The 57,083-nt window shown below is 67.2% G+C and carries 49 protein-coding genes, 1 tRNA gene, 1 pseudogene and 2 riboswitches (1 of these 53 running past the window's edge); of the genes and pseudogenes, 18 read left to right on the top strand and 33 right to left on the bottom strand.

Going from position 1 to position 57,083, the window contains the following annotated elements; genetic code table 11:
* The 5 genes from sucC to AC1D0A_RS18490 form a co-directional block, all read right to left on the bottom strand.
* Positions 1-153: the 5' end (the start) of an ADP-forming succinate--CoA ligase subunit beta gene (gene sucC / locus AC1D0A_RS18510; RefSeq protein WP_018776032.1), read on the bottom strand. The gene continues 1,017 nt to the left of window position 1, outside the view; the window shows 153 of its 1,170 coding nt (coding positions 1-153); its start codon is at positions 151-153; its stop codon lies beyond the left edge, outside the window.
* A gap of 394 nt (positions 154-547) precedes the next feature.
* On the bottom strand, positions 548-3,106 hold the full coding sequence (gene pcrA / locus AC1D0A_RS18505) for a DNA helicase PcrA (RefSeq protein ID WP_476946496.1): 2,559 nt from the start codon (positions 3,104-3,106) through the stop codon (positions 548-550).
* A gap of 378 nt (positions 3,107-3,484) precedes the next feature.
* Complete coding sequence (locus AC1D0A_RS18500; RefSeq protein WP_476946495.1) at positions 3,485-6,010, bottom strand: hypothetical protein; 2,526 nt, start codon at positions 6,008-6,010, stop codon at positions 3,485-3,487.
* A gap of 236 nt (positions 6,011-6,246) precedes the next feature.
* The gene (locus AC1D0A_RS18495; RefSeq protein ID WP_243181599.1) at positions 6,247-7,599 is read right to left on the bottom strand and encodes an SWIM zinc finger family protein; all 1,353 of its coding nucleotides are present in this window, start codon (positions 7,597-7,599) and stop codon (positions 6,247-6,249) included.
* Positions 7,600-7,899: 300 nt separating this feature from the next.
* Positions 7,900-8,757 carry an inositol monophosphatase family protein gene (locus tag AC1D0A_RS18490; protein WP_243181600.1) on the bottom strand — a complete coding sequence of 286 codons (858 nt, stop codon included), beginning with the start codon at positions 8,755-8,757 and terminating at the stop codon, positions 7,900-7,902.
* A gap of 101 nt (positions 8,758-8,858) precedes the next feature.
* On the opposite strand from AC1D0A_RS18490, the gene AC1D0A_RS18485 reads away from it, so the two are divergent.
* The gene (locus tag AC1D0A_RS18485) at positions 8,859-9,509 is read left to right on the top strand and encodes a hypothetical protein (protein ID WP_476946494.1); all 651 of its coding nucleotides are present in this window, start codon (positions 8,859-8,861) and stop codon (positions 9,507-9,509) included.
* 380 nt (positions 9,510-9,889) lie between these two features.
* On the opposite strand, the gene AC1D0A_RS18480 is transcribed toward AC1D0A_RS18485, so the two are convergent.
* The gene (locus AC1D0A_RS18480; RefSeq protein ID WP_476944391.1) at positions 9,890-10,912 is read right to left on the bottom strand and encodes a hypothetical protein; all 1,023 of its coding nucleotides are present in this window, start codon (positions 10,910-10,912) and stop codon (positions 9,890-9,892) included.
* Positions 10,913-11,129: 217 nt separating this feature from the next.
* Here AC1D0A_RS18480 and AC1D0A_RS18475 point away from each other — a divergent pair, with 217 nt between their 5' ends.
* Entirely contained in the window at positions 11,130-11,279 is a 150-nt protein-coding gene (locus AC1D0A_RS18475; protein WP_223914272.1) for a hypothetical protein, read from the top strand.
* A gap of 101 nt (positions 11,280-11,380) precedes the next feature.
* On the opposite strand, the gene AC1D0A_RS18470 is transcribed toward AC1D0A_RS18475, so the two are convergent.
* From AC1D0A_RS18470 to AC1D0A_RS18455, 4 genes are all read right to left on the bottom strand, one after another.
* A complete protein-coding gene (locus AC1D0A_RS18470) occupies positions 11,381-12,904 on the bottom strand; it encodes a putative bifunctional diguanylate cyclase/phosphodiesterase (RefSeq protein WP_476944390.1) in 1,524 nt (507 codons plus the stop codon).
* Positions 12,894-13,385, bottom strand: a complete 492-nt coding sequence (locus AC1D0A_RS18465) for a DUF7793 family protein (protein WP_243181605.1) — start codon at positions 13,383-13,385, stop codon at positions 12,894-12,896. Before AC1D0A_RS18465 ends, AC1D0A_RS18470 begins: the two co-directional genes overlap by 11 nt.
* Positions 13,382-13,918: a hypothetical protein gene (locus AC1D0A_RS18460; protein ID WP_476946493.1), complete on the bottom strand. Its 537-nt coding sequence runs from the start codon at positions 13,916-13,918 to the stop codon at positions 13,382-13,384. Before AC1D0A_RS18460 ends, AC1D0A_RS18465 begins: the two co-directional genes overlap by 4 nt.
* Before the next feature lie 181 nt (positions 13,919-14,099).
* A complete protein-coding gene (locus AC1D0A_RS18455) occupies positions 14,100-14,897 on the bottom strand; it encodes a DUF998 domain-containing protein (protein WP_476946492.1) in 798 nt (265 codons plus the stop codon).
* 82 nt (positions 14,898-14,979) lie between these two features.
* Here AC1D0A_RS18455 and AC1D0A_RS18450 point away from each other — a divergent pair.
* The 3 genes from AC1D0A_RS18450 to AC1D0A_RS18440 all read left to right on the top strand — a co-directional run bounded on the left by AC1D0A_RS18450 (position 14,980) and on the right by AC1D0A_RS18440 (position 16,078).
* Positions 14,980-15,052, top strand: a tRNA-Arg gene (locus AC1D0A_RS18450).
* A gap of 1 nt (position 15,053) precedes the next feature.
* The gene (locus AC1D0A_RS18445; RefSeq protein WP_476946491.1) at positions 15,054-15,674 is read left to right on the top strand and encodes a DUF6314 family protein; all 621 of its coding nucleotides are present in this window, start codon (positions 15,054-15,056) and stop codon (positions 15,672-15,674) included.
* On the top strand, positions 15,671-16,078 hold the full coding sequence (locus tag AC1D0A_RS18440) for an NUDIX hydrolase (RefSeq protein WP_028276934.1): 408 nt from the start codon (positions 15,671-15,673) through the stop codon (positions 16,076-16,078). Before AC1D0A_RS18445 ends, AC1D0A_RS18440 begins: the two co-directional genes overlap by 4 nt.
* A 60-nt stretch (positions 16,079-16,138) precedes the next feature.
* On the opposite strand, the gene AC1D0A_RS18435 is transcribed toward AC1D0A_RS18440, so the two are convergent.
* Complete coding sequence (locus tag AC1D0A_RS18435) at positions 16,139-18,052, bottom strand: ABC transporter ATP-binding protein (RefSeq protein ID WP_476946490.1); 1,914 nt, start codon at positions 18,050-18,052, stop codon at positions 16,139-16,141.
* A complete protein-coding gene (locus tag AC1D0A_RS18430; protein ID WP_476946489.1) occupies positions 18,049-19,716 on the bottom strand; it encodes an ABC-F family ATP-binding cassette domain-containing protein in 1,668 nt (555 codons plus the stop codon). Before AC1D0A_RS18430 ends, AC1D0A_RS18435 begins: the two co-directional genes overlap by 4 nt.
* Positions 19,717-20,004: 288 nt before the next feature.
* Between AC1D0A_RS18430 and AC1D0A_RS18425 the strand changes: the two genes are divergently transcribed.
* Genes AC1D0A_RS18425 through AC1D0A_RS18415 form a run of 3 tightly spaced genes read left to right on the top strand, consistent with a single transcriptional unit; the run spans position 20,005 to position 22,266 of the window.
* Entirely contained in the window at positions 20,005-20,751 is a 747-nt protein-coding gene (locus tag AC1D0A_RS18425; RefSeq protein WP_476946488.1) for a hypothetical protein, read from the top strand.
* Positions 20,748-21,479 (top strand): hypothetical protein, encoded by a 732-nt coding sequence (locus tag AC1D0A_RS18420; RefSeq protein WP_476946487.1) that lies wholly within the window; start codon positions 20,748-20,750, stop codon positions 21,477-21,479. The genes AC1D0A_RS18425 and AC1D0A_RS18420 overlap by 4 nt, the downstream gene beginning before the upstream one ends.
* A gap of 43 nt (positions 21,480-21,522) precedes the next feature.
* Positions 21,523-22,266: a hypothetical protein gene (locus AC1D0A_RS18415; RefSeq protein WP_476946486.1), complete on the top strand. Its 744-nt coding sequence runs from the start codon at positions 21,523-21,525 to the stop codon at positions 22,264-22,266.
* A gap of 258 nt (positions 22,267-22,524) precedes the next feature.
* Here the strand turns inward: AC1D0A_RS18415 and AC1D0A_RS18410 are convergent, their stop codons facing one another.
* The 9 genes from AC1D0A_RS18410 to AC1D0A_RS18370 form a co-directional block, all read right to left on the bottom strand.
* Positions 22,525-25,560: an alpha-mannosidase gene (locus AC1D0A_RS18410; RefSeq protein ID WP_476946485.1), complete on the bottom strand. Its 3,036-nt coding sequence runs from the start codon at positions 25,558-25,560 to the stop codon at positions 22,525-22,527.
* A gap of 90 nt (positions 25,561-25,650) precedes the next feature.
* Positions 25,651-26,523: a formate dehydrogenase accessory sulfurtransferase FdhD gene (fdhD, locus tag AC1D0A_RS18405; RefSeq protein WP_243181614.1), complete on the bottom strand. Its 873-nt coding sequence runs from the start codon at positions 26,521-26,523 to the stop codon at positions 25,651-25,653.
* A gap of 134 nt (positions 26,524-26,657) precedes the next feature.
* A complete protein-coding gene (locus tag AC1D0A_RS18400) occupies positions 26,658-28,160 on the bottom strand; it encodes a molybdopterin molybdotransferase MoeA (protein ID WP_476946484.1) in 1,503 nt (500 codons plus the stop codon).
* Positions 28,157-28,444 (bottom strand): DUF6457 domain-containing protein, encoded by a 288-nt coding sequence (locus AC1D0A_RS18395; RefSeq protein ID WP_079555354.1) that lies wholly within the window; start codon positions 28,442-28,444, stop codon positions 28,157-28,159. Before AC1D0A_RS18395 ends, AC1D0A_RS18400 begins: the two co-directional genes overlap by 4 nt.
* 21 nt (positions 28,445-28,465) lie before the next feature.
* Positions 28,466-29,137 (bottom strand): molybdenum cofactor guanylyltransferase, encoded by a 672-nt coding sequence (gene mobA / locus AC1D0A_RS18390; protein ID WP_243181616.1) that lies wholly within the window; start codon positions 29,135-29,137, stop codon positions 28,466-28,468.
* Positions 29,138-29,231: 94 nt separating this feature from the next.
* A complete protein-coding gene (locus AC1D0A_RS18385; RefSeq protein WP_026266867.1) occupies positions 29,232-29,732 on the bottom strand; it encodes an HNH endonuclease in 501 nt (166 codons plus the stop codon).
* 219 nt (positions 29,733-29,951) lie between these two features.
* Positions 29,952-30,722 carry an NlpC/P60 family protein gene (locus AC1D0A_RS18380; RefSeq protein ID WP_243181617.1) on the bottom strand — a complete coding sequence of 257 codons (771 nt, stop codon included), beginning with the start codon at positions 30,720-30,722 and terminating at the stop codon, positions 29,952-29,954.
* 295 nt (positions 30,723-31,017) lie between these two features.
* A riboswitch (cyclic di-AMP (ydaO/yuaA leader) is annotated at positions 31,018-31,187 on the bottom strand.
* A 136-nt stretch (positions 31,188-31,323) separates the two neighbouring features.
* Positions 31,324-32,145 carry a M23 family metallopeptidase gene (locus AC1D0A_RS18375; protein WP_243181618.1) on the bottom strand — a complete coding sequence of 274 codons (822 nt, stop codon included), beginning with the start codon at positions 32,143-32,145 and terminating at the stop codon, positions 31,324-31,326.
* 4 nt (positions 32,146-32,149) lie between these two features.
* Positions 32,150-32,364, bottom strand: a riboswitch (cyclic di-AMP (ydaO/yuaA leader).
* A 150-nt stretch (positions 32,365-32,514) separates the two neighbouring features.
* Positions 32,515-33,210: an iron-dependent transcriptional repressor DtxR gene (locus tag AC1D0A_RS18370; protein WP_243181619.1), complete on the bottom strand. Its 696-nt coding sequence runs from the start codon at positions 33,208-33,210 to the stop codon at positions 32,515-32,517.
* 344 nt (positions 33,211-33,554) lie between these two features.
* Here AC1D0A_RS18370 and serC point away from each other — a divergent pair, with 344 nt between their 5' ends.
* Entirely contained in the window at positions 33,555-34,685 is a 1,131-nt protein-coding gene (gene serC / locus AC1D0A_RS18365) for a phosphoserine transaminase (RefSeq protein WP_243181620.1), read from the top strand.
* An 85-nt stretch (positions 34,686-34,770) separates the two neighbouring features.
* Here serC and AC1D0A_RS18360 read toward each other — a convergent pair whose 3' ends face one another.
* The 3 genes from AC1D0A_RS18360 to AC1D0A_RS18350 are packed head-to-tail and all read right to left on the bottom strand — an operon-like array spanning position 34,771 to position 37,102.
* Positions 34,771-36,066 carry an MFS transporter gene (locus AC1D0A_RS18360; protein ID WP_476946483.1) on the bottom strand — a complete coding sequence of 432 codons (1,296 nt, stop codon included), beginning with the start codon at positions 36,064-36,066 and terminating at the stop codon, positions 34,771-34,773.
* A gap of 44 nt (positions 36,067-36,110) precedes the next feature.
* The gene (locus AC1D0A_RS18355) at positions 36,111-36,710 is read right to left on the bottom strand and encodes a DUF3027 domain-containing protein (protein WP_476946482.1); all 600 of its coding nucleotides are present in this window, start codon (positions 36,708-36,710) and stop codon (positions 36,111-36,113) included.
* Positions 36,711-36,718: 8 nt separating this feature from the next.
* Entirely contained in the window at positions 36,719-37,102 is a 384-nt protein-coding gene (locus AC1D0A_RS18350; RefSeq protein ID WP_018776003.1) for a cold-shock protein, read from the bottom strand.
* Between the two features lie 177 nt (positions 37,103-37,279).
* Between AC1D0A_RS18350 and AC1D0A_RS18345 the strand changes: the two genes are divergently transcribed.
* From AC1D0A_RS18345 to AC1D0A_RS18320, 6 genes are all read left to right on the top strand, one after another.
* The gene (locus tag AC1D0A_RS18345; RefSeq protein ID WP_079555362.1) at positions 37,280-37,513 is read left to right on the top strand and encodes a hypothetical protein; all 234 of its coding nucleotides are present in this window, start codon (positions 37,280-37,282) and stop codon (positions 37,511-37,513) included.
* 10 nt (positions 37,514-37,523) lie between these two features.
* Entirely contained in the window at positions 37,524-40,016 is a 2,493-nt protein-coding gene (locus AC1D0A_RS18340) for a helicase-associated domain-containing protein (RefSeq protein WP_243181624.1), read from the top strand.
* The gene (locus AC1D0A_RS18335) at positions 40,013-41,659 is read left to right on the top strand and encodes a DNA repair helicase XPB (RefSeq protein ID WP_476946481.1); all 1,647 of its coding nucleotides are present in this window, start codon (positions 40,013-40,015) and stop codon (positions 41,657-41,659) included. The genes AC1D0A_RS18340 and AC1D0A_RS18335 overlap by 4 nt, the downstream gene beginning before the upstream one ends.
* A 78-nt stretch (positions 41,660-41,737) precedes the next feature.
* Positions 41,738-42,448, top strand: a complete 711-nt coding sequence (locus AC1D0A_RS18330; protein WP_018775770.1) for a response regulator transcription factor — start codon at positions 41,738-41,740, stop codon at positions 42,446-42,448.
* Between the two features lie 2 nt (positions 42,449-42,450).
* Positions 42,451-43,917, top strand: coding sequence for a sensor histidine kinase (locus AC1D0A_RS18325; protein WP_476946480.1), 1,467 nt, complete (start codon positions 42,451-42,453; stop codon positions 43,915-43,917).
* Between the two features lie 191 nt (positions 43,918-44,108).
* On the top strand, positions 44,109-44,396 hold the full coding sequence (locus AC1D0A_RS18320) for a WXG100 family type VII secretion target (RefSeq protein ID WP_028276951.1): 288 nt from the start codon (positions 44,109-44,111) through the stop codon (positions 44,394-44,396).
* Positions 44,397-44,409: 13 nt separating this feature from the next.
* Here AC1D0A_RS18320 and AC1D0A_RS18315 read toward each other — a convergent pair whose 3' ends face one another.
* The 6 genes from AC1D0A_RS18315 to AC1D0A_RS18290 form a co-directional block, all read right to left on the bottom strand.
* Entirely contained in the window at positions 44,410-45,462 is a 1,053-nt protein-coding gene (locus AC1D0A_RS18315) for an RNase H family protein (RefSeq protein WP_476946479.1), read from the bottom strand.
* 135 nt (positions 45,463-45,597) lie between these two features.
* Entirely contained in the window at positions 45,598-47,235 is a 1,638-nt protein-coding gene (gene groL / locus AC1D0A_RS18310) for a chaperonin GroEL (RefSeq protein ID WP_243181627.1), read from the bottom strand.
* A gap of 295 nt (positions 47,236-47,530) precedes the next feature.
* Complete coding sequence (locus AC1D0A_RS18305; RefSeq protein ID WP_476946478.1) at positions 47,531-48,799, bottom strand: ABC transporter substrate-binding protein; 1,269 nt, start codon at positions 48,797-48,799, stop codon at positions 47,531-47,533.
* 59 nt (positions 48,800-48,858) lie between these two features.
* On the bottom strand, positions 48,859-49,062 hold the full coding sequence (locus AC1D0A_RS18300) for a cold-shock protein (protein ID WP_028276955.1): 204 nt from the start codon (positions 49,060-49,062) through the stop codon (positions 48,859-48,861).
* Between the two features lie 158 nt (positions 49,063-49,220).
* The gene (locus AC1D0A_RS18295; protein WP_476946477.1) at positions 49,221-49,856 is read right to left on the bottom strand and encodes a LytR C-terminal domain-containing protein; all 636 of its coding nucleotides are present in this window, start codon (positions 49,854-49,856) and stop codon (positions 49,221-49,223) included.
* A 93-nt stretch (positions 49,857-49,949) separates the two neighbouring features.
* Positions 49,950-50,291: a DUF3263 domain-containing protein gene (locus AC1D0A_RS18290; protein WP_476946476.1), complete on the bottom strand. Its 342-nt coding sequence runs from the start codon at positions 50,289-50,291 to the stop codon at positions 49,950-49,952.
* 124 nt (positions 50,292-50,415) lie between these two features.
* On the opposite strand from AC1D0A_RS18290, the gene AC1D0A_RS18285 reads away from it, so the two are divergent.
* Both AC1D0A_RS18285 and AC1D0A_RS18280 read left to right on the top strand, forming a co-directional pair.
* The gene (locus AC1D0A_RS18285; RefSeq protein ID WP_476946475.1) at positions 50,416-51,222 is read left to right on the top strand and encodes a uracil-DNA glycosylase; all 807 of its coding nucleotides are present in this window, start codon (positions 50,416-50,418) and stop codon (positions 51,220-51,222) included.
* 51 nt (positions 51,223-51,273) lie between these two features.
* Positions 51,274-52,113 (top strand): siderophore-interacting protein, encoded by an 840-nt coding sequence (locus AC1D0A_RS18280; RefSeq protein ID WP_476943725.1) that lies wholly within the window; start codon positions 51,274-51,276, stop codon positions 52,111-52,113.
* A 196-nt stretch (positions 52,114-52,309) separates the two neighbouring features.
* Here AC1D0A_RS18280 and AC1D0A_RS18275 read toward each other — a convergent pair whose 3' ends face one another.
* The gene (locus AC1D0A_RS18275; RefSeq protein ID WP_243181630.1) at positions 52,310-53,806 is read right to left on the bottom strand and encodes a threonine/serine exporter family protein; all 1,497 of its coding nucleotides are present in this window, start codon (positions 53,804-53,806) and stop codon (positions 52,310-52,312) included.
* Between the two features lie 48 nt (positions 53,807-53,854).
* A complete protein-coding gene (locus AC1D0A_RS18270; RefSeq protein ID WP_243181631.1) occupies positions 53,855-54,928 on the bottom strand; it encodes a lipid II:glycine glycyltransferase FemX in 1,074 nt (357 codons plus the stop codon).
* Positions 54,929-55,042: 114 nt separating this feature from the next.
* Between AC1D0A_RS18270 and AC1D0A_RS18265 the strand changes: the two are divergent.
* Positions 55,043-55,543, top strand: a pseudogene (locus tag AC1D0A_RS18265) (TspO/MBR family protein); the annotation flags it as partial.
* 281 nt (positions 55,544-55,824) lie between these two features.
* On the opposite strand, the gene AC1D0A_RS18260 reads toward AC1D0A_RS18265, so the two are convergent.
* Positions 55,825-56,931, bottom strand: coding sequence for an IS110 family RNA-guided transposase (locus AC1D0A_RS18260; RefSeq protein ID WP_476944688.1), 1,107 nt, complete (start codon positions 56,929-56,931; stop codon positions 55,825-55,827).
* Between the last annotated feature and the right edge of the window lie 152 nt (positions 56,932-57,083).

The following is a 57,083-nucleotide window of genomic DNA, read 5'->3' as shown; positions in this document are numbered from 1 at the left end:
TCCGGCCTTGACCTGCGCCTTTACGACAGTTACGCCGCCGATTTTCTCGGCAGCTGCCTTTGCTTCTTCAGGGGTGTGCGCCACGATGCCAGCAAGCACGGGTACACCGTGCGCCTCGAACATATCGCGCGCCTGATATTCAAACAGGTCCACGGTTTAGTGTCCTTCTACGTCGAAGTAGTTTCTGTACAGCCGGACCCCACGTACTCGCGGTTACCGGGCTGCGGAATAAACGCACCCTGCGACAAGCTTGGAAACGAGCCACACGGCGCAATGCTCCTTTGGGAACTCTAGTCCTTCGATCGGACCAGCCCGTTCCAGAGTACCGGTTATGTGAGTAAGGACACTATTCTATGGAGCGTAGAAAAACCGCTAGATTACGGGGTTTTTGGGGTGTCTGACGGCGCTCCGAAGGCCGGCGCGGCCGTGCCGGACCCGCGTCCGTAATGTACGGCGAACGCCCGTGCCAGCGGCTGCACGGGGTGCCGGCGGACCGGTCTCCGGACTCCCGCCGGGTCTTCAGCCAAACGTCCAGTTACGCGGTCAGTCAGGCGTCCAGCTTGGTCAGCGGCGCGTAGCGCAGCAGCAGCCGCTTCTCGCCGACGTCGAACTTGACCTTGGCGACCGTCTTGTCCCCGGCGCCCTCCACCGCCAGGACGGTGCCGTTGCCGAAGCTGGTGTGGTTGACCTTGTCCCCCACGCTGACGGCGACGACTTCCTTCTGCGGCTGGACCCTGTTCTTGGCCACCGCGGCGGGAACATCGGCGTTGAAGCCGGCGGCCGGGCTGGCCGCGGCGCCGCGGGCGGTCCCGGCACCCCAGAACGATCCGCCGTAGCGGCTGGACCCGATCCCGGCACCGCTCCCCCAGCCTCCGCTCTGGCGGCTGGCGCCTTCGCGCTTCCACTCGACGAGCTCGGCCGGGATCTCCTCGATGAACTGGCTCGCGGGGTTGTACTGGCTCTGGCCCCACATGCTGCGGACCTCGGACCTGGTCAGGTAGAGACGCTTGCGGGCCCGGGTCAGCCCCACGTAGGCCAGCCGGCGTTCCTCGGCCAGTTCCTTGGGATCGGTGGCGGAGCGCTGGTGCGGGAACAGCCCGTGCTCCATGCCGGTCAGGAACACCACCGGGAATTCCAGGCCCTTCGCGGTGTGCAGCGTCATCAGGGTCACGACGCCGAGCCGCTTGGCTTCGGCGACGGCGGCCGCCAGGTTTTCGGCGTCACCGCCGGGGGCGTCCGGGATCTGGTCGGCGTCAGCCACGAGGGAGACCTGCTCCAGGAAGGCTCCGAGCGAGCCTTCGGGATTGTCCCGTTCGTATTCCCGGACGACGGCGACCAGTTCGGCGAGGTTCTCCACCCTGGACTCGTCCTGCGGGTCGGTGCTGGAACGCAGCCCGGCCAGGTATCCGGTTTGTTCGAGCACGGCTTCGAGCGCCGCGGCGGCGCCGGAGCCGGAAGCGACCTCGGCGAGGTCGTCGAGGAGTTTCACGAAGCCCAGCACGGCGTTGACCGAACGCGTCGCCATGCCCGGGGCTTCATCGGCGCGCCGCGCGGCGGCCATGAAGGAGGTGCGCTCACGCTCTGCCAGGGCGGCGACGGCACCCTCGGCACGGTCCCCGATCCCGCGCTTGGGTTCGTTGAGGATGCGGCGGAGATTGACGTCGTCGTCCGGGTTGACCAGGACGCGCAGGTAGGCGAGGGCGTCCTTGATCTCCTTGCGCTCGTAGAAGCGGGTGCCGCCGACCACCTTGTAGGGCAGGCCCACGCGGACCAGGACGTCCTCGATCGAGCGGGACTGGGCGTTGGTGCGGTAGAAAATGGCGACGTCGCCGGGGCGCAGGTTGCCCTCGTCCTGGAGCCGGTCGATTTCCTTGGCGATGAACTGGGCCTCGTCGTGTTCGTTCTCGCCGACGTAGCCGACGATCTTCTCGCCGTCGCCCTCGGCCGTCCAGAGCCGTTTCTCCGGCCGGTTGGGGTTGCGGGAGATCACCGAGTTGGCGGCGCTGAGGATGGTCTGGGTGGAGCGGTAGTTCTGCTCGAGCTTGATGGTGCGGGCGTCCGGGTAGTCCTTCTCGAACTCCACGATGTTGCGGATGTCCGCGCCGCGGAAGGCGTAGATGGACTGGTCTGAATCGCCGACGACGGTGAGCTCGGCGGCGTCAGGACCCTCGCCGACGATCTCGCGCACCAGGGCGTACTGGGCGTGGTTGGTGTCCTGGTACTCGTCCACGAGGACGTGCCGGAAGCGGCGCCGGTAGGAATCGGCGAGCGCCGGGAAGGCCCGGAACATGTAGACGGTCTCGGCGATCAGGTCATCGAAGTCCATGGCGTTGGCCTGGCGCAGGCGCTGGGTGTAGCCCTTGAAGACCTCGGCCACGGCCTGCTCGAAGGGATCGTTGTAGTTGGCGCTCGAGGAATAGCTGTCGGCGTCGATCAGCTCGTTCTTGAGCGCGGAAATCTTGTGCTGGATGGCCTTGGGCGCGAAGCGCTTGGGGTCAAGATCCAGATTCTTGGCCACCAGGGTGATCAGGCGCAGCGAGTCGGCGGAGTCGTAGATCGAGAAGTTGGAGTTGAGCCCGACGTTCTTGGCCTCGCGGCGCAGGATCCGGACGCAGGAGGAGTGGAAGGTGGAGATCCACATGGTCTTGGCCCGGCCGCCGACCAGCGCCTCGATCCGTTCCCGCATTTCGGCCGCGGCCTTGTTGGTGAAGGTGATGGCCAGGATCTCGCCGTGGTGCGCACGCCTCGTGGCGATCAGGTAGGCGATCCGGTTGCTGAGCACGCGGGTCTTGCCCGACCCGGCGCCGGCGACAATCAGCAGGGCGCTGCCGGCGTGCTTGACCGCTTCTTCCTGCTGGGGGTTCAGCCCCTCGAGGAGTTCGCCGGCGTTCGGAAGCTGCGGGCGGTCCCAGCCGCTGTCAGGTCCGTCGCCGTGCGGGCTTCCGCCGTGCGGGCCGCCACCGTGCGGGCTTCCGCCGTGCGGGGCGGAATCCGGTCCGGATTCCAGGCCCGCCAGGCCGGACCCGGAGCGCGATTTAGTGCCTGCCGCCGCCTTGGAGGCAGCTTGGAAGGGTCCGTCGGCGTAAGGGTCAAACAACATATCCATGGTGTATCTAAGTCTAGGCGGTGGCGCTGACAGCCGTGTCCGCCCGCTGGGACATGCCCTCCCCTGCCCGCGCCCAGTGGACATAATCCCCCTATGCCCAGTCCTGACCTCGAAGAATGGGCATGCCCCGCTGAGGCTGTCATGGAGAAGACCCGGGTTGTTCTGAAGACCACCGAGGTTGTTCTGAAGAATGAGCATGTCCCGCGGACACGCCACAGCGGAACGAGCCTGTCCTCCGCCACCTGTAACCGATGGACATACTCCCTTTGTGCCCACTCCTGGCCGCGAAGAACGAGCATGTCCCATGAAACTTCGCCAGGGAATGAGCTTTCTCGCAGGCGGGGCCGCGGTATTCCTCGGGAGTACCCCCCGACTCGCTTAGCTCGTGAGCCCCATCCGCGACGCGAGCCGCTTCGCTTCCAGCCCCGTCTTAGTGGCGGCCTTGGCTCCGGCTAGCGTCCGGACGGCCACTGTGAAGGCTGCGGTAGTCGCCGTTGTCCGGTGATTGGCAGGAATGGATTCCCACAACTCCATGCAGGTGGCAAGCAGTTCACTGGTCCCGGCAGGAAGCCGCGGTTGCTTGGAGGACGCGACCACCAGGGCGGTGAGCGCCGGCCAGACACAGTCCAGATGCCCCTCATAGGCCACCAGTGCCATTGCCCTCACCAGCCGGCCCAGCGAATGGTCGCCGGCCTCGAGGCGATTTCGTGCAGCCAGGGCCAGGTATTCGGCTGACAGTTGGCGCCTCGCGGCCATTTCCAGCACCGTTTCAAGGGTGCTACTCCTGTCGTACGGGCGGTGACTGGCGAGCATGGCAATGAACCAATCGTGAGTCAGTTGCCCGAGTTCTCCGGCCGTTGCCCCCGCCGGTCCTCCTTCCCCGAGTGCGACGAGCCCGCCGTAGACCACCCGCCGACCCAGCCAGACGGCGCCCAGGTCCGGCCAGAAGGGCACAACCGCCGAGGCTTCACAGGCGAGCCAGGTACCCAGATGTCCGCGTCCGCTGCCGCTCCACACCTCTGGCGAGAGCAACTCCGGGGGGACCGACGGAAACCGTTCCAAAGACACCGGCAACGCCAGCGGAGCCTCCACCGGAGGGGGCTTGAATCCTCCTCCTCCGACCCATTCGCGGAGAATTTGGCCGGCATGCCGCTCCTGGCCGTCCGGGCCGTCAAATGGCAAGACAGGCAATTCAGGGACCTCGGCTGCCAGCCCCGCATCCATCGGACCTAGCCGCAAGAGTGCCTGAAACAGGTCTGCTTCTCCATAGGCCCAGCCTTCACGCTCAAAAAGCTGCAGGAGTGACACCAGCCGGCCCAGTTCCACACGGAAGTTGTCATAACTCGGTGTGGCCAGGGAGTAGGGCACCGTTCCTGCCTGGACCATCAACTCGCTTTGACGAAGGATGTGGATTGCGGCCAAAGGGCTCGCCGAGCCAAATGGGTCGTCCGTACCCGAGGGGCGGGACAGTGATGCCCGGACCAATGCGGTCAGATCCCGGTGAGCGGTCAGGTCGTGCTCCCCTGATGCCCACATCGCCAAGGCAACCTCCGGGCCCGGGCTTGCCCACCGCCGCCAACTCGTCGGCGGATCCGGCCAGCGCCGCCAGCTGGTCGGCGCCCCCGCAAGTGCACGGTACCGCTCGAAGCCATCTGCGTAACCGGTCTGAGCAGCAAATCTTTGGCGATACCAGTCCCGCACGTTTGGGGCACGGCGGTAAACGGTCCGCAGGAAGCGATCAATGTATTGCTCTTCGGCGACGGAATGCTCGCGCGGTCCGGTCCAGCGCGGCAGCGGATTCTTCGAATCGACCTCTTGAGCCACGTATCGGGGAATTTCCGGAGGCTGTCGGACCCCCGTTCCCCAGAGCGATGCGGCGTCCAGCGGCTCTTCAAGGTCCGTGGCCAGAGGTCCCCCCGCCATCTCCTCCGCCGTCGCCCGGACTAATAGATCCGCGGATCCCGCCGCCGCTTCCCAGCAGGCGGCAAGGACGTCGCCATCGTATGGCTGCGAAGCTTGGAGCGATTTGAGGTGCCGAACCAAAAGCTCTTGGGCCTTCTTCTCCGGCCTGCCGAACACGGCAACACTCAGGTCGCAGAGGTCGCCGCCGCCCATGGGCGACTGGACCAAGAGTCCAAGAACCGGGAAGGACAGGAATCCGGGGGCTGTGGCGACTGTGGACAGCAGGAGCGGAATGCTCGCGGCGACCTCCCCAGGACTGGGCGGACATGACTTCAGGACATCGGCCAGCACTCGCTGGGTCGGGAGTCCATCGTCGCGTGCGAGTGCCGTGCGGAGCTTGCCGAAGACCTCTTCGCTGAGGAAGGTTCCCCTGTTGAGGTAGCCGCGGATTGCGGCCCCGACGGTCCACTCTTTCGGCGTTCCTACCCTGGCCAGGGGTCCCAGCGCGTCCGGCAGGTCAAAGCAACGCAGGAGTGTGTTCGCGGCGGTCAGATCCTGATCCCACAACTCCAGCAACGATTTCTGCATCTTCGGAAAGACCACCGCGCGTCCGGCGGGATCGATGCGGAACCCCAGTCCAGACCAACCGGGGTACTCGAAGTCCGCCGCAATCTCATCGCTCCAGACCTCGTGCAGCCGGCCGGCCGCGAGCTCCCGATAATAGAACGCCCAAAGCCGCGGATACGCCTCAAATTTTTCAGTGGCAACTCCAAAGTGCAGAATCAGCGGCAGGCAATAACGGATGACGGTGGTGGCGCTCTCCTTGCCGGCTCTTGCGTTCCGGCTGATCGCCGCGGCCACGAAGCGCCGACACCAGTCGTCGCCTTTTGAAACAAGAACGTCCAACAACATCAGGATGTGGACGTTGCGGTTCCATGCCATCGCCCGCCAAGGCAGGAACCTGGCAGCATCGGCAGGTGCGCTGACGGCGACGGTGACCATCTCCCTGACAATTGACCGGGAGCGCGAGTCGACAAGGCTGATGACCCCATGGAGCCGAAAGTCCAGGTCCTGGGTCAGCAGGGTCCGGCCGCCTTTGGCGAACCACGTCCTCGTCTCCGCGAGATGAGCCGGCGGGGGTGCTTTGATGTATTCGCGAAGGGCAATCCAGTCTTCGGCTGTGGCGAGCCGGCGTATTTCCTGCACGAGCGGCGGGTCGCCGCGGCCCTCCGGCCCCGTCACGTGTTTTCCAGTCCGTGGCCCGGTGCCGTCTCGAGCCGCACAAGCTCCACGGCGAGCGCATGCTTGCAGGGACCCCGGGCGCCGCGAAAGTCGTACCACCAGGCACAGGTGCACTGGTAGAGTCCGGCCCTGGCCGTGACCCGGTACACATACACTCCGTCTGCGGCCAGAACATCCCAGCGGTCCTCCAACCGGGATACCCCGCCCCGGGCCACAATGCCGCGGGCTGCCTGCAACCGCGGATGGTCCTTGACCGTCCGGTCCTGGTCCAGCGGCAGTTCCCGGTGGAAGTAGGCATTTTCCAGCAGGTCGAAACCCACCTTCCCGGACGCACCTAACCAGGCCAGCCCGTGGCTGACGCGCTCCGCCGCAAGCCGGGTCCTTGCGCTGAGCGCCTCGGTCGAAATGACCGCCTGCCATCCTAGGAAGTCCAAGACTGTCATCCCCGCTTCCGTGACGCCAGGGGCGGCGAGCGCAGCAAGGATCCCGCCTTCCCCCGAGAAACCCCGGCCGGCCGCCGGCGACAGCAGCAGTGTGAAGTCGGCACCGGGGAGCCTAAACACCCAGCCGCTGGCCCCGTTGTCGTGACGGAAGATGTCCAGGCGAGAGGCGAATCGGGCGACCCGCCTGGCGGCGGCAAGCCGTCCTGTACCGGCCAGCGTGACCGTTGACGGCTTCGCCGCCGCCACTTCGCGCAATCCCCGGACCGATGGCAGCAGGAAGACCGTGCGCCCGGGCTGGGCTGCCGGCAAGGAGGCCAGGAACTGACTGATGGCGGGGCCGGTAAGGGCAGCCAGATGCGTCATACCTGCAGCGATGGCGGGTGTTTCGGCGAAGCCGCGAACCCACCGGTCGGGCAGATCCACCTTCCGTTCGACATGGCTCTGATCGGGAGTAGAGACCACCAGCCGGTCCCGGCCGACGTCAAAGTGGAGCAAGTCGTTCCGGTGCACGTTGGCGAGCGCAGAGCGCAGTGGGCTGTTGATGTCCACGTTGGTGGTTCCGAAGCCGATCTCACCGCCGTCCAGGCCGCTGCCCAGCAAGTCCAGCCGCGCCTGGACCCCGTTGCATGCCGAAAACGACTCACACCGCAGGCGGTCTCCGCCTGCGGTCATGACCGGGTCCACGACATCGCTGAGCCGGAACCCTGCATCGTAGTACCTCGACGCCGCGACGTCGGCAACGGCGAGCAGCGCGCTGGACACCACGTCCGGCCTTGCCGCAAACCCGTGAAAGAAGCTGGGGTTTTCCACCAGTCCTTGAGGGGTGGCGCCCAGACCTGACTCCAGGAGGAGCCGCTTGGCGCCGTGAGCTTCATCGAGTACGGATTCGGCTAAATAGCCGCTCATTCCGGTTCCCGCAGCCGGCGGGTCCACACCCGGTCAGTTCCCCGTGTGGACAGCACCTCAGGCACGTCCGGAATTGGTGTTCGCTCCCCCATGTCCGGAAGTATAGGCCGCGTTTCCGGACTAGCAACACCCCCCGCACGGCGGAGGGGACGCGCTGTCCGCGGGACATGCCCACTGCTGTCCGCGGCCGGTGGACATACGACCACCCTGTCCGATGCTCTCCTCGAGGAATGAGCATGTCCCGCGGACCCCGCCGCGAACAATGAGCATGTCCCACGGGGGGAGCCGGCAGGCGGGAAGCTAGCCGACGCCCCCGGAGCTGAGCGCGGCGCGCAGCTGCTGGACCGCCGTCGTGCCTCCCGCGATGAACCAGTCGAGTCCGTTGACCCGCACGACGTCGGTCGCGCCGCCGGCCGCCTCGACGATGGCCTTCCCGGGCAGCCAGTCCCACTCGGGGCAGCTGTGCTGGAACCAGCAACCGAGCTCTCCGTCCGCGACCCGGCCGAGGTCGCAGGAGCCGGACCCGAACATGCGCAGCGCGGCCGCCGACGTCGCTGCCGCATGCCAGGGCATGGCACACATCGGATCGGCAAGCCACGTCGGGTGGATGTAGGTTGCCGCGCCGAGGTCAGACAGCGGCGTGTCGGAGCGTCCGGCGCTTCCAGACGCTCCGGGCACGAATGTGACCAGTTTTTCGCCGTTGAGCGTTGCCGCCCGGGACGTCCCGCCCAGCCAGAGTTTGTCCTCCTCCGGCTGGAAGATGGCGCCGAGCCCTGCACCGTAGGAATCCTTCAGGGCAATGGCCGAGCACCAGTACGTGGATCCATGCAGGAAGTTGAAGGTCCCGTCGACGGGGTCAATGACCCAGGTCCGGCCGCTGCTGCCCGCCACAGAGGCGCCCTCCTCGCCCAGGACGGCGTCATCGGGCCGGCAGCGCCGAAGCTGTTCCAGGACATAGGATTCGGCGGCGTGGTCGGCGGCCGTGACCACGTCCGAGACCGATGTCTTCTGCCTGCCCTCAAGCCCGGCCTGCCGCATCAACAGCGCCAGCGTGCCTGCCTCGCGGACCAGGGCCTCGGCCAGTTGGTAGTCATCCAGTGAGGGGTCGAGATCTGCGGTGCTGTGCCGGCCGAGCCGGTGTTTTCCTAGTTCGGTCACGCATCCCAGACTATCGGCGCCCGTTGGCAGTGAACAGCCGGCGCGGACGGCCGGGCAGACGGCGGCGCGGAGGGGTGTGCAGGACGGGCGATAATGGAGCCATGGCCAAGACACCCGCGCAGCGGATCAAAAAGCACGGCGCCAACGCGGCGGTCCCCCAGCACCATCTTCCTCCGGTGATCAATCCGACCACCAGCCGGACACCGCAGAAGGCACAGAGCAACAGCAATCTGATTGTCATCGCCGGGGTCGTGGCCAGCCTGTTCCTGTTCTGGTATCTGCACCTGCTCACCCTCAACCAGCTCACCCAGTTGTCGGGCGGCCAGGCAATGCCCGACTCGTTGGTGGGCGGCTTTGACCTGGGGTTCGTGGAGCAATTGCGCGCGGCCATGGACGCCGATGCCCGGGGCCAGCTGAACTATGTCCACAAGACGGCCGGGATGCTCTTCCCGCTGATCTTTGGCTTCACCTGGCTGCTGCTGATCGGAACCAACGTGGCACGGAAATCCCTGCGCTGGGCGCTGTGGTCGCTGCCGCTGCTTTTTGCTGCGGTCCGGCTGTGGGGCAACACGGTGATCGATGAAATGATGTCCGCCGACACTCTCGACGGCGGTCAGGTCGCCCTGGCCTCCGGGCTCACCGTGGCCGGCTGGGTCCTTCTGGCGCTGAGCGTCGTGGCCGGCGTCGCCGCCGTGTTACTCGGACGCAAGGCTGCCGCGGCTTCCCCCACCCCGGGACATGTCCAGTCCTGATTCGCGCGGCAGGGCTAATTCTCTATTCCCGGCATAGGACACGGGACATGTCCATTCTTGGTCACGGCGGCAGGGCCGTTTCCCGATCCGCGGCATAGGACACGGGACATGTCCATTCTTGGTCACGGCGGCTGGGCTGTTTCCCGATCCGCGGCATAGGACACGGGACATGTCCATTCTTGGTCGCACCGGCAGGGCCGTTTCCCGATCCGCGGCATAGGACACGGGACATGTCCATTCTTGGTCACGGCGGCTGGAGTCGCCCCTCGAACCGGGCCTCGAGCGCGGGACATGTCCAGCGTTCGGCCCGGCAGGTGGACATCTTGCCATTATGTCCATCCCTCAAGTCCAGCCGAGGGCATATCCATTTCGATGCGAAGTCAGGGTACTTCGGTCAGGAATTCAAGGGCCTGTTCCGCACGTTGGGAGGCTCCTGCTTTCTGAAAGTAGTCGGCGGCCTCCATCAGGTAGTTCGGGGCTTCGGCCCCGTTTCCCAAAGCGGCGTGCGACCGGCCCAGAAGTAGATACACCTCGCCCAATATTTGCGGTGACGTCTTTTCGGGGACCGGGAAAATGTCAACTAGGGTATCGACGGCCGATTTCTGATCCCCCGCCAGGAAATTCCAGTGGCCGCGGTTCAGCTTGAGCAATATGTGATCTTCCTCGGTGCCGCCAATGACATCCGTGGCTAGTTCCGCGCGTTCAATGCAACGCAGGGTGTCCGCGTCCGCAACATCGGCGGCAAGCCGCATGGCAGCGGAAGCCTTGTTGAATTTGGCCCAAACGGTGAGGTTCCTAGCCGGCGAAAAGGTGCCAGCGGCGAGTTCGTGATAGTGCAGCCCCTCGGCGACTTTGCTGCAAAGAAACGCGACGTTCCCAATGACCCAATACGCCTTGCCCACCAGCTGGTCATCGACTTCGCCCGAAATGATGTCCGCCATGATGAGGCTTTCCGCCCACGCTTCGTCAAGCCTTCCACTATCGGCGAGCGCAGCAATGAGGGCCTGCCTGGCCTTGACTGCGATCTCGACGTCATCTTCGCCATTCATGAGGTCGGCTGCAACTCTGGCCTCGTCGGCCGCCTGTTCGAGTAACCCCAGGCCCTGACGGCTCTGGGCCAGCAGGATGTGCACTTGGGCCTGAAGCTGCAAGTTCCCGTCCCAGGGTTCAGCAACTAGCGCGCTGGCAACCTCCGCGCAGGCTTCGAAGTCACCGGCGGCAAGGAGGCTCTCCGCCCGGAACAAGGTCATGTGCCACCACGAGGACGAATCGCCTTCGGCATTGGCAATGTCCGCGGCCGCCTGCGCAGCGATGGCCGCCTGCCCGAACTCGTGGTTGGACCGGTGTTCGCGCGCCTGCAGCTCTGCAGCAGCGTACGAGGGTGAAACGGAGCTTTGTTGCATATCTCAATTATCCGTTGCCGCAGGAGCGGAAACGAACAAACCGCGCAAGCAAGACCTGCGCAATATTGACTCAGGTCTTCCGAAGCTTCGCGCGAATAACACGAAACCATCCATTGCAGAGCGAATCGTTATACAGCGGCGTGTCGTTTGGCCCTATACTAAATCTGCACCACAAGTCACATGAGTCACATCAGCCTCTTACGTATCAGGAGTCCTAATGAAGAAGACCCTTGCAACACTCCTCGTCGCCGGTGCGCTGGCCGCCGCTGGAATGTCCGCCTCCGCAGCGATTTCTGCTGCAGCTGACACCTCCGGCCAGAGCTCAGTCGTAGCCGTCGGCTGGTGGCCGGACTCCATCAAGAAGTAACGGAGACTGCATTGACAGGCGGCGGGTGTCGGAAGTGATTCCAACACCCGCCGTCGCTGTTTAAACTTTCGGAAGTAACCAACGGGTCATCTTCCTTGAACTCACTTGTCCCCCGCAAACAACGCCACAATCTCGCCCGCCGGCGCAGGCCGGCCAAAGTAGTAGCCCTGCCCGCTGCCGCAGCCCATCTCGCGCAGTACTTCCGCCTGTTCCGCCGTCTCGATCCCCTCGGCCAGCGCCTTCAGGCCGCAGGCGTGGATGAGGTGCAGCACCGCGGCTACGAAGTCCCGCTGTTGCTCGTCGTCGCCGAGGCCACTGATCAGGCTCCGGTCGATCTTGACCACGTTCACCGGCAGCTTGCGCAGGTAGCTGATGGAGGAATAGCCGGTCCCGAAGTCATCGATCTCGAGCTGCACGCCGAGCCGGCGAAGGCCGTTGAGCGAATACTGGTCGACGTCGCCGCCGTTGACCGCCATGGACTCGGTCAGCTCCACGATCAGGTTTGATGCATCCACGCCGGTCTCCCTGAGGATGTCCCGCACATGTTCGATCAGCTCGAGGTTTTGCAGTTCGGTGGTGGAAATGTTGACCCGGACATTAAAGGTGCTGTCCACCTGCAAGTCCTGCTGCCATTTGCGCAATTGGCGCACGGCATTGCGCAGCACCCAGTGGCCCAGGTCCACGATCATGCCGGTTTCCTCGGCCAGGGGAATGAACTGATCCGGCATGAGCAGACCGCGCCCGGGGTGGTTCCACCGGACAAGCGCCTCCACGCCCTCGATCCTGCCGGTCGCGAGGTCCACCACCGGCTGGTAGTGCAGGGTCAGCTGGTCCTGCCGGATAGCTTCGCGCATTTCCGTAACCATGACGCTCTGCAGCCGGCGCGCGTACAGCAGGGCCGGCTCGAAGACTTTGATGCTGCTGTGCTGCTGCGCCTTTGCCGCGTACATGGCCGTGTCGGCCTCCATGACCAGGTCATCGACGGACTGGCCGGGTTCCGCTATCCGCAGGCCGATGCTCGTTCCGCAGGTGACTTTCAGGTCCCCGACGTCGAGGCTTTCACTGAGTGCCTTGAGGATCCTGTTCGCCACCCTGCGTGCCCGGACCAGATTGGACTTCGGCAGCATGACGGCGAATTCGTCGCCGCCAAGGCGCGCCACGGTGTCAGTCTCGCGGACGGCGTCCTGGAGCCGGCGTGCGATGGCCCGCAGGACGTCGTCGCCGGCGCTGTGCCCCAGGGTGTCGTTAATGCCCTTGAAGGAATCGAGATCAAGAATCAGGAGGGCCGGCGGCATTTCGCCGCGTGAGGACTCCGCCAGGGCGTGGCTCAGGACCGAGTTCAGTGCGGTGCGGTTGGCGAGTTGGGTCAGGGGGTCGGTCAGCGCCATGCGTTCGAGCTCCACCTGCGCCTCGCGCAGCATGGCCGTGCGGCTTTCGACCCGCTCTTCCAGCTCCTGGTAGATGGTCTGCAGGTCATCGGCCATCAGGTTGATGCCGGCGATGACGGCGGCGACGTCGTCGCGGGCTCCCGAATGCGGGATCCGGGTGCTCAGATCGCCTCCGGCGATCCGCACGATGCCTTCCACGAGGGCGTGCAGCCTGGGGTCCGGTGCTTCATTCTTCACGGGTGTACTGCCTTAGCCACTCAACGGCCGCGGATTCGGAGGTGAAGAACTGGGCCGGGATCGTCTCGCTTCGGGACCGCAGGAGGTAGTGGGCAATGACCCTGTCCACCGGGCTCTCGCCCACCAGGGCGAACGCTGTGGCCGCTATGGAACCGCTGTAGACCCGGCGGGCCTCCATGCTGACACCGACGACGCCGGTGATCACCAGGAGCACCGGCATCCGCCGTCCCGCGGCGAGCGTGCGGACGATGTCGCCGGCGATGCGCGCCTCCGGACCCTCGATCTCCTGGTTGGCGGGCAGCAGGACCTCGATGATTCCGCCGTCGATCATCCGCACCCCGATGCTACGGGCGGCACCGTCGGTCGCCCGGGCCGCGGTCACCGCCGCCGCCCCCAGAACGACGCCGGCCGCGGCCGCTGCCGTGTTCGGCAGGCCCTCCGGCAGCCACCCTTCGGGCCCGGCCAGGGCCTCGAGCGTCATCGGACCGCAATTCGACGGCGGCGGTCCGCGGAGCCTCGGAGGTCACGGTTCAGCCGTCGGTCGCCGTGATAGAGAATCGTTTCCCAGTCGACTTCCTCGGCTGTCTTGGCAATCACGGGACTCTCCTTCACTTTCTTGGGCCTGGGACTGACATACAGCCAGTTAACCACCCCGAGGAAGACATCCACCGCGGAGTTGAAGGCGCTGTTGGGGCTGAAATGGTCGCGGAAACCGCGAAAGGCTCCTGGGCGGACCACACACATTAGGGTCGAAAGCGTCAGGAATATTACGACGACTGGATAGGAAATCGCCCCAACCCGACGCCCGCGAACTGCGTTCGGGTGGTCGGCGTGCGCTTTCAGGGCGGTGGAAATAACGTAGCTGGTCGGAGCGGTCAGCGGGGTGAGAATTCCTAGCCGAACAGTGACCATTTTGCACATGAACAGTCTCAGATGACCAAGCGACAGCGCCCCGGGACGAACTTCGGGGCCCCACTGACGGGGCCGGAACGCAACCTTTTGTTCGGTCGTCACGCTGTCCGCACCGAAGAGCGGCAAGACTCGCTGATTTAACATTCGTCCCCGTATGACTGCAAAGTCTGCATACTGGCGCGTTGATGGACAAACCCACACGCCCGCACCGGGATGTTCCGGTGGGTGCCCTCATGATAATGCAAGGTCAGACCCCTGCCGGTTATCTGACACCCTGAAGCCCTCAGCGGGCCTGGGCCCGGGCGAGCTTGCGTGCCGTGCGTTCGTGCTGGACCCGCTGGGCGATGACAAGACCGGCCGCGGCGACGCCGACGGTGATGGGATAGCCCATGAGCCGTTCCAGGGCACCGGGTTCCGGCACGTGCATGCCCGTCAGCCCGCCCGCAATGAGCGCCGCCAGGGACACGGCCCCGCAGCCCAGGATGAACCACCCGAGCGGCGTCTGCCGGAGCCAAAGCCAACCGAGGATCAGGAGCGCCAGGGCCCCGGCGGCGAAGTACATCAGGGCGCCGGCCACGTGCCAGGCCGATCCCGTGTCCTCGGGCACCAGCCCCACGATGACCGTTCCTGCCCCGGCGGCGCCGGCCAGCAGCCGGGCGGCGGCCGCTGCCACCACCCCTGCGCCCCAGCGCGCGCGGCCGTGCGGCCGCCCCGGCACCCGGCCGCGCCGGAGGGGCACGCCGGTCCGCGCGGCACAGCACAGGAGCGCCGAGCCGAGCAGCAGCGCGCCGACCACCATGCCAAGGCCTTGGACCACAAATGACGCGTTCATCAGGAGGTGCGCCGGCGAGCAGACGTCCCGGCCGGAGAACTCTCCGCACGCCACGGCGCCGAGGTCGCTGATGTAGCCCGTGCGGCGGCTGTATGGCTCCGCTCCCGCCCAGGCACCGATCACAGCCGACTCGGCCACGAAATACTGCAGCACGCTCAGCTTCGCCAGGGCCCCGACGTAAAACCTGGTCGCGGCCACATCGGGGTAGTAGAGGGCTCCGGCGGAAAGCTCGGTGGTTCCTGCAGTCATGCCAAGAGCGTAGTACGCGCGCTCACCTTGTATGCTTATATCCGTGTCCGACCGGACCGGCCCCGGCCGCCCGCGGACATCCGCCCTCGTAGCTCAGTGGATAGAGCACGGCTCTCCTAAAGCCGGTGTCGTTGGTTCGATTCCAATCGAGGGCACTTGAACATTCCTGCCCCGGACGAAACCCCGGACACGGGTCCGGACTTTGACCTCCGCGCCTACCTGCGCGGCTCCTGGTCCGTCGACCGCACCCTGCTGGACCGCAGCACCGGCACCAGCGGAACCTTCACCGGCGTCGTACGCTTCACTGCCGACGACGACGACGGCGGACTGTGGTGGCGTGAAGAAGGCACCGTGCGCTGGGCGGCCCTGGGCGGTGCGCCGTTCGCCGGCCCGGCGAGCCGGGAATATCTGCTGCGGCCGGCGGACACCCCCGATGTCCTGGACGTGTACTTCCCGGACGGCCGCCCCTTCCACCGCATGGGCTTCGCCGGGCAAACCAATCAGGACGAGCACTGGTGCGACCCTGACACCTACCGCGTGACGTACACCTTCCGCGGTCCGGACCAATGCGGATACCGCTGGGACGTCACCGGGCCCGCCAAGGACCATCTGCTGGAGTCCGTCCTGCGACGGCTGAAAGCAAAGCCAGACGCAAGACCAGAGGCAAGCCCAGGCCCGGATCCCGAGACCAGGCCAGGCGTGACGCCGGGAGTAACCCCGGATATGACCCCCGATGCGACGCCGGATGCCGCGCCGGATTCAGGGCGCGCCGGGTGAACCCGCGCATCGTCGTCTCCGCCGTCTGCGTTTTCGATCGCTCCGGACGCCTCCTGACCGTCCGCAAACGCGGCACGGACAAGTTCATGCACCCCGGCGGCAAACCCGAGGCCGGCGAAACAGCGGCCCAGGCTGCGGCGCGCGAGCTCCAGGAGGAAGTGGGGATCGTGCTGGCCCCGGACCGCCTGGACCTGCTGGGTTGCTGGCTGGCGGATGCCGCCAACGAGGCGGCCACCCAGATCGAGGCAACGGTCTTCACGGCGCCCGGGGTATGGAGCGCCCGGCCGTCGGCGGAAATCGCCGAGATCCGCTGGCTGGACCTGTCCGCCGAGCTGCCCGGCGACCTCGCCCCGCTACTGACGGACCATGTGCTGCCGGCCCTGTCCGCCAAGCCGTCCGGCTAGGACCCGTACCGGCCAGGGCCTCCAAAGCCGGCATCTAAATGCCGGCTTCCAAACGGCGGCTCAGTAGCCGGGCACGGATTCCTGGGCCACCGCGCTGGCCTCGGAGAACTGCGTCCGGTACAACTCCGCATAGCGGCCCTCGGCGGCGAGAAGCTCCCGGTGGGTACCGCGCTCCACGATCGAGCCGTCTTCCACCACCAGGATCGCGTCCGCCGCACGGATCGTCGAGAGACGGTGGGCGATCACGACGGCGGTACGGCCTTCCAGCGCGGCGCCCAGCGCCTCCTGGACGGCGGCCTCATTGGTCGAATCCAGCGCGGCGGTGGCTTCGTCGAGGATGACCACCCGCGGCTGGGCGATCAGCAGGCGGGCGATCGTCAGGCGTTGCCGCTCGCCGCCGGAGAGCCGGTAGCCCCGCTCCCCCACCACGGTGTCCAGCCCATCGGGGAGGGACCGGATCATGTCTTCGAGCCGGGCACGGCGCAGCGCATCCCACATCTGCTCTTCGGTGGCCTCCGGCCGGGCCAGACGCAGGTTGGAGGCGATGCTCTCGTGGAACAAGTGACCGTCCTGCGTCACCATCCCGAGGGTCGCGCGCATCGAGTCGAACGTGAGGTCACGGACGTCCACGCCCGCGCCGGGCGTCGTGCCGCCGAAGCGGATGGCGCCGGAGTCGACGTCGTACAGGCGCGACAGGAGCTGCGCAATGGTGGACTTGCCCGCCCCGGAGGAGCCGACGAGGGCCACCGTCTGACCCGGCTCCACCCGGAAGCTGATGCCGTGCAGCACTTCCTCGCCGCCGCGGGTGTCCAGGGTCCGCACGTCCTCCAGGGAGGCCAGCGAGACCTTCTCCGCCGAGGGGTAGGCGAAGCGGACATCGTCGAACTCCACCGAGAGCGGACCTGGCGGGGACGCCACCGCATCCGGCTTCTGCTGGATGAGCGGCTTGAGGTCCAGGATCTCAAAGACGCGTTCGAAGCTGACCAGGGCGCTCATGATCTCCACCCGTGCGTTCGAAAGTGCCGTGAGCGGCGCGTACAGGCGGGTGAGCAGCAGCGCGAGCACGACGACGTCGCCCGCGTTCAGCTGCCCGGCGAGTGCGAGCCAGCCGCCCAGGCCGTAGACCAGTGCCAGGGCCAAGGCCGAGACCAGTGTCAGCGCCGTGACGAAGGTGAATTGCAGCATGGCGGTGCGGACGCCGATGTCCCGGACGCGGCCTGCCCGGAGGGCGAACTCGCGGGATTCCTCCTCGGGGCGGCCGAAAAGCTTGACCAGCGTGGCGCCGGGCGCGGAGAAGCGCTCGGTCATCTGGGTGCCCATGGTGGCGTTGTGCTCGGCGGCTTCGCGCCGCAGATCGGCCAGCTTGGAGCCCATCCGGCGGGCCGGGATCAGGAAGATCGGCAGCAGGATCATGGCGAGCACTGTCACAAGCCACGATTTGTTCAGCATCACCGCGAGGGTCAGCGCCAGGGCCACGACGTTGCTGACCACGCCGGAGAGCGTGCCGGCGAAGGCCGACTGCGCGCCAATGACATCGTTGTTCAGCCGGCTGACCAGGGCCCCGGTCCGGGTCCTGGTGAAGAACGCGATCGGCATCTTTTGGACGTGGTCGAAGACCTTCGTGCGGAGGTCCACGATCACGCCTTCGCCGATCGTGGAGGACAGCCAGCGCGTCACGAGGCCCAGGCCCGCCTCGGCCACCGCGACGATGGCGATCAGGACGGCCAGCCAGATCACGGTTGAGGCCTCCGCGTGGGCGATGATCTCGTCAACCACCTGCCCGGCGAGGACCGGGGTGGCGACCGCCAGGAAGGCCATCACGATGGACAGCAGCACGAAGGCGATCAGTTTGCTGCGGTGGGGGCGGGCAAAACTGAAGACGCGCTTCAGGGTCTCCTTCGAGAACGGCTTGGACCCGCTGGAGGCGCGGGTGATGTTGTAGAGGGAGCTCCAGGCGACCCGGTCCATGCTCATTTGGTGTTGCCTTTCGGGGCATCGGCGTGCAGTTCGGTGACGACGCCGTTCTCGACGTTCCAGCGCACGTCCAGGCGGACGTTTTCCAGCAGCCGGCGGTCGTGGGTGACCAGCAGCAGCGCGCCGTCATAGCTGTCGAGGGCTTCCTCGAGCTGTTCGATGGCGGCCAGGTCAAGGTGGTTGGTGGGTTCATCCAGCACGAGCAGGTTCACGCCGCGGGCCTGCAGCAGCGCCAGGGCTGCCCGGGTCCGTTCCCCCGGGGAGAGGGAGTCCACGGTCCGATTGGTGTGATCGGCTTTGAGGCCGAATTTGGCCAGCAGGGTGCGCACCTCGGCCGGGGTCTGCTCCGTCAGGACGGCCTCAACGGCGTCTGCGAGCAACAGCTCGCCGGCCAAGAGGCCGCGCGCCTGGTCGATCTCGCCGACGGCCACGGACGCGCCCATGGAGGCGTCACCGGAGTCGGGCAGCTGGACGCCGAGCAGGAGCCGGAGCAGGGTGGATTTGCCGGCGCCGTTGGGACCCGTGATCCCGATCCGTTCCCCCGCATTCAGCTGCAGGTTCACCGGGCCCAGGGTGAAGTCGCCCTGCACCGCGACGGCGTCGCGCAGGGTGGCCACGACGGCGCTGGAGCGGGGCGCCGCCCCGATGCTGAACTGCAGCTGCCATTCCTTGCGCGGCTCTTCCACTTCTTCGAGTCGGGCGATGCGGGACTCCATCTGCCGGACCTTCTGGCCCTGCTTCTCGGAGGACTCGGTACTGGCCGCCCGGCGGATCTTGTCGTTGTCCGGGTTCTTCTTCATCGCGTTGCGGACGCCCTGGGAGCTCCATTCGCGCTGGGTGCGGGCCCGGGAGACGAGGTCCGCCTTGGTGTTCGCGTACTCCTCGAAACGTTCCCGGGCGTGCCGGCGGGCAACGGCGCGTTCCTCCAGGTAGGCCTCGTAGCCGCCGTCGTATACCGCCACCGAGTTTTGGGCCAGATCCAGTTCCACGATCGTGGTCACGCAGCGCGCCAGGAACTCGCGGTCATGCGAGACCAGGACGGCGCCGCCGCGCAGGCCCTGCACGAAGGCCTCGAGCTTGGCCAGGCCGTTGAGGTCCAGGTCGTTGGTGGGTTCGTCCAGGAGCACGATGTCGAACCGGCTCAGCAGCAGGGCGGCGAGCGCCACACGGGCCGCCTGGCCACCGGACAGGCCAGTCATTCCGGCGTCGGGGCCCACATCGAGACCAAGGTCCGCCAGGACGGACGGGATGCGGTCCTCCAGGTCAGCGGCGCCGGAGGCCATCCAGCGGTCGAAGGCCAGGGAGTAGGCGTCGTCGGAGCCCGGAGCGCCGGAACCCAGCGCCTCCGCGGTGGATTCCATCTCCAGGGTCGCCTGGGCACAGCCGGTGCGCCGGGCGATGTAGCCCGCGACCGTTTCGCCGGCAATGCGTTCGTGTTCCTGCGGCAGCCAGCCGACAAAGGCGTCGGCGGGGGCCAGGCTCACGGTGCCTTCCTGCGGACCGTCGACGCCGGCCAGCAGCCGCAACAGGGTTGACTTGCCGGCACCATTGGCGCCGACGACGCCGACGACGTCGCCGGGGGCTACGGTCAGGGACAGTTTCGAGAAGAGTGTGCGGTGATCGTGTCCACCGGAAAGATCCTTGGCAACAAGGGTTGCAGTCATTACTTCATCCTCTCACTGCGGCCCAAAACGGGCCGTCCCGTCTGGCAAAAACGGGCCGTGCTGACTGGCAGAAACGGGCCAAAACCCAGCCGGGCATAGAAGAACCCGCCGGTCCGGACTTGGGGGGTGTACGGACCAGCGGGTTCGACCATTTAGCATAGTTGAATTAGGACCTCACGCAAAATCCCAGCCCGCACCGCCACACCGCCGCCACCCCCCGCCTCAATCGCCGCTGCCCCACCGCATGCCAGTAGCCATACTGCCCGTCGACTCCGCAGGAAGCCCTAGATGCCACTACCCGCAAAGGCGTTCCAACTCTGGCTTCACCGCGTTGCCCCGTCCGCGAGCACAGCCGATCTCTGCCGGATCTCCGGGATCAAGCGCACCACCTTCGCCCAGCAGTTGGTCCGCGGGAAGGTGGCCGAAACCACCCTGGTCAGCATCAGCCGGGCCCTGGATTTGAGTCCGCTGGCGGAACTCGCTTCCTTCGAGCACTATGCGGAGCTGGCCGCCCCGCCGCAGCCGCCGACCCCGGCCGAACTCGTCAGCCAGGTCGCCACCATGGACCTGTTGCGCGCCGTCATTTCGCGTTCTTCCCCGGCCTACGGCGGCTACGGTGACCAGGGCAGCTCAATGACCCCGGCCCTGAGCCCCGCACCGCACGCCACGTCGGTCCGGAACTGGGTGGATGCGATTGACGACGGTGAATTGCGCCACCGGGTTTCGGCCGCCACCGGGGTGGCACCGCAAAATTACTCCGCGCAGCTCACGGCAAACCGGCTGTCCCCCGAGCTTGCGGTCGCGACGGCCCGCGCGGCGGGCGTAGGCTTCACGGGCGGGCTCGTCGCAACGGGCCTGATAACCGAGGCTGAGGCCGGCTGGACGGCCGGGGCGAAGCAAGCCGCGTTGGATGCTCTTTCCGACGGCGACCTTAGCGCCCTGGCCGGGGAACGTCTTCAGGCGCTCGGAAAATCGCTGCGGCGCCATGAGCAGGAGCAGGCACAAACACGAAAGATTTGGGAGAACCTCGGATGATCGCGATCCTGCAGTGGACCACACTGGCGATTTGCTGCGTCGCCACGCTCGTCCGCGTGCCCAGTGTCCTGCGGGGTGAAAACCGGTCCCTGTTCTGGATCCTTGCGCTGATGACCCTGGCGATCCTGCTCAGCATCGATGCCCCGTATCTGGCCGTGGACCAGGCCCTGGGAGGCATGAACATCGCCAACCTGCTGCTGCGCTTCGTCATTTTCGCCGTCATCTTCTTCCTTGGTCTCCGGATGGCCCGGGGCTTCACCGCGGACGATGCCCTGCGGCTCATCACCGGCCCCATCGGCATCGCAGTAGCCGCTGCCGCCTCGGCTGTGGTGGTGGTGGTCTTCCTCATGATGGATACCGCCGGCTCCTCGGCGGGTTTGGTCGCCGTTTTCGCCAAGGATGATCGCAATGCCGCCTTGGTGGAGTATTACGGGGCCGCCGGGCGCCTGTACCCCGCGTTCATCACCGCGGCACTGTTTCCGGCGATGCTGCGGACCCTGCGCAGCGGACTTCCGGCCCTTGTCCGGTCCAGCGCCGGGCTGCTGGCCGTGGGCACCGTGGCCATCTGTCTCAGCCTGCTCTCCCCGGTCGTCCCTCCGCCCCTCGGGTTCATGCGGTTCGTCATCAACTACTCGGCGGTCTTGTGCCTGGTCCTGGGACTGTGCATGATCTGGCTGGCTAAGACGCTTGCGAAGCATGCACCGAAGAAGCATGCTGGCATGATCTGACCACTTTGGGGCTGAGCAGGCAAGCGATGTGGGAGAACCGGGAATGATTGCAACCCTCCAGTGGGGCACGCTGATCATCTGCACCGTGGTGCTCCTCCTCCGCCTTCCGGATGCGATCCAGGGACGGAACAGGACCGTCTTCTTGATCCTGGTGCTCGCGACCCTGTGCAGCCTGCTCTCGGTGCCCGGCCCCTATGAGGCGATCGATGGGGCGCTGGGGGGATGGAACCTCGCCCACCTGATCTTGCGCTTCCTCGTATTCGCCGCGGTCCTGCTGGTCGGTCTGCGCGTGGCGCGGGGCCTGGCAGACGAGCCCGGCTACCGCCTCATCGCGGGGCCGGCCGGGCGCTGGGCCCTGGCTCTCAGCGCCGTCGCCGTGGCGTTGACCTTCTTCCTCATGGACACCCGCGGGTCCTCGTCGGGCCTGCTGGGCATCGCCGACAAGGGGGGCCCGAATGCAGTCCTGGCGCCGTTCTACGCCGCCGCTGGCCGCACCTACCCTGCTTTTGTCTCCCTCGCCCTGCTGCCGGCATTGCTGGCCACCGCCCGGAGCCGATTGCCGCGTCTCGTGCGTGCGGCGGCCCTCCTGACTTGCCTCGGTGCCCTGGCAACCGCGTTCACCATCCCCGCCTCCTTCGCCACGAAAGACTGGCTCCTCGCGCAGCAGACCGTCAATTATCTGGCCGTCCTGGGCTACGTCCTGGGCCTGGGACTGTTCTGGGCTTCCGGGCTCGCCGCCAAAGAATCTCATAACGCTCGCGCAACATTTCGCAAGAACCAAAAGTAGGCATTCACAAAATCATTAGACCGTGAGAGAATCATGAATGTGTGAATGCGGCAATCGCTTCGTGTACGGAAGTCAGCCGTGCGAAGCAGAGGCAGCCGTCCAAGCGCCATTGGGGGGATGAGTGGTAGCGGTCCGGTAGGACCGCTCCCACTCAGCCTGTTTAAGGGGTTTTCCGGTTGTTCCCGACAACATTCGGATTCCCCGACACTGCCGGCCGGATTCCCCTGCAGGAAAGGCGGCGGCAGGCTGCCCTGGCTGTCAGCGCACAAACCTCAGCGTGACCAGCTGGAAGGGCCGCAACGTCAGCTCGGCGGAATTGCCGCCCGCCGTCACTCCCGGAGCATCGACGGGCCGTTCCAGCAGATCCACGGCATGCAGCCCGCGGACCGGGAAATTGGCCTTCACCGCGCCGGTGGACCGCTCCCCCAGTGCTTCGTAGAGCCGGACAATCACATCCCCCGAACCGTCTTCAGCGAGTTTGACCGCTTCAATGACAAGGGCCTGGTTGAACACCGTGACCAGCGGCTCCACCCCGTGGGCCCCATGCACCACCCGCGGTGCCAGGTTGGTGCGGTAGCCCTCTTCGACGGCGTCGGCGATCGTGGCGCCCGGACGGACCGTGACGTGCAGCTCGTGCCTGCCCTGGTCCGCGCCGGGATCCGGAAACTTCGGTGCCCGCAGGAGCGAGAGCCGCACTGTGGTGGTGGTGCCGCCGTCGTCCTCCCGGACGTTGCGGGTGACGTCGTGGCCGTAGCTGGAAGCGTTGGAGATCGCCACCCCATAGCCCGGCTCGGCGACGTGGATCCAGCGGTGGGCGCAGATTTCGAATTTCGCGGCCTCCCAGGACGTGTTGACATGGGTCGGGCGGAAGACGTGCCCGAACTGCGTCTCCGCCGCCGACCGGTCGGCCCTGACATCCAATGCAAAGCCCAGCTTGAGCAGCTTTTCGCTCTCCTGCCAGTCCACGGCCGTGGTGATCGCGAGCGAGTCTGCACCCGGCGCGAGCGTAATCCGTTGGGTCACCGCGGAGGACCCGGCCATCCGCTCCACCACCACGACGGCGTCCGGGCTTTCGCCCCGGTGGTCGCGCTCTGGTGCCACCGAAAGCGCCTGGTCCAGACGGACGACGTTCCTGCGGTAGAAGGCGTCGATGTCCCACGCGTCCCATTCATTGGGCGTGTCCCGGTGCAGCTCCAGGAGGTTTCCCACCTCGCCGGGAGCAATCGCCTCTCGTCCGGAGGCCCGGTCCGCGAGGGAGACCAGCAGTCCGCGGGCATCCACCACGGCACGGATGATGCCATTGTCCAGGATGTAGCCGCCGCCGTCCTCAGTGATCTCTACCGGCTGCCCGGGCCGGACCGGTTCGGCAGCCGCCAGGGCAGGCACGCCCAGGCGCTCGTGCGGGGCAGCGTTGAGCAGGAATTCCCGGCTGCCGGTGCCGAGGGCCGCCGCCGCGGCGTTCGTGATGACCGCTTCCAGTCCCCGTTCGACGGCGGCATAGTTCCGTTCGGCGTCCTGGTGGACCCAGGCGATGGAACTGCCCGGCAGGATGTCGTGAAACTGCTGCAGCAGAACCAGCCGCCAGAGGCGCTTGAGCTCCGCAGCCGGATAGCGGTGCCCGGTCCGCACAGCCGCCGTGGCACTCCAGAGCTCGGCCTCCCGGAGGAGGTGCTCGCTGCGCCTGTTCCCCAGCTTGGTCCTGGCCTGGCTGGTGTAGGTGCCGCGGTGCAGTTCCAGGTACATCTCCCCCACCCAGACCGGCAGGGGCTCATACTCGGCCTGGGCCTGGCTGAAGAAGCTGGCCGCCGAGCCGATCCGCACCTTCGGAGATCCTTCCAGATCCGCCGTGCGCTGCGCTGCGGCCAGCATCTCGCGGGTTGGGCCCCCGCCGCCGTCGCCGTACCCGAACGGAACCAGCGACGTGCCTCCGCGTCCGTGGTCCCGGTAGTTCCGTTCTGCGTGCGCCAGGTCCCGGGCACTGAGGTCGGAGTTGTAGCTGTCCACAGGTGGGAAATGGGTGAAGACCCGGGTGCCGTCGATTCCCTCCCAGTTGAAGGTGTGGTGAGGCATCCTGTTGACCTGGTTCCAGGAGATCTTCTGGGTCAGGAACCAGCGGCTGCCTGCGGCCTTGATGATCTGCGGCAGGGCGGCGGAATACCCGAACGTATCCGGCAGCCACGCCTCCTGGCAATCGATCCCGAATTCGGCCAGGAAGAAACTTTTACCTTCGAGGAACTGCCGTGCCATGGCCTCGCCGCCGGGCATGTTGGAGTCGGATTCGACCCACATCCCGCCGACGGGAACGAACCTGCCGGCGCGGACCTTGTCCCGGATGCGCCCGAAGAGCTCCGGATAGTACTCCTTCATCCACGCGAGCTGCTGGGCGGAGGAGCACGAAAAGATGAAATCGGGATTCTCGTCCATCAGGGCGACGACGTTGGAGAACGTCCGGGCGCACTTGCGGATGGTCTCCCGGACCGGCCACAACCAGGCCGAATCGATGTGGGCGTGGCCCGTGGCCACGAGCTGGTGCGCCGAGGCATAGGCGGGCCGGGACAGGGCATCGGCCAAGGCGGCCCGTCCGGCCTCCGCGGTCCCGGCAACGTCGTCGGGGTCCATGATGTCCAGCATGCGTTCGAGCGACCGCAGGATGTCGTGGCGGCGGGGCAGGTCCATGGGCAGTTCGTGCATGAGCCCGCTGAGCGTGAGGATGTCCTGCTGCAGTTCCCAGACAGTCTGGTTGCGTTCGGCGATGGCGATCCTGCCGAGGCGGTACTTCGGCTCGCTGCCCGACGTCGCCTTGTCGCCGTAGGGGGTGGCGGCGAAAGTCCAGTTCTGGGACAAGTCGGGGTTGGCCGCGGCTTCGACGTAGAAGTCAACGGCCATGCCACTGCCCAGGAGCTTGAGCGGGATGTACTGGTTCCGTGGCGAGATCGCCTTGATGATGGTCCCGTCGGACCGCCAGGCAATGCCTTCGCACTGGAAACCCGGGAGGTCGCCGCTGAAGCCGAGGTCCACGAGGACTTCCACGGAGGTTCCGGCCGCGGTTCCCCAGGCGTCCGGCACCTCACCCCGGAGCCGGAGCCACTTGGTGCTCCAGGGCCGGCCCCAGGCCACGCCGTGTTCCTGGGGCGTGAACTCCTGCCGCAGGGCCTCGAGCACCGGCACGGGTTCGTCCGGTGCGTCCCAGCTGCTCAGCGTCAGCGGCACGTTGCGCGGGTAGACGGCCGGGCCGATCCGGTCACGCAGAAAGCGGTCCAGCCGGACTTCCGTAAGACGGCGGTCGTCGTGCAATGTGATCCTCTTCAGCGCTGGGGGGTCCGATCGACTCCAATCGATGGATAAAACTTACGCCGCGGAGAACCCATTGGCCAACTGTTGCCCCTAGCCGGCGGCAGGCGCCGGAACCGCGACGCGTTGCTGGCCCGCGTACACGTTCAGGCTGGTCCCGCGGCTGAACCCGGCCAGTGTCATCCCGCTGGCCTCGGCGAGCTCGACGGCCAGGCTGGAGGGGGCACTGACAGCGGCGAGGACCGGGATGCCGGCGAGGGCCGCCTTTTGGACGAGCTCGAACGATGCCCGGCCGGACACCTGCAACACGGTGCCCCGGAGCGGGAGCAGGCCCTCGCGGAGCGCCCAGCCCACCACCTTGTCCACCGCGTTGTGCCGGCCCACGTCTTCGCGCAGGCACAGCAACTCGGCCGAGCCGTCGTCGGAGATCCTGAAGAGCCCGGCGGCGTGCACGCCGCCGGTGACTTCGAAGACCTCCTGGGCGGACCGGAGGGCGTCCGGGAGGGCCGCGAGCGTTTCGACGGGGACGGTCAGCGGATCGTGTGCCGGGCTGTAGTGCGAGGACTTCCGAACGGCATCGATCGAGTCAGTGCCGCAGATGCCGCAGGAACTGGAGGTGAAGACGTTGCGTCCGGTCTCGGGCCGGACGACGTCGGGCCTGAGCTGCGCCTCCACCACGTTGAAGGTCTGCATGCCGTCGGCGTCTTCGCCGGCGCAGAACCTGAGCGAGACCAGCTGTTCGGGTGCCCAGATGATCCCCTCCGAGACGAGGAAGCCTGCGACGAGGTCGAAGTCATTGCCCGGCGTTCGCATGGTGACGGAGAATGACATGTTGCCGAGCCGGATTTCCAGCGGTTCCTCGACGGCAAGGACGTCCTCCCGGTGCCGGACCGGAAATTCGAGGGCCTGCGGGGACCCGTCCAGGACGATCTTGTGCACCTTGCGGCGCTGTGTCACACGGCCCATCCGGTGCTCCTAAGCAACATTGTGTGCCGCTGTTTGAAGCTAGCGGCTGTTTGAATCTTTGGTTGGTTCCATCATTGTAAGTGCCTGATCCTGGCGGCGTGCCTTGTCCCGGTGCCGTCGCAGCAGGCCAGGGCTCAGCCCAAAAGGGCACTCCAGTCCACCGGACCGTCGCTGGCCGCGGTTTTCCTGGCGGTCCGCTTCGCCGCCGGCTTCTGTTCGGCGGCCGCCGCCGAAGCGTCAGGCAACGGCGCACTCCACGGGAGGGCGAAGGCGGGGACGAGTTCCCCCAGCTGCACGCCATGGGGCGGGACCACCAGCACACCGTCGGCGGCGGCCAGCCCCCGCATCATTCCGGGGCCGGTGTGCTGCGCCGGCGATGCCATGCCGTAGAGCAGCCGGAAGGGCATGAGCCGGGTCCGGCCCGGGTCGGCGTCAATCGTCGAGCCGCAGAGCACCTCGCTGAGCGGGGGGATCACGCCGTGCCCGAGTGCCGCCAGGAGTGGGGCACCGATCGTGGACAGCGCCATCATGGCCGCGAGCGGGTTTCCTGGCAGGCCAAGGATGTAACGGCCGTCCGGCAGTTCGGCCAGCACGGCGGGGTGGCCCGGGCGCATGGCGATTCCGTCGATCAGCAGGCGGCCGCCGAGCTCGGCGACCGAGCGCCTGAGGTGGTCTGTCCCGGAGCGCCCCGTGCCGCCGGTGGTGATCACGACGTCGGCAGGCAGGTTTTCACCGGCAGGATCGGTGTCCTCGAGGGCGGCGAGCCACTCGGCGTAGGTATCGCCGACTTTCACTTCTTCGGTGCAGATCCCGCCGAGCATTCCCACCACGGCGGCCAGTTGGGGTCCGAAGGTGTCGCGGACCTGCCCGGGTGCCGGTATCCCGCTCGTCACGACCTCGGAGCCAGTGAAAACGAGGCGGACCACGGCCTTGCCGAGCACGGGAAGGGCGTCACTTCCGGCCAGCGCGGCGAGCGCCAGATGGGCCGGATTCAGGACCGTGCCGCCCTTGATCAGGACGTCCCCGGCGGCGGCTTCCTCCCCGGCCTTCCTGATGTGGTCGCCGTTGCGCGGGTCTCCCGGCTTCGCGGTGCCGCCCAGCTTCAGGACGGGCAGGCCGTCGTCGTCGGCGTCGATGATGCCGCTTTCGCTGCGCAACACTGCCTTGGCCCCGGGCGGGATGAGGCCGCCGGTGGCGATCGGGCTGGCCTGATGTGGTGCCAGGCGCTGACCGGGTTCGGCCAGGATCCAGGGCCCGCTGCCGTTGACGGCCCAACCGTCCATGGCAGAGGAAGCGTAATGGGGCATGTCCTGCCGGGCAACGACGTCCGCCGCGAGCGTCCGGCCAAGCGTCTGCCGCAGCGGAACAGGGGCGGCCGGGATGGGAACGGCGCACTCGAACGCGAGTTGCCGGGCCTCCTGCCACGTGTGGGCCAGGTGCCTGTGCGGCTCCGCGGCAGTGTCCTCGTCCCCTGAGTCCTGGTCCGCGGTGTCCTGGTGCGCGATGTGAGGGCCTCCAGGGCCGTCTACGAGAGCCTCTCCACCGCCATCTCTGACGCCATTTCCGCCGCTATCGTTGACGCCATCTTCACCTGCGGCGGTGGCGGGGCCATTGCCGTCCGGGGCCGCAGCCGTCATGCCCCGGAAGTTTCGGCGGCTGCGTAGTCCTTGGCGAGCCGGCGGGCCACGGCCATCGCGGACTCCATGGACACGGAGTCCGTGGCCTGCCCGGAGCCGGAGGCCAGGCCGGCCGCAAAGCCGGCAATGAATGTGGTCAGCGGTGCCGCCGGGCGCACCACGGAATGGGCGGCCACGCCGGCCAGGGCGAGGACCTCATTCACGTCAATCTCAACGTCGTCCAGCTCCAGGGCCTGGAGCAGGGCACGGCACCAGTCTTCCAGTGTTTCGTCCTGGCTTTTCACCGTTTGCCTCCATGGTCGAGTTCAGCTGTGCAGAGCCGGGCCGGAGCCCGGACCGCCGTCGGGAATCCTGCCGGATACCCCCAGTGCGGACGCGTCATCCCAGGTGTCGACGTCATCCGTGGAACCCGGGGGAACGCGAACTTCCCGCACGTCCAGCCTAGCAAGAAGGGCGAACACCGACGCGTTTTCCAGCCGGTCCCGGGACGCGGCGTCCGCGACAGAACGTTGTAGCACGGCCGTGCCATAAAAGCCCACGAGCGGCTGTTTCCGACTGTCGGCCGAGACGGCCATGACGCCGTCGGCCCCACCCCTTTCCGGTGTGCCTGCAGCAGACGCGGCCAGCGCCTCGGCCAGGGCACGGACCGCGCCGGCCGACCGGGGCATGTCACACGCCAGGACGAGGGTATAGGGCGCGGCTGCTGCGTGCCGGCTCGCGTGATCGGCGGCCAGGGCGGCCAGCCCCGCCGCGATGGCTGCGGCCGGACCCGCGAAGGGCGGCTCTTCCCGGCAGGTCAGGACGCCGCCGGGCAGGCCCCCGGGGTCGGGGCCGACGACGACGGTGCGCCCCGCCGCGCCCGCGGCCCGCAGTGACCGCTCCAGGAGGGTGGCGCCGTCGTAGATCAGCCCGGATTTGGGCACGCCGCCGAGGCGTGAGGACCGCCCCCCGGCGAGAATGATAGCATCGAACTCCATCGGTTCAGCCTAGCGCGGCGCCAGCGGCCACTGAACAAGCCGTAATGTGCGCCGGCAGCGTCTTCACCGGCTGATCAATCAGCTAGGAGGCCGATCAGGCAGCCGATTCAGGCAGCAGGAACGGATCCCAGGCCGGCGTCGGCTTCTCGAGTTCCTTGATCTGCCAGATGGCACCTTTTGGCGGGCCCGGAACAAAACCGATCTTCCAGCCCATCTCCGCCGGCGTATGGTCGCTCTTGGCGTTGTTGCACCGCAGGCACGCCGCCACCAGGTTCTCCCAGGAGTCGGCTCCGCCCCGCGATTTGGGCTGGATGTGGTCGATGGTGTGGGCAGCCTTGCCGCAGTACGCGCAGCGGTGGGCATCCCGGCGCAGCACGCCGCGGCGGCTCACCGCAGTCATCGTGTTGTACCTTGGCCGGATGTAGCGGTTCAGCAGGATCACGGACGGGCGGCCCAAAATGTCCTGGGGGCCGACCACGGGGTCGTCCCCTTCGGCCACCACGCTGGCCTTTCCGGTCAGGACAAGGACGAGCGCCCGGCGGAAGGTGATGACCGCCAGCGGTTCATATCCAGCATTCAGAACGAGAGTGCGCATCCGCATACCTCTTCACGGCCGCACCCGCCAGCGGCACGAGGGCCGGCTGCCCTCTGCATGGTCGGGCTATGGATCGACAACACAAGAGTAAACACTCAAGTGCCGGATCACCGAATATTTTTTCACCGGCGCGGTCCTCAGCGCGGAAAGTTCACTGCGCGGCAACGCGAAAGACCCCCGCCTGGAGGCGGGGGTCTTTCGGAATGCTGGGGTTCGTGCTTAGGCGCCGACGCGGATGAAGACCGGGCCGGAGCCGACGTTGACGCTGTACAGCGCGGTGGTGCCGCCGTTCCAGCCGCCGTGCACTGCCATGCCGTTGCCTACGTAGACCGCGATGTGAGCCATGCCCACGCCGCCGTTCTGGTAGTAGGCGAGGTCGCCCGGGCGTGCCTCGGCGGCGCTCACGGTGCGGCCCAGGGACAGGTAACCTGCCGGCCAGCCGTGGTAGTGGATGCCGGCCGCGGCCAGGGCGTTGGTGGCGAGGGCGGTGCAGTCCTGCGCCACGCCGATCTGTGCGTAGGCAGCAGCGGCGATGGTCGCGCCTGCGCCGCTTCCGATGCCCGCGGGGGCCTGGGCAGCGACGCCGCCGCTGACGCCAAGCTCGGTGCCGCCGGCGCGGGTGGCTGTAGCCGTGGCCGTGGCGTCCTGGACCTTCACGACGGGCTTGGGAGCCTCGACGACGGGAGCCGGCGTGGTGGTCACGGCGGGCTTCTCGTAGGAGATCGCGATGGTGGAAGCGGCCGAGATGGTGGCCGGAGCTGCGGACTGGACTTCCAGGGCCGAAGCGGAGGTGGATTCGCGCTGAACATTGGTTTCAGCAGCGTTGGCTGCGATTCCGCTGGTCAGGACCAGACCGGAAGCTGCGGCGATGACCGCGGCCTGACGGCCCATGCCGCCGGCGTTGTCGCCGACAGCCTTAGCAATTACAGCCAGCGAGTTGGTCTTGGTGACCTCGGCGCGGTGCCGTGCAACGTTTGCACGAGTAGTCATTAAGTTCTCTCTTTCGTGATCCTTGGACCGCGCGCTTTCGGGCACGGACTGAGGACGCTCCGGCATCTTGGGGGTACGCCGGATCGCCCCGAAATGGGTTACTTAGCGAAGGGTGTACTGCGAAGACGCGCCAAAAGCGGAAACTGCATGCTGTCCGGGCTCGGTAGCGATTGAGCCTGCGGAACGTGATCCAATCCGGGCGCCGGCAAGGGCGGCACGTGATGTGGATTCCAGCGGGCTCGACAGAGCCTCGCCGGTGCGCATGCGCGCAGAATTATGGCGTGAAGACACGAAAGTAGCCTCTCCCAATGCCTACGAGGTGAGCTGTCGGATTCGGATGGGAGTCACCCGGCCGCGCTGCTTCCTGGGAAGCTTTGCGACTTAACCCCAAGGCCTTCTTTCGAAGGCCAAAATTGGTTCCCCCGCCCCTGCCAGACGATGTAATGCGAACGGACCTTGAGCGGTGGCAGAGCTAGGCAATCCACTCAAGAGCGCCAACTTCGGAAAAGTTGGCGTGCTTCAAACCCTACAGCAGTCCTGATCCAATGTCACATTCAGATCACGGCGTGTCACAGGAAGTTGAGAGCAGCCCATCGTCTTTTTAGAGCCAGCCGAGCGGGTCAACGACATCGCCGTTGACCATCACTTCAAAGTGGAGGTGGCAGCCCGTGGAGGCGCCGGTGGTTCCGCTCATGGCGACGACGTCACCGCGGGAAACCTTCTGGCCGACCTTGACCGAAGCCGAGGACAGGTGGTTGTACGTGGTCTCCAGGCCGTTGCCGTGATCGATGACCACGCGGTTCCCCCCGCCGAAGGGATGCCAGCCGTTGAACGTCACGGTGCCGCTGGCGGCCGCGTGGACCGCCGTGCCGCACTGGGCGGCGAAATCCTGGCCGCGGTGGAACTCCCCCGCGCCCCCGGTAATGGGGCTGACACGGTAGCCGAAGGGCGAGGCCGTGACCAGCTGGTCGAGCGGCGCACCCAGGGTGCCGGCCGATGCCGCGCGGGTGATCGTGCCCACAGACTGGGCGCTCAGCAGCTGCTTGAGTTTCCCGTCCGGATCGCCCTTCGTGGTGACGGCCGTGCGGTTGAAGTCGACCTTGGCGGCGGCGGCAGCGGTGACATCCGGCTGCACGGCGGCGGAGAGCGCGCCGGATCCGCCCGGATTCGAAGCCATCACCGGGCTCGTGACGGGGACCGTCACGGTAAGAACCAGACCAGTTGCGGCCAGTGCGATCCCGGCCTTCTGCCCGACTCCGCTTGCCGCGGCAAAGTCCGTGACCTGGCGGAACGGACTGCGACGGCGACGGCGTTCATCGCGGTGCACGTCCCGCGGGCGTTCGGCCGTGTGTGCGACGACGGGACGCGGCTCCGGAGCGGGACCGGTCGCGCGGCGACGGCCCCTGGCGGTCTGGGTGGTCAAGAAGGGTTCCTCTCTGGATGGCCTGCGAAGTTAGCTGTCGGATTCGGGTCAGAGAGATCAAAGACCCGGTCCGCCGTTGCAGGCAGCCACGCACAGAGGCATCCCTAGGGGATCCTTCGGTGGAAGCTGCTTGCCGCTGACGGACTTCACCCCAAGGCTGCCGAAGTAGCAGCCGAAAGTGGTTCCCCCGCCCCTGCCAGGAGGTAGTTCTGCGACTGATCCGCTGGCAGGGCTCGGCTTCGGATCAGGTAACGCTTTGGTATCGGTACTGGGCACTAACTATAGGCGATTAAGCCGCCCGGTAATAAATCCGTAACCGCAATTGTGGACAACTCGTGGGTCGTCCCATGACCGGCGCGTAGTGGCTGGTCAGGCGACTGTTACAAAGACGTGCGCGGCAACCTCGGGCGGCAGCTCCAGGGCACCTTCGATATCGGGGACGCGGACCGAGATGTACTCCCCCACCCGCTCCAGCGAGACCAGCGCGCCAGGCCTGATTCCGCCCTCGTCGAGCTGGGCCAGAAGCTCCGGCTCGACCTGGATCGGCTCCGCGAGCCGGTTGACCGTAACCCGGGAAGTTACCCCGTAGCCGGCCATGGCCTCCAGCAGGTTCACGGGCCTGTCCACGGGGGCGCCGTTGGGCACGCCGCCAAGATCCGCAAGCCCCGGAATAGGGTTTCCGTAAGGCGAGACTGTCGGGTGGTTGAGCATCTCGAAGATTCTTCGCTCGACGCGTTCGCTCATGACATGTTCCCAGCGGCACGCTTCCTCGTGGACGTAGGCCCAGTCGAGCCCGATCACGTCCGCGAGGAGGCGTTCGGCCAGACGATGCTTGCGCATGACACCGATTGCACGTTTCCGTCCGATTTCCGTCAGTTCAAGGTGCCTGTCGCCGGAAACAACCACCAGCCCGTCGCGCTCCATCCGGCCGATCGTCTGGGACACAGTGGGGCCGGAGTGGCGGAGCCGTTCGGCGATGCGGGCGCGGAGGGCAACGATGTTTTCTTCTTCAAGTTCCAGAATGGTCCGAAGATACATCTCCGTAGTATCGATCAGATCCGTCATTCAGCTCAGCTCCTCGAGCGCAGTCCTAGCGTCATTCCCACCGTACCGCGTGCGGGCTGCATGCAGGATGCGCCCAGGCGGGAACCGCCGTACGTTCGCATGCCAGCCTAGCCTATTTTGAATTACTCCGGATAATCTTTCGATCGACCTGAAGCTATTGTCCCAGCCCCAGCCGGCCGGCCGTCCCGGCGTCTCAATGACCGGACTATGACAGGCCTTTTTCTGTATCGCCGGGAGCTGTCAGGCAAAATAAGACAGGCAGAATGAAGAGGGGTGTCCGTGGTAGCCATCCCTGCCCGCCACCTCCCAGCCACGCTACGAACCAGCCGAAAATTGGAGCCACTGTGAGCGACACCAGCATCACGATCCCCGCCAACCTCCTGCCCAAGGACGGACGGTTCGGCGCCGGCCCGTCCAAAGTCCGGCCGGAACAGATGGACGCCCTGGCCGCGGCATCGTCGAAGCTGCTGGGGACCTCCCACCGCCAGGCGCCCGTGAAGAACCTGGTCGGCTCGGTGCGCAGCGGCCTCAGCGAATTCTTCCGGGCACCGGAAGGCTATGAAGTGGTGCTGGGCGTCGGCGGATCTACCGCGTTCTGGGACATTGCCAGCTTCGGGCTCGTGGAGAACAAGGCGCAGCACCTGTCCTTCGGCGAGTTCGGCTCGAAGTTCGCTTCCGCCACCAACAAGGCGCCGTTCCTTGCCGAGTCCTCCATCATCAAGGCCGAACCCGGCACCCGCCCCACCGCCCGGGCGGAGGCCGGCGTCGACGTCTATGCGTGGCCGCAGAACGAGACCTCAACCGGCGTTGCCGCCCCCGTCCAGCGGGTGGCCGGCGCCGACGAGGGGTCGTTGGTGCTCGTGGACGCGACCTCGGCCGCGGGCGGGCTGGACGTGGACGTGGCGGAGTCGGACGTGTACTACTTCGCGCCGCAGAAGAACTTCGCGTCCGACGGCGGCCTGTGGCTGGGCCTGTTCTCCCCGGCCGCGCTGGAACGGGCGGCACGGATCAAGGCCGGCAACCGCTGGATTCCCGACTTCCTTGACCTCCAGACGGCGATCGACAATTCCAGGCTGAACCAGACCTACAACACCCCCGCGCTGGCCACCCTGGTGACCCTGGACGCCCAGGTGCAGTGGCTCAACGCCAACGGCGGCCTGGACTTCGCCGCCGGCCGGACCGCGGATTCTGCCGGCCGCATCTACGGCTGGGCCGAAGCGTCCGAATACGCCACGCCGTTCGTGGCCAAGGCCGAGGACCGCTCGAACGTGATCGCCACGATCGACTTCGATGACTCGATCGACGCCGCGGCCATCGCCAAGGTGCTCCGCGCCAACGGCGTCGTCGACACCGAGCCGTACCGCAAGCTGGGCCGCAACCAGCTGCGCATCGCCACCTTCGTGGCGATCGAGCCCGACGATGTCTCGGCACTGCTCGAGTGCATCGATTTCGTCGTGGCGGAACTGAAGAAGTAGCCCTGCGTCCGGCGTCGTCACGGCCCCTGAGGACCTAGGCCGTGACGGCGCCGTCGTCGTTTCAGGTCCGTCCGCCCTGCTATGCCTACGGCCGCGGGTCCCTGCCGGCACCGGCCGCGCCGGTCCGGCTTTCGACGCGGAAGTACCGCAGCCCGTGGGCGCGGCGGTTGAAGTGGAGCCGCAGGTGCTTCGCGCGGATGATCCACGCCAGCCCGATCAGGGCCGCCAGCAGGCCGGCGCCCGCCGCGACCGCCATGGACCAGCGGGGGCCGGCGGTGTTTGCCACCCAGCCGACGAACGGTGCCCCGAGGGGAGTTCCGCCCATGAAGATCGCCATGTAGAGGGCCATCACCCGGCCCCGCATTACGGGCTCTGTGGTGGTCTGGACGTACCCGTTTGCGCTCGTCATCATGGTGATCGCGAACAGCCCCACGGGCACAAGTGCGACGCCGTACCAGAAGTAGTTCGGGGCCATCGCTGCGATGCCCGAGGTCACGCCGAAGGCGGCGGCCGCCCCGAAGATGACCCGCAGCCGTGGCTTGCCGCGCCCGGCGGACAGCAGGGCCCCGGCGACGGATCCGATGGCCATGATCGAATTCATCAGGCCGAAGGCCCCCGCGTCCAGGCCGAATTCGGTCCCCACCATGGCCGCGATGAACAGGGCGAAATTCAGCCCCAGGGTTCCCACGATGAAGATCGCCACCAGCACCACGACCAAATCCGGACGGTACCTCACATAGCGCAGCCCCTCCCGGATCCTGCCCCTGCCCGCCGGTGCCCGCGGCAGCCGGCGCAGCGACGACGACGGGATTTTCGCCAGGCTCAGCAACAGGGGCACAAAGGTGAGCGTATTAATGAGGAAGACCCAGCCGGGCCCGACGACGGCCGTGAGCACGCCGGCGACGGCCGGACCGATCATCCGGGCAACATTGAAGGACGCGCTGTTCAGGGCCACGGCGTTGGGGAGGTAGTCGTCCTGGACCAGTTCCGAGACGAAGGTTTGCCGGACGGGGGCGTCCAGGGCGGAAACCACCCCGAGCATCAGGGCGAAGGCATAGACGTGCCAGAGCTGCGCCGCGCCCGTGACCACCAGGATGCCCAGCCCCGCGCTCAGCAGCGCCATGGCGGACTGCGTCAGCACCAGGAGCCGCTTGCGGTTGAACCGGTCGGCGACCAGTCCGGCCACGGGTGCCAGGAAGAGTTGCGGGCCCAGCTGCAGGGCCATCGTGATTCCCACCGCCCCGGCATCGTGCGCCGTCAGGTGGGCGAACACCAGCCAGTCCTGGGCGGTGCGCTGCATCCAGGTGCCAACGTTGGAAATAAGGGCGCCGACGAACCAGATCCGGTAGTTCAGGATGTGCAGGGATTTGAACGTGGACATCAGCCCCAGCCCTCCCCAGACACGCTCCCGGACGCTTCCAACCGCTAGTCGGCCTCGCCCGTTGAGCGTTCCCGCTCGGCGTCGTCGGCGTCGGCGTCGGTGTCGGCGGTGTCAGCGTCGTCGGCGTCGTCGTCGTCAGCGTCATCCTGCTGGTCGGCGTCGGACGCCTGCGACGGCGCTTCGGGACCGGACGGCGCCTCGGCAGCCTCGTCAGCCTGCGCGTCTTCCGGCCGGACCCGTTCGGCCCACGGAACCCAGGCCGGTGCCAGGATGGAGTCCTCGGAGGGCAGAAGGCCAAGTTCGTCCACCGTGACCACCTTGGAGCGCGAGTTGCGTGTCAGCACGGCGTACCACTGCCACCCCAGGTATCCGGGGAGCCTGGATTCGAACAGGTGGGTCACCAGGCGGTCGCCCTCGCTCCGGGCGCCGATGTGCTCGCCGATCTGCTCGGCGGGGGCAATGCCCTCCACCGCGGTGCGGGCGACGTCGACGGCTGCGGCCAGGAAGGCGTCAGGCTTGCCGGTGCGCCAGACGGGCACGCCGGCGCGCGGACGGATTCCCTGCTTGGGGCCGGTTGCTTTAGCCCCGGCGGGCGCTGCGGTTCCGGCATCCGGCGCCGGCAACTGATCAGGTTCCTGAGTCATCAAAAGCCTTATACGTCCAGCTCGTCGGCAACCTTACGGAGGGCCGCTGCGATCGCCTTGCCCTTGTTGCCTTCCGGGTACTTGCCCGCGGACAGGGTCCCGGACAGGTTATCCAGCACGCTGACGAGGTCCTGGACCAGCGGGGCAAGGTCCCTGGCGCTGGGCCGCTTTGCCTTGGCGATGGACGGCGTCTTGTCCAGCACGCGCAGGCCCAGGGCCTGGGCACCCTTGCGTCCGTCGGCTACACCAAATTCAACACGCGTGCCGGCCTTGAGCTCCGTAATGCCTTCGGGCAGCGCGGACTTGGGCAGGAAGACTTCCTGGCCGTCCTCGCCCGCGAGGAATCCGAAGCCTTTTTCCTTGTCATACCACTTGACCTTGCCGGTAGGCACGTAATCAACCTTCTTCGTTCTGCGGGGACACGGCCGGCGGTCACCGCATCCGCATGGATACGCGGGTTCAGGGTATGACTGCCCGGACCGTGTTGGTCTGTATCTCCAAGGTTATCCTGCCTGGTTCACTTTAACGGCTTGAGGCGCGGGCGATGCCGGACTGTTAGCGTTGCCCCCATGACACTGACGCGTTACCGGCGGCCTTTGATGATCGTAGCGGCCACCCTTGCTGTGCTGTCCCTCGTTGCCGTCGGCGCTGTCATGGCCATGGCCTTCAACAATGCCGTGGCGCCGGCCTGGATTACCTCGACGGCCCTTTACGGCCTCCCGGTGGCATTCCTGCTCATGCTGGCCCTCGTTGTCGACGCGGTGGCAGCCCGGCGCCGCCCGCGCGGGCCCGGCGAAAGGTAACGTTGGAGCGATGTCCCTCATCCGCGCGCTCAGCAAGGAACTTCAGGCACGAAGCGACGAATCGTTGCGGGCCCTGTTCTCCGCGCGGCCGGACCTGATTTCTCCCGGCGTCCCGGACTTCGCCGCCCTCGCCGCCCGCGCCAGCGGACGCGTCAGCGTGCAGCGGGCCCTCGAACGGCTCAACCGCCCGCAGATGCAGGTCCTGGAAACCCTGCACCTGTGCACCAACGCCGATACCGGGCACAGCGCGTCGGCGGCGATGCTGAAGAAACTGATCAACGGCTCCTCGGTTGCCGCCGTCGACCGGCTCCTCCATTCCCTGCAGGAACTGGCCCTCGTCCACCGCGCCGATCCGCCGCACGGCGCGACCCCCGCCGCCGCCAAGCAGCGCCACTACCTTCCGGTCGGCAGCCTCAAGGACGTGATTGGCATCTACCCAGCGGGGCTCGGGCGCAGCTACACCGAACTTGTGCGGCTCCAGCCTGCTTTTGCACAGCGCGTGGTGCAGCTGGTGGGGGAACTTCACCGCGCCGGGGCGTCCATCTCCCCCGCCACGACGCCGATGGAAGCCGCCCTGTCCCTGCAGCACTGGACGGCAACACCGGAATCGCTCCAGCAAATCCTGGCCTCCGCACCGGACCGGACCGCTGCCCTTCTGGCCCGCTTCGGGAACTGGGCCATGGGCGCCGTCCCGCAGGCGCAGCGCCGGGCGTCCGTGCTCCACGAAGGCGCCGACGTCGGCCCCGTGGACTGGCTGCTGGCGCGCGGGCTGCTGGTACCGCTGGACGCCGCGCACGTCGAACTGCCGCACAGCGTCGGAGTGTCGCTGCGCGGCGGGTTTGTCATCGAGAACTTTTCGCTCACGCCGCCCGTCCCCCGGCTGGGCAACACGAGCGCAGGGCTGCGCCGAAACGCCGCGTTGGGCGCCATCGCCGAGACGCTGCGGCTCGTGGGCGAAGTGCTCTACACCGTGCGCGAACAGCCGCTGGCGACGCTGCGCAGCGGGGGCGTCGGGGTCCGGGAGATGAAGCGGCTGGCGGATTCCCTGCGGATGGAAGTGCACGAGGCCGGTGTCCTCGCGGAGCTCTGCGGAATGGCCGGTCTGCTACGCCTGGACGTCGACAGTTCTGCGTGGGTGCAGCCGCCGCAGCTGGAGTGGCTGTCGCTGCCGCGGCAGGAGCAGTGGCTGTGGCTGGTCAACGCCTGGCTGGCCAGCGAGCGCGCACCGTCCCTCGTGGGCCAACCGGTGAATGCTGCCGCCCCGGGCCCGGCAGGGCACCGGGGCCCGGCAGGGACCACCATCAATGCGCTCTCCGCCGAGGCGCAGCGGCCGGACGCCCCGGTGGTCCGCAAAAGGGTCCTGGAAATCCTGCACGAACTCACCCTTGAGGCCGTGGCGCCCGACGGGCAGGCCCCGGTCCTCGATGCCGCCGCCGTGCTGGAGCGTGCCGAGTGGACGCAGCCCCGGATGGCCAGGCGCTTCAGCTCGCTGATCCGCGGCATCCTCGCGGAGGCCGAGATGCTCGGCCTGATCGGCTCCGGGGCGCTGAGCCAGCTGGGCGCCGCGATCGCCGCCGAGCAGCCGGACGACGCCCTGGGGATCCTGGGCGAACACCTGCCGGCGGCCCTGCAGCATGTGTTGCTGCAGGCGGACCTGACGGCGGTGGCGCCGGGCTACCTCGACCCCGAACTGAGCGAACGGCTCCTGACCATGGCCACGGCCGAAGGGCAGGGACCGGCCACCATCTACCGGTTCTCCGTCACCTCCGTGCGCCGTGCCCTCGACGCCGGCCAGGACGCCGCGGCGATGCTGGACTTCCTGCGCCAGCATTCGGCCACCGCCATCCCGCAGCCCCTCCAGTACCTCATCGAAGACACTGCCGCGCGCCATTCCCGGCTCCGGGTGGGGGCCGCGGCCAGCTTTATCCAAAGCGAGGACGAGGCTGCCCTGCTGGAGCTGCTCAACGCCCCGGCCGCGGCCGGCCTCGGGCTGGTGCGCATCGCGCCCACCGTGGTCGTCTCCCACGCCGCGCCCCGGGAAACCGCCCAGGCCCTCCGGGGTCTGGGGCTCGCCCCGGTCCTGGAGGAAGCTGCCTCCGCGATCGTCCGGCTGCGCCGCAGCACCCCTGCGCCCGGCAGCGGCCGGCCGGTCTACACGGCCCCGCGGACCGCTCCGCCGGAGGCCGACATCGAGGCCCAACTGGCCGTGCTCCGCGCCAACGGGTCCCGGGCGCCGGGCTCCGGCGCCCACCCGCCGGCGGCACCGGGCAGCGAGGAAGCGACCCAGCTGGGCCTCGAGACCCTGCTGAAGGCGATCCGCCTCAGGCAGCGGGTCATCATGAACGTCGTGGACAGCATGGGGAATGCCACCCGCGAGACGGTTGTTCCGGTAGCTGTGAATGGCGGGCGGGTGCGGGTGTTCGATCCGGACAAGGAGATCGAGCGGGTCCTGTCCATCCACCGCATTATCGACGTAGAAGCTACAGAGGAATTGTTCCAGTGAATGACGGGCCCCTGATCGTCCAGAGTGACAAGACCATCCTGCTGGAGGTCGACCACGAACTCGCAACGGAGGCCCGGCACGCCATCGCGGCGTTCGCCGAGCTGGAACGGGCCCCGGAGCATGTGCACAGCTACCGGCTGACGCCACTGGGGCTCTGGAACGCCCGGGCGGCCGGGCTGGACGCCGAAAAAGTGCTGGACACCCTGCTCACGTATTCCCGTTTCCCCGTGCCCCACTCCCTGCTGATCGACGTCGAAGAGACCATGTCCCGGTACGGCCGGCTCCGGCTGGAGAAGGACCCGCAGCACGGCCTGGTCATGCGCACCTCCGACTACCCGGTGCTCGAGGAAGTCAGCCGCGCCAAGAAGATCGCCCCGCTGCTCGGGCCACGGATCGACGGCGAGACGGTGGTGGTGCATTCCTCCCAGCGCGGCCAGCTCAAGCAGCTGCTGCTCAAGCTTGGCTGGCCGGCCGAGGACCTGGCCGGCTACGTGGACGGCACCCCGCACCCCATCATGCTCAACGAATCGGGATGGAAGCTGCGGCCCTACCAGCAACTGGCCGCGGAGAACTTCTGGGCCGGCGGCAGCGGCGTCGTCGTCCTTCCCTGCGGCGCCGGCAAGACGCTGGTCGGGGCGGCCGCCATGGCCACCAGCTCCACCACCACACTGATCCTGGTGACCAACACCGTCGCCGCGCGGCAGTGGAAGGACGAGCTCCTCAAACGCACGTCGCTGACCGAGGAGGAGATCGGCGAGTACTCCGGCTCCGTCAAGGAAGTCCGGCCGGTCACGATCGCCACCTACCAGGTCCTGACCACGAAGCGCGGCGGGCTGTACCCGCACCTGGAGCTCGTGGACGGCAACGACTGGGGCTTGATCATCTACGACGAGGTCCACCTGCTGCCCGCGCCGATCTTCCGGATGACGGCGGACCTGCAGGCCCGCCGACGGCTCGGGCTGACCGCCACGTTGGTGCGGGAGGACGGCCGGGAGGGCGAGGTCTTCAGCCTGATCGGTCCGAAACGCTACGACGCGCCGTGGAAGGACATCGAGGCCCAGGGCTACATCGCCCCGGCCGATTGCGTGGAAGTCCGGGTGGACCTGCCCCGCGACGAGCGGGGGGCCTATGCCATGGCCGAGGACGCCGACAAATACCGGCTGTGTGCCACCTCCGAGACGAAGACCCGGGTGGTCGAAGAACTCGTCGCCGAACACGCCGGGGAACAGCTCCTGGTGATCGGGCAGTACATCGACCAGCTCGACGAGATCGGCGAGCGCCTGGGCGCGCCGGTGATCAAGGGCGACACGTCGGTGAAGGAGCGCCAGCGGCTGTTCGACGCGTTCCGCGCCGGCGAGGTGCAGACCCTGGTGGTGTCCAAGGTCGCCAATTTCTCCATCGACCTGCCCGAGGCGTCGGTCGCGATCCAGGTCTCCGGTTCATTCGGGTCCCGCCAGGAGGAGGCCCAGCGCCTGGGCCGGCTGCTGCGCCCGAAGAAGGACGGCCGCTCCGCCCGGTTCTATTCGCTCGTGGCCAGGGACACCCTGGACCAGGATTTCGCCGCGAAGCGGCAGCGGTTCCTCGCCGAGCAGGGGTACGCCTACCGGATCATGGACGCGAAGGACGTCGGCACCGCTGGCTAGGCGGGTGCCGGGGATGCGGCCATGCAACACACAACCTCCATTCAGAAAACTCCCAGAGTCTGGGAGCATCATGGGAACATGAAGAAGAACGGTCCCGAAGCCAAGCTGCTTGTCGTCGATGACGAACCGAACATCCGCGAGTTGCTCTCCACGTCCCTGCGCTTCGCTGGTTTCGAAGTCGTCTCGGCCGGCAGCGGACGCGAGGCACTGGCTGCTGCTGAGTTGCACTCCCCCGATCTGGCGGTGCTGGACGTCATGCTGCCGGACATGGACGGCTTCACCGTTACCCGCCGCCTGCGCGCCGCCGGCAAGCACTTCCCGGTCCTGTTCCTCACGGCCAAGGACGACACCGAGGACAAAGTCACCGGCTTGACCGTGGGCGGGGACGATTACGTCACCAAACCGTTCAGCCTCGACGAGGTGGTGGCCCGCATCCGCGCCGTACTCCGGCGCACGCAACCCCAGGTCGACGACGACGCCGTGATCCGGGTCGATGACCTTCAGCTCGACGACGACGCCCACGAGGTCCGGCGCGGCGGGACCGTGATCGAGCTTTCGCCCACGGAATTCAAGCTCCTGCGCTATCTCATGCTCAATCCGAACCGGGTCCTGTCCAAGGCCCAGATCCTCGACCATGTATGGGAGTACGACTTCAACGGCGACGCCTCGATCGTGGAGTCCTACATCTCCTACCTGCGCCGCAAAGTGGATATCGATCCCGATGCCCCGGCACTGATCCAGACCAAGCGCGGCGTCGGCTACGTTCTGCGGACTGCCGAGAAGCGCTGACCTTGCTGTACCGCTGGAAATCGGCGTCGCTGCGCTCGCAGCTCGTGGCCATCATGATGGCGCTCATGCTGGTGGCCCTCACGGCTACCGGGGCGGGCACGCTGACGCTGCTGCACAGCTTCCTGCAGGGCCAGGTGGATGACAAGCTCCGGGCCGCCGTCGAATCCGCGCGCCAGCAGCAGTCCTTCAGCCAGCTGCAGGAGACCAACTCCACCGTTCCCACCGACTACTCGCTGATGCTCTTCAGCCCCGGTCTTCCGCCCTACACCTTCGGCGGCGACAAGGAATCCCACCCCGCGCTCAGCACCTTTTCCTCGGTCGAGGCCCGGGAACGCCAGCAGATGCCCTTCCAGGTCCGCGGATCCGAGGGCGGCAACTGGCGGGTCGTGGCCGTCAGCGTGGTGGACAACAACAACCGTGGCGCCGTCGTGGTGATCGGGCTGCCGCTGGACCCCGTGGATTCGGTGATGGAACACGCTGCCCTGGTGGTGGTGGGTGTGGGCCTGCTGACGCTCGTGCTGGCGTTCTTCATTGCCACCTGGACTGTTTCGCGGTCCTTCCGGCCGCTGGCCCGGGTGGAGAAGACTGCCGCCGCGATCGCCGCGGGAGACTTGTCCCAGCGTGTGGAGGTGGAGAACCCGGGCACGGAGGTGGGCCGGCTTGGGAGCTCGCTCAATGCCATGCTCGCGCACATTGAGACGGCCTTCGCCGCCAGGATGGCGTCCGAGGCGCGGATGCGGCGCTTCGCCGCCGACGCCTCGCACGAACTGAGAACCCCGCTGGTGACCATCCGCGGGTTCTCCGAGCTGTACCGGCACGGGGCGTTGTCCACTCCGGAAGACGTGGCCACGGCGATGGGGCGGATCGAAAGCGAAGCCAAACGCATGGGAGCCATGGTCGAAGACCTGCTGCTGCTGGCCAGGATCGACGAACAGCGGCCGTTGCAGCAGAAACCCGCAGACCTGCTGCTGCTGGCCAACGACGCCGTGGTGGACACCCAGGCGAGCGACCGCAGCCGCACCATCACCCTCACCGGGGTTGACGGCGCAGCCCCGACCGCCGCCCCGGTGCTGGGCGACGAAGCCAAACTGCGCCAAGTGGTCAGCAACCTGGTCGGTAATGCCCTGCGCTACACGCCGGAGGGCACCCCTGTCGAAATTGGCGTCGGGGTCCGGACCGCACCGGACGGAACACGGCAGTCCGTGATCGAGGTCCGGGACCACGGACCGGGGGTTCCGGATGACGAGGCGGCCCGGATTTTCGAGCGCTTCTACCGCGCCGACACCTCCCGGACCCGGGAGACCGGCGGCAGCGGACTTGGCCTGGCGATCGTGGCCGCCATCGTCGGCTCGCATTCCGGGTCCGTGCGGGTCGGGAAGACCGACGGCGGTGGTGCCACGCTGGTGGTCAGCATCCCGCTCCTGGACGAAGAGGCCACGGAACGGTCCACAGCGGACTTATCCACATAGGGGCCGACGGCGGTGTCCGGCCGGCGCGCCGCCCGCCTACGCTCGAGGTGTCCGGAAGATCCGGATGAGGCAGCCGCTCCCCCGCCAGCTCTCACCGAAAATGTCAGCGCAATACGTCACCGCAGACCCGCTGACGGTCACCGTGCTCCGCCGGGCCGCGGCCGCCTCCCGAGCATTCGAGAGGCCTTTCCATGAGCATCATCTCCGTCGATACGGAACTCCTCCAGCTGAAGTCCGCCAACGTGCAGGCCACGGTGGAGAGGATCAGCGCGGACGTCCACGCCATGAAACGGGGGCTGGACGAGCTCCAGGGCAGCTGGCGGGGCTCCGCGGCGACTAATTTCCAAACCCTCGTGGCCGAGTGGACGCTGACCCAGGGCAGGGTCGAGGCTTCCCTGGCGTCCATCAACCTCGCGCTGAACTCCGCTGCCGCCACCTATGCGCAGGCGGAACAGGGCAATGCGCAGCGCTTCACGTGAGCCGCACGCGCCCTCAGGCCTCGGGTGTGCCCTGGTGGAAGCGGAGGCGCCATTGCGCGCCTTCAAGGACCCACAGGGAGCTGCGCAGGGCCGATCCCTCACGGGTGTGGCTGCGGTAGGTCAGGAGGATGGTCTTCTCACCCAGCCGGTCCGCGCCCAACAATTCCAGCTCCACGGCTCCGCCCGGGTTGTCCTCGAGTGACATCATCATGGCGTCGCGGGTCCAGATCCGGCCGGAGCTGCCGATTTCGGTGAAGTCCGGGTGGAGCAGCACGCCCGTGCGGCCCAGGTCCGCCCGGGTTTCGGGGCGGAGCAGTTCGCGTTCGAGGGACTCGACGACGGCTTCGGCGCTGGCCTCCGCCCGGTCTACGGCACGTTCTTCTTCGAGTTCGCTGAAGAGGTCCGGTTCGTCGTAGGTCCCCGGCACGCCAAAGAGTTCCTGCTGGCCGGCTGGCGCCGGGGCTGCCTGCGGCCGGGCCGCGGGGGCGGCGTCCGCAGGGGTGGCGGCGGGCTGGGCGTCGGGATGCAGGGCGGCGGGCTGCATCTTGTCCTGCTGCATCTTGTCCTGCGGTGTCTTGCCCGCTGACGGTTCGCCCTCCGGGTTGCCGAACCCGGGACCCTGCCGGACGGCCACGCCCTGCTGGTACGCCGTGGCCGCTGCCCGGGCGCGGACGTCCGCCGCCTCGTTGAGCTCGTGCCCCGCGTGGCCCCGCACCCACTCGAAGGTGTACTTGCGGCCCACGAGCGCCTGGTCGATGTCCTTGAGGAGGTCCACGTTCAGCACCGGCTTGCCGTCGGCTTTGCGCCAGCCCTTGCGTTTCCAGCCGGGCATCCACTTGGTCACGGCGTTGATGACGTACTGGCTGTCGCAGAGGATCAGCAGGTCTTCCCCGGGCATGTGCGCCGTTTCCCGGAACAGGTCCAGCACCGCCATCAGTTCGCCCTGGTTGTTCGTGCCGTGGGGCCATCCGCCGGCCCGCCAGCAGTCGTCATTCACGTACCAGGCCCAGCCGGCCGGGCCAGGATTTCCTAAGGCCGAACCGTCGGCCGCTGCTGTAATCGTCACTGACCTATCCTGCCAGAACCCGCCGACACCCACCGACGCTCCCTTGGCCAGGTGCCGCGCTTAACCGGCGACGGCGGCCCCACCCGAAGGTGGGACCGCCGTCGTCGAACAGCCGGTGATGGCTGGCGCGGGTGGTTAGAAACCGCCCATGCCGCCCATGCCGCCCATGTCGTCGCCGCCGCCCATCGGGGTGCCACCCTTCTCGGGCTTGTCGGCTACAACGGCCTCGGTGGTGAGGAACAGGCCGGCGATGGAAGCCGCGTTCTGCAGGGCAGAGCGGGTTACCTTGACCGGGTCGTTGATGCCGGCGGCCAGCAGGTCGACGTACTCGCCGGTGGCGGCGTTGAGGCCGTGGCCTGCGGGCAGGCCGCGGACCTTGTCCACGACGACGCCGGGCTCGAGGCCGGCGTTGAAGGCGATCTGCTTCAGCGGGGCGTCGATGGCAACGCGGACGATGTTCGCTCCCGTTGCTTCGTCACCGGAGAGCTGCAGGTTCGCGAATGCCTTGGCGCCGGCCTGGATCAGGGCAACGCCACCGCCGGCGACGATGCCCTCTTCGACAGCAGCCTTGGCGTTGCGGACGGCGTCCTCAATGCGGTGCTTGCGTTCCTTGAGCTCGACCTCGGTTGCGGCGCCGGCCTTGATGACTGCAACGCCGCCGGCCAGCTTGGCCAGGCGCTCCTGCAGCTTCTCGCGGTCGTAGTCGGAATCGGAGTTCTCGATCTCGGCGCGGATCTGGGACACGCGGCCGGCGATCTGGTCGGCGTCGCCTGCACCCTCGACGATGGTGGTCTCGTCCTTGGTGACAACAACCTTGCGGGCCTTGCCAAGGAGTTCGAGTCCGGCGGTCTCAAGCTTGAGGCCGACTTCCTCGGAGATGACCTGGCCACCGGTGAGGATGGCGATGTCGGCCAGCTGCGCCTTGCGGCGGTCGCCGAAGCCCGGAGCCTTGACGGCGACGGACTTGAAGGTGCCACGGATCTTGTTGACGATCAGGGTGGCCAGGGCCTCGCCCTCGATGTCTTCGGCAATGATCAGCAGCGGCTTGTTGGACTGCATGACCTTTTCCAGGACAGCAACCAGTTCCTTGACGTTGGAGATCTTGGAGTTGACGATCAGGATGTACGGATCCTCAAGGACCGTTTCCTGGCGCTCGGCGTCGGTGACGAAGTAGGCGGAGATGTAGCCCTTGTCGAAGCGCATGCCTTCGGTCAGCTCCAGCTCGAGGCCGAACGTGTTCGACTCCTCGACGGTGATGACGCCTTCCTTGCCGACCTTGTCGAGGGCTTCGGCGATCAGGGCGCCGATCTCGTTGTCGCCGGCGGAGATGGACGCGGTGGCGGCGATCTCTTCCTTGGTCTCGATTTCCTTGGCGGAGGCCAGGAGCTCGATGGTGACCGCGTCAACAGCCTTCTCGATGCCGCGCTTGAGGGACAGCGGGTCAGCGCCGGCCGCGACGTTGCGCAGGCCTTCCTTGACCAGGGCCTGTGCCAGCACGGTTGCCGTGGTGGTGCCGTCGCCTGCGACGTCATCCGTCTTCTTGGCAACTTCCTTGACCAGCTCGGCGCCGATCTTTTCGTAGGGATCGTCCAGCTCGATCTCCTTGGCGATGGAAACACCATCGTTGGTGATCGTGGGGGCGCCCCACTTCTTTTCGAGGACGACGTTGCGTCCCCGCGGGCCGAGGGTGACCTTGACGGCGTCGGCGAGGATGTTCAGGCCCCGCTCAAGACCGCGGCGTGCCTCTTCATCAAATGCAATGATCTTGGCCATAACGGCAGTAGTCCTTTCGGGACAGTCGTTAAGAATGAACCTTCGCTGTGGTGCCCGCGACGGACGATCCCAACCCCGCGGCCTCTGTATGCCGCCGGGTCCGGGATCTCACCCCAGCAAGGTGTTTCTTTAGCTCCTGGACCGGCTGCCCCACTTCGCGGCCGGGCGGACCGGGCGTCGTGTTAGCAGTCAGTGCGCTGGAGTGCTAAATCAATAATTAGCACTCCCCCGGGGAGAGTGCAAGCAGTGGCCGGCCGGAACCGGCCGCCACGCGGGCACAATACGCTACCAGCGATCAGCCGCCGCTGCTGCTCGCGGCTTCCGTGCCGTCCACAGTGGGCAGGTTGTCCTCGCCGTAAGTCGAGACCATGTAGTTCGCTTCGGTGATGTCGCCGTGGGCATCAAAGTTGATCCGTCCGGACTGGCCGTCGTAGTCGGGCCGCTGGCCTGCCCGGAGGACGCCGACGCAGTCCTTGTAGCTCGTGCATGACTTGCTGGGCGGCTGGCTGCCGCCGGCCCCCGTTCCGCCTGCCGCGGGGGTTCCGCCGGAGACCGCGACGAGGGACGCTGCGATGGAGGTCCCGGCGTCGTCCTCTGCTGCGGCGGCGGCGACGGCGGCCAGGACGACGGCGTCGTACGTCTCGGCGGCGAACACCATGTCCTTCAGCCCGGGATCAACGGCCACGAGGTCCGCCTGGAAGGCGGCGGAGGGAAACACGCCGGGCAGGATCCCGCGTGCACCCTCGAGCGCCCGGGCGCCCAGGCCAGCGCCGTACTTGCTGACTGCTCCGTCGCTGAGGACCAGCTTCTTGCCGGCGAGGCCGGCGTTGTTCAGCTCGGCGATGGCGCCCTGTGCGCCGTCGCGCGAGACCAGGATGACGGCGTCGGGGTTGGCGGCCTTAGCGGCGGCGACAGCCTGCTGCGCCTGGCCGGGGGTGAACTCCGCGTCCGCCACGACTTCGAGTCCGGACTGTTTCGCCGCGCCGCCGACGGCGGCGGCGACGTCTTTGCCGTAGTCGCCTTCCTCATGCAGCACCGCCAGGGTCCTGGCACCGCCGTCTTTGACCAGTTTGGCGAGGACGGAGGCCTGGGCGATGTCGGCGGCCGAGGTGCGGAAATAGTAGCCGCCGCTCTTGTAGTTGCTGAGCCCGGCGGCGGTGTTGGCCGGGGAGATCACGGCTACCTTGGCGTTGGCCAGCACGTCGATGGCGGCCGGGGCACGGCTGGAATCGGTCGGGCCGATCACGACGTCGGCCTTGGCGGCAACCAGCGCTTTCGCCTGGGCGGCGGTGTCCGTGCTGATGGTTTCCGGCAGCAGCTCCACCGGTCTGCCTTTGTGCCCGCCGGCAGCGTTGATCTCCTTGACGGCAAGTTTGGCCGCCGCGAGCTCGGAAGCGTTGAGGAAGTTCTGCTTGCCCGTGTTGTCCAGGATCAGGCCGATGCGCAGGGTGCCGTCACCGCTGGCGTCCGCGCTGGCCACGCGGGCGCTGCCCGCCGGGCCCAGGCAGCCCGTCAGGGCCAGGGCCGCTACTGTGCCCGCCGCCAGCGCGCGGCCCAACGGCAAATGACCTCCGCGGCGCCCGGCCGCGTTCCTTGGGGCGTTCGTGACGGCAGCCAGTACCACTAGGCGGGCCGGACGCTTTCGGCCTGCGGGCCCTTTTCGCCCTCGCCGACTTCCAGTTCCACCCGCTGGCCCTCGTCCAGGGCGCGGTAGCCCTCCCCGACGATCGCGGACCAGTGCACGAAGACGTCGTTCTCGGAACCGTCCACGGAGATGAAGCCGTAGCCCTTTTCGGCGTTGAACCATTTGACGGTTCCCAGTGCCATGGTGTCCACACTTTCAGCTAGCTTGCGTGCGGCCCACCTCGATGTGCGCCGCGGACTGCGAAGAGAAATCCGCAGATACTGTACCCACAGCGTCCCCCAGGAACGCCGGCGGCGGGCAGGGCCGCCGCCTAATAGTTATTGAGGCGTAACCGGATTGGCTACTGGTAGCCGGGGCCGAGCACGACGACAAGGGGCATGTTGAACTCGGCAGAGTCCACGAGGGTGTCCACGCCGAGGAGGGCTCCGAGTGCCTCCGCATTGTCCTTCTGCTCGACGCCGCTGTAGAAGATCACCGACGTCTGTTGCGGGACACCGCCCCAGTTGCCTGTCTCGCCCAGGACCCAGCCGTCGGAGGTGACGGTGCCGCCGACGCGGGTGGCGAGGCCGGCGGTGGTGGTCGCGTTGTAGATCGTCACCGGCTGCGTCTTGTCGACAGCGGCGGCTGTGGCGCTCGGCGTAGCAGACGGCGAAGCCGCCGGCGCGGCGGCGTCCGTGCCGGCCGGCTCCGGGCTCGTCGGCGTGGGACCGGGGCTCACGGTGCTCGTGGCGGACGGGCTGCTGCTGGCAGATGCGGACGGGCTGGCACCGGCGGTCACGGCCGCGGCCTGGCCTGCGGAGAAGCCGAGCTTCGGCAGGATCAGGAAGGCCACCAGGCCGATGGCCAGGGCTACGCAGCCGGCCGCCAGGATCGGCGCCAGGCTCCGCCGCCGCGATGCCGCGACGGCCCGGTGGACTCCCTGCCGGGCAGAGGTCTCCGGGACCCGATCAAATTCATCCCGAGCGTATTTGGTCATGGTAAAACGACGTCCTTGCTGATTTCATACGGGGTGCCCGAGGCCGGAACGGACGCAACAGGACGTGCGCATCCGGCTGCTCGTGACGCGACTTTACGAATCTGTTCCCAGACGACGGGCAGTGCGGGCACGTTGGCGTGATGTACGTAGTCTACGCAATCTCTTGACCAGCATGGGATCGTGGGCCAGCGCATCCTCGGTATCGATGAGGGCATTGAGGATCTGGTAGTAGTGCGTGGCGGACAGATCGAACAGCTCGCGGATGGCCTGTTCCTTGGCCCCGGCGTACTTCCACCACTGCCGCTCCAAGGCCAGCATCTGCTGGTCGCGGGCGCTCAGCGCAGACTCCGCCGACACCCCGTCCGGGCCCGCGCCGGCGGTTGGGAAGACGGCAGAATCCCCCGCGAGCACGTGCTCTTGCGCTGTTTCGGCCACGACACACTCCTGGTTGATTCCGAAAAACCTGGCTGGATCCGGTAAAAAGTCAGTCCCCATGCTACGGCCGAATGACAGGGTTGTCATTCGGGAGGGCGCAGAAACGGGCCGCAGCTGGGGAAGAATGGGTGCTGTGTTTGATGCCGAGTTTGACCCCGCCAGTGAACCCGACGCGCTGTTCGAGCTGGAGCCCGCAGCCGCGGACACCCTCAGCTTCGCGGACCTGGCCCGCCGGCCGCTGGACGCGCTGGTTGCTCCGGACTGGGCGGAGCCGCTGGCGCCGGTGAAGGCGCAGTTGCGCGAAGCCCTCGCCTTTGTCGCGGGCGAAGTGGCCGCCGGGCACGGCGTACTGCCCTCGCCGACAAACCTGCTGCGGGCTTTCCGGCAGCCCCTGGCCGGCGTCCGCGTGCTGGTGGTGGGCCAGGACCCGTATCCGACGCCGGGGCACGCCGTGGGGTTGTCCTTCGCCGTGGACGGCGCCACCCGGCCGATCCCCCGCAGCCTGGCAAACATCTACAAGGAACTTCAGGCCGATCTCGGCTTCCCCCCGCGCGTCCACGGGGACCTCAGCCACTGGGCTGACCAAGGCGTACTGCTGCTCAACAGGGTGCTCAGCGTCCGTGCCGGCGCGGCGGGCTCGCACCGGAACAAAGGCTGGGAGGCCGTGACGGCGGCGGCCATCCGGGCCGTCGCCGGCCGCTCGTCCGTATCCGGTGCGGGCCATGCCCCCCTGGTGGCGATCCTGTGGGGGAAGGATGCCGAGTCCGTGCGGCCGCTGCTGGGGTCCGCCGCCGTGATCGCCAGCGCCCACCCCAGCCCGCTATCGGCCTCGCGCGGCTTCTTCGGGTCCCGGCCCTTCAGCCGGGCCAACGCCCTGCTGCTGGAACAAGGCAACGGGACGGTCGACTGGGAGCTTCCGCCGTTGCCGTAACAGGCCTCCGCGCAATGCTCCCGCCGGGGGTTCTTGGTTAGGCTTAGCTGCATGACATCCGTCCCCGCAGCCACCACCGCCACCCGGAACTCGCGCCCCCAGACCGATCTGACGGTCCTGCGCAGGGAGCAGCTCTCCCCGTACATGGTCCGGATCATCGCCGGGGGCCCTGGCTTCGCCGGGTTCGTCAACAACGACTATGTGGACCGGTACGTCAAGATCGTCTTTCCGCAACCCGGCGTCGAATACCCGGATCCGCTGGATTTGTGGGCCATCCGGGAAACCATGCCGCGCAGTCAGTGGCCGCACACCCGGACCTATACGGTCCGCTGGGTGGACCCGGCGGCGCAGGAACTGGCCATTGACTTTGTGATCCACGGCGACGAGGGGCTCGCCGGCCCCTGGGCGGCTTCGGCCCAGCCCGGCGATCGCCTGACTTTCACCGGCCCCGGCGGCGGGTACAACCCGGATCCGGCCGCGGACTGGTACCTGTTTGCCGGCGATGAATCAGCGTTGCCGGCCATCGGCGCGGCGATCGAATCCCTGCCGGAGGATGCCCGCGGCCTCGCCCTGCTCGAAGTGGACAGCGACGCCGACGTCCAGGCCATCGCCGGGCCGGCCGGCGTCGAGCTGCGCTGGCTGCTGCGCGGCGGCGCCCCCGCCGGTGAGAGCGAACTGCTGGTCACGGCGGTGCGCGACGCCGAGTGGCCCGAGGGCCGGGTGCAGGTCTTTGCCCACGGCGAGCGGGGCTACATGAAGGGCCTCCGGGACGTGTTCTACGTGCAGCGCGGGCTGGAGCGGGCCCAAGTGTCCCTCTCGGGCTACTGGGCCAAGGGCCGGGTGGAGGACGACTTCCAGGCGGAGAAGAAGCTGCCGATAGGCAAGATCTAACGGCGCAAGATCTAACGGCGCAAGATCTAACGGCGCAAGATCTAGCAGAGCAAGATTTGGCGCTGCGGAGCTTCCCCACCTTTGCCACCACGACGCCGGGACACGCCGGCGCGGCGGGCCGACACACCGTCGCGTCCCGGCAAAAGTGGGGAAACCCGGCGCCTTAGGGGACCCGGACGGGCATTCCTCGCAAGATCTAGCGGCGGCGGGCCCTGCGCCGTTCGTTGCTCGCCAGGCTCCGCGTCAGGGGCCGCGCCAGGGTGTCGCCGAGCACGATGCCGGCAGCGACACCGAGCACGATGGCCCCGGCGTTGAGCATCCCGCCGGCGCCCATGAGAATCTCCGATTCCTCGATGGTCAATACATACATCGACCGGAATATAGTGAGCCCGGGGAGCAGGATCAGCGCAGCGGGAACGGCCACCACCAGCTGTGGGGCGCCCATCCGGAGGGCCACGACGCGGGCCAGCAGGCCGATCACCACGGCAGCGAGGGCCGGGGCGAAGCGGGATCCGATGCCCAGGGCGTCGCCGCCGATGAGGACCAGGTAGCCCACCACCCCCACGGCCGCAGTCGGCAGCAGCAGCTTCCAGCTGGTCTGTTCCGTGATGCCGATCATCAGCACCGCAATGGCGATCAGGATGACGATCACCCACAAGTCATACTTGGGCGGGAATGTTTTGGTGACGTCTATGGGATCCATGCCGGTCATGTCCCCCACGACGAAGCCGACGGCGATGCCGGCGACCAGCGCCCCGAAAGTCAGCATGGTGGACAGGAACCGTCCGGCCGCCGTGACGGGGAAGCCGTTGATCGCATCCTGCACCGAGGACACCAAGCGTCCCGTCGGCAGGAGCAGCAGGATCCCGCCGACCACCACGATTTCGGGGGCAATCTGCACTCCCAGCGGGCTGCCGAAGCGCCACAGCAGCAGGGCGATAATGGTCACCAGGAACGAACACGAGGCAGTGATGAAGAAGTCCGGCGTACGCCAGCGGCCCAGCTGGCGGGCCAGCAGGCTGACCAGAAGGTTGGAGAGGAACGCGACGACCGAGGCGCCCAGTCCGCCGCCCAGGACACCGACGAAAACGGCAGAGAACACGCCGAAGGCCACGGTGACCATCCACCGCGGGAACGGCTTGGCGCTGCGGGTGATGTCCTCAAGCCGGCGCACGGCTTCCTCGCGGCCGACGCCGCCGGCCACGATGTCTGTCACCAGCTGGTGCACTTGCGAGAGGCCCGCGTAGTTGTTGGTCCAGGACCGCACCACCCGCAGCAGTGAGATGGGCGTCTGGTCCTTGGGTGCGTAGTTGATGGCCACCGACTGGTTGGTGATGTCCACCTCGATGTTCTTGAGGCCAAGCGCGGCGGTGATGGCGATGATGCTGGTCTCGACTTCGAGGGCGCCGGCCCCGTACCGGAACATGGATTCGGCCAGCTTCAGGGCGAAATCGATGGTCTTGCGGGCTGCGGCATCCACCCCGCCAACCTGAATCATCGGGTTGGCGTAGGGGCTGCCGGCGAGCCGGTCGACGATGCTCATCGGCGCGGTGGGCGGGTTTTCGCCCTGGACCAGGCGGCGCAGCATTCTCTTGGCGGCGGCGTTCTGGCGCACCTGCATGGCCGACATCGGCTGGGTCCGGGGCAGGCCGTCCGTGGGTGGCCTGCGGTGGCCGTCGGTTCCGTTGTTCATTCCGGCCTCCTCACTGTCCTGGCTGACCTTGATTGTCTTTGGCTCGGTTTAGTAAAACTGCTGGCCCGTGCGCCGGGTGTAGACCTGGCGTGCGACGCGCTCCCCCGCCGTCATCCAGGCCTTGTACTTCAGCGGGCTCAGAACCTGGTCATAGCAGCCGACGAAGTCGGTCACGGTCTTGCTGAAGCTGGTCTTGAAGAGCCCCAGCCCATGGAACGGGTTCGACGTGTCCTTGAGCTTGTGGCTCGGCGGCGTGCCGCAGAAGTCGTATTCGGTGCAGCCGAGGTCCTTGACCTGGTTGATCGCGGTCCACTGCACGAGGTGCGAGTCACCGTACTGGCCACGCTTCTGCAGGGAGCCGCCGTCCTTGTACGTTCCCTTGCGGCCGTAGTTGATCACGAACGCGCCCACCGAGGGCACCCCGTTTTCGTACACGAAGAGCAGCCTGCCCTGGTCCCGGGCCAGGAAGTTGGTCCAGAACTGGCGGTAGTACTCGTACTCGCGCACCCGGACCTGGGACTTGGCTTCCACCGTGGTGGTCATCAGGGCATACATGGCCCGGAAGTTCTCTTCCGTGGGCTCGACGTTGTGGACTTCCACGCCCTCGCGGATGGCGCGGCGCACGGCGTTGCGGCCCCGGGAATGCAGGTTGCGCAGCAGCTGGTTTTCCTCGGGCGCAATATCGAGCAGCGCCGTGGAGTCGTTCGGCTGCAGGTTGTGCGTCTTGACCAGGCCGGCGCCCTCAAGGATCCGCGCGGCGTCGTCGGACAAGACAACATCCGGTTCGATCTTGATCGCGAAGACGCCCAGCTTGGCCCTTTTGACGAAGTCCGCGTTAGCCGCGACGATCCCGGGGATGTCCTCGACAGACGCCACGTCGGGTCCCTTGATCAGGTACCAGAGCTTGCCGAGGACCGGAAAGGACTTCTCCAGGACCAGGTTGTAGCTCGTGTAATCGGCCGACTCGTACACCAGGTGCAAGGGCTTCCAGCCAAAGTGCTGTTTGACCTCGGCGAAGGCTTCCGATTGCAGGAGATTGCCGCCGTTGGGGTTCGCGGTGACGTGGGCATCCCAGTTGGCAATCTCTTCGGCAGAGGCAAAACGGGCAGTGAATTCTCGCAAGGGTGCGGTATCCAATCATTGCGGTACGAGCTTCGGCGGCATGCGAACATGCAGCCCCAAGTCTATCGGTCCGCACCCTGCCGCCGGTCCGGGTCAGGCGGTTACGCTGGTCTCATGCACGCTCAGCAACAACCGCTGGAAGGCCGTCCCGGGGCGCCCGGCGGCCACTCTAAGGGCGTCGGAAGCGGCACGGGCGGTGGCTACTCCCAGGTGGTCGCGCTGCTGCTGTTCCTCGCCGCGTCTGCGCTCGTTGCGGCCTTGGGCGGCCTGGCCACGGCCAACCACGTCAACGGCTGGTACGCCACCGCGGACAAGGCCCCGTGGTCCCCGCCGAACTGGGTTTTCGGGCCCGTCTGGACGGTCCTGTACGCCGCCATGGCCGTCGCGGCGTGGCTGGTCTGGCGCAGCCGCGCCCCGGGGTCCAAAGCGGCCCTGACAGCCTACGGCGTGCAGTTGGGGCTGAACCTGCTCTGGACGCCGGTCTTCTTCGCCCTGTACCCGGCGCTCGGGACGCCGGCGCTGTGGATCGCGTTCGGGATCATCGTGGCTTTGGCCGTAGCCGTGGCCGTGACGGTGGTGCTCTTCGGACCGATCAGCCGGACAGGTGTTCTTGTCAATAGGGCAAGGGTGAGCGGTCCAGGGCTGGTTTGTCTTGGACCGCTCTTTTCGTATCCGTTCTTCGGCGTCGTCCGGTTGGCTGGCGCGTCATGTTCGACGAGGGAGCGCTGTCTGGCTGATATGCGCGGGTTGGTTACCGCAGGACGAGGTGTTCGGCTGGAGGGGTGCCGCTGGTCTAGGAATGTCGGGCGTCACCGGTGTTAGCCGGTTGTCCATAGTTGTGTCGCGGGTCTCCTCCACGCTGCCGGGCCTTGGGGTCGGGGCCGGGAACGGTACGTCTAGTCATCCGTCCATGGGTGTTCCTTTTGGACGGGGGCTGCCAGGGACCAGCACCAGCCGGCCAGTTCCCGGGCGATGGCGACGTTGGCGATGACCCGGCGTTTGTGACGGGTTTCGAACTGTTCCCACTTGTGGTGCAGCCGGTGGTTTCCCTGGTGGCCGCGGACCCGGGACGCTTCGTCGGCTGCATCCCAGCGGGAGCGCATGTCACGACTGGCATTGTTGTACGGGCGGCGGTGGTGCCAGGCGGCCTCGACCAGCAGACGGCGGGCATGGGTGTTCCCGGTCTTGGTGATCGCGCCCTGGGACCGGGACGCACCCGAGGAATGCTCCGAGGGGACCAGGCCCAGATACGCGCCGATGGTGGAGCCGGTGAAGCGGTTCCAGTCGCCGATCTCCACCGCGAGCCCGAAAGCGGTCAGCACCGAGACACCGCGCAGGCACATCAGGGCCCGCACCACCGGGGCATACGGTTCCGTTGCCGCCATCGCGGTGATCTTCGCATCCAAACGATTTCTGCGGTCCAGCGTCAGTTCCGCCATCTCCAGGCCGGCCTCGTATGCGGCCTGCAGGGCAGGGTCATCGAAATGTTGCCGGTGCAGCCAGGTGTGGTGGGCGTCGGTCCAGGCCTGGCCGCCGGAGTAGACCAGGCCGTGGCGCAGCAGAAGCTTGGAGACCCGGTGCCGTGCTCTCATCAGATCCGCCCGCACGTCCTCGCGGGCACGCACCAGATCCCGGGCGGCCTCCTGGGAAGGGCCCGGGACCCGCACCGGGGTGATTTGCCCGAGCAGGGCCAGCCGGGCGAGATGTTCGGCATCCCGGGCATCGGTTTTCACCCGGTCTCCGGGAGGGCGCTGGAGCTTCGACGGCGCCGCGACCACGCATTCAATCCCTGCCGCATTCAGAAGCCGGGCAAGACCGAATCCGGTGGGTCCTGCTTCATAGACAACCAGGACCGGGCTTGGTAACCGGGCTACCCACTCGGCGATCCCGGCATCGTTGGCGGCCAGGCTCTGGCGCAGAATTTCGCCGGTTTCGCGGTCGATCGCGCAACCCTTGACACTGCGCGCATGGACATCCAAACCGACGTAGGTACGCTTGTTCATGGCTGGAACCTCCAGACGTTCAAATGTGGCTCTACCAGTCCACACCCGCACCAGAATGCGGAACAGACCGTGGGCCGGCAACCCACGAATCTCTTTGAACCCGGGGTTCCAGTCCTACTTCAGGCAACCACCACACTTCATATTGTCTAGGG

It is taken from the genome of Arthrobacter sp. P1_D4 (assembly GCF_056406115.1).
The sequence above is the reverse complement of the archived record's forward strand: the minus strand, read 5'-3'. Positions and strand labels throughout refer to the sequence as shown.

What these genes read in the sequence shown, in the direction of transcription:
- AC1D0A_RS18260 (WP_476944688.1), bottom strand. Translation starts at nt 56,931, where the DNA reads ATGAACAAGCGTACCTACGTCGGTTTGGATGTCCATGCGCGCAGTGTC.
- AC1D0A_RS18360 (WP_476946483.1), bottom strand. Translation starts at nt 36,066, where the DNA reads ATGTCCACGTTCAAATCCCTGCACATCCTGAACTACCGGATCTGGTTC.
- AC1D0A_RS18500 (WP_476946495.1), bottom strand. Translation starts at nt 6,010, where the DNA reads ATGGTCACCGTCGCCGTCAGCGCACCTGCCGATGCTGCCAGGTTCCTG.
- AC1D0A_RS18300 (WP_028276955.1), bottom strand. Translation starts at nt 49,062, where the DNA reads ATGGCACTGGGAACCGTCAAATGGTTCAACGCCGAAAAGGGCTACGGC.
- AC1D0A_RS18345 (WP_079555362.1), top strand. Translation starts at nt 37,280, where the DNA reads ATGACACTGACGCGTTACCGGCGGCCTTTGATGATCGTAGCGGCCACC.
- AC1D0A_RS18435 (WP_476946490.1), bottom strand. Translation starts at nt 18,052, where the DNA reads ATGAGCATGGACCGGGTCGCCTGGAGCTCCCTCTACAACATCACCCGC.
- mobA (WP_243181616.1), bottom strand. Translation starts at nt 29,137, where the DNA reads ATGGAGTTCGATGCTATCATTCTCGCCGGGGGGCGGTCCTCACGCCTC.
- AC1D0A_RS18415 (WP_476946486.1), top strand. Translation starts at nt 21,523, where the DNA reads ATGATTGCAACCCTCCAGTGGGGCACGCTGATCATCTGCACCGTGGTG.
- AC1D0A_RS18385 (WP_026266867.1), bottom strand. Translation starts at nt 29,732, where the DNA reads ATGCGCACTCTCGTTCTGAATGCTGGATATGAACCGCTGGCGGTCATC.
- AC1D0A_RS18320 (WP_028276951.1), top strand. Translation starts at nt 44,109, where the DNA reads ATGAGCATCATCTCCGTCGATACGGAACTCCTCCAGCTGAAGTCCGCC.
- AC1D0A_RS18420 (WP_476946487.1), top strand. Translation starts at nt 20,748, where the DNA reads ATGATCGCGATCCTGCAGTGGACCACACTGGCGATTTGCTGCGTCGCC.
- AC1D0A_RS18465 (WP_243181605.1), bottom strand. Translation starts at nt 13,385, where the DNA reads ATGACGCTCGAGGCCCTGGCCGGGCCCGAAGGGTGGCTGCCGGAGGGC.
- AC1D0A_RS18480 (WP_476944391.1), bottom strand. Translation starts at nt 10,912, where the DNA reads ATGCAACAAAGCTCCGTTTCACCCTCGTACGCTGCTGCAGAGCTGCAG.
- AC1D0A_RS18430 (WP_476946489.1), bottom strand. Translation starts at nt 19,716, where the DNA reads ATGACTGCAACCCTTGTTGCCAAGGATCTTTCCGGTGGACACGATCAC.
- AC1D0A_RS18485 (WP_476946494.1), top strand. Translation starts at nt 8,859, where the DNA reads ATGGCCAAGACACCCGCGCAGCGGATCAAAAAGCACGGCGCCAACGCG.
- fdhD (WP_243181614.1), bottom strand. Translation starts at nt 26,523, where the DNA reads ATGGGCCGTGTGACACAGCGCCGCAAGGTGCACAAGATCGTCCTGGAC.
- AC1D0A_RS18285 (WP_476946475.1), top strand. Translation starts at nt 50,416, where the DNA reads ATGGGTGCTGTGTTTGATGCCGAGTTTGACCCCGCCAGTGAACCCGAC.
- pcrA (WP_476946496.1), bottom strand. Translation starts at nt 3,106, where the DNA reads ATGGATATGTTGTTTGACCCTTACGCCGACGGACCCTTCCAAGCTGCC.
- AC1D0A_RS18275 (WP_243181630.1), bottom strand. Translation starts at nt 53,806, where the DNA reads ATGAACAACGGAACCGACGGCCACCGCAGGCCACCCACGGACGGCCTG.
- AC1D0A_RS18380 (WP_243181617.1), bottom strand. Translation starts at nt 30,722, where the DNA reads ATGACTACTCGTGCAAACGTTGCACGGCACCGCGCCGAGGTCACCAAG.
- AC1D0A_RS18400 (WP_476946484.1), bottom strand. Translation starts at nt 28,160, where the DNA reads ATGACGGCTGCGGCCCCGGACGGCAATGGCCCCGCCACCGCCGCAGGT.
- AC1D0A_RS18425 (WP_476946488.1), top strand. Translation starts at nt 20,005, where the DNA reads ATGCCACTACCCGCAAAGGCGTTCCAACTCTGGCTTCACCGCGTTGCC.
- AC1D0A_RS18495 (WP_243181599.1), bottom strand. Translation starts at nt 7,599, where the DNA reads ATGAGCGGCTATTTAGCCGAATCCGTACTCGATGAAGCTCACGGCGCC.
- AC1D0A_RS18280 (WP_476943725.1), top strand. Translation starts at nt 51,274, where the DNA reads ATGACATCCGTCCCCGCAGCCACCACCGCCACCCGGAACTCGCGCCCC.
- AC1D0A_RS18340 (WP_243181624.1), top strand. Translation starts at nt 37,524, where the DNA reads ATGTCCCTCATCCGCGCGCTCAGCAAGGAACTTCAGGCACGAAGCGAC.
- AC1D0A_RS18355 (WP_476946482.1), bottom strand. Translation starts at nt 36,710, where the DNA reads ATGACTCAGGAACCTGATCAGTTGCCGGCGCCGGATGCCGGAACCGCA.
- groL (WP_243181627.1), bottom strand. Translation starts at nt 47,235, where the DNA reads ATGGCCAAGATCATTGCATTTGATGAAGAGGCACGCCGCGGTCTTGAG.
- AC1D0A_RS18475 (WP_223914272.1), top strand. Translation starts at nt 11,130, where the DNA reads ATGAAGAAGACCCTTGCAACACTCCTCGTCGCCGGTGCGCTGGCCGCC.
- AC1D0A_RS18370 (WP_243181619.1), bottom strand. Translation starts at nt 33,210, where the DNA reads ATGACGGATCTGATCGATACTACGGAGATGTATCTTCGGACCATTCTG.
- AC1D0A_RS18330 (WP_018775770.1), top strand. Translation starts at nt 41,738, where the DNA reads ATGAAGAAGAACGGTCCCGAAGCCAAGCTGCTTGTCGTCGATGACGAA.
- AC1D0A_RS18295 (WP_476946477.1), bottom strand. Translation starts at nt 49,856, where the DNA reads ATGACCAAATACGCTCGGGATGAATTTGATCGGGTCCCGGAGACCTCT.
- AC1D0A_RS18455 (WP_476946492.1), bottom strand. Translation starts at nt 14,897, where the DNA reads ATGACTGCAGGAACCACCGAGCTTTCCGCCGGAGCCCTCTACTACCCC.